The 51721-nt window shown below is 48.0% G+C and carries 47 protein-coding genes (1 of these 47 running past the window's edge); 31 read left to right on the forward strand and 16 right to left on the reverse strand.

All coding sequences use genetic code 11. The features are described 5' to 3' along the window. From JYJ62_RS14175 to JYJ62_RS14185, 3 genes are all read left to right on the forward strand, one after another. Positions 1-1167 carry the 3' portion of an MrcB family domain-containing protein gene (locus tag JYJ62_RS14175; RefSeq protein WP_205342881.1) on the forward strand. Its footprint begins 705 nt before the window's first position, so only the last 1167 of its 1872 coding nucleotides appear in the window; its start codon lies off the left edge, out of view; it ends in the stop codon at positions 1165-1167. 46 nt (positions 1168-1213) lie between these two features. Beyond that, complete coding sequence (locus JYJ62_RS14180; RefSeq protein ID WP_205342882.1) at positions 1214-3748, forward strand: restriction endonuclease-like protein; 2535 nt, start codon at positions 1214-1216, stop codon at positions 3746-3748. A gap of 127 nt (positions 3749-3875) precedes the next feature. After that, positions 3876-4874, forward strand: a complete 999-nt coding sequence (locus JYJ62_RS14185; RefSeq protein WP_205342883.1) for a YecA family protein — start codon at positions 3876-3878, stop codon at positions 4872-4874. A 63-nt stretch (positions 4875-4937) separates the two neighbouring features. Here JYJ62_RS14185 and JYJ62_RS14190 read toward each other — a convergent pair whose 3' ends face one another. Beyond that, the gene (locus tag JYJ62_RS14190; protein WP_205342884.1) at positions 4938-5801 is read right to left on the reverse strand and encodes a YicC/YloC family endoribonuclease; all 864 of its coding nucleotides are present in this window, start codon (positions 5799-5801) and stop codon (positions 4938-4940) included. A gap of 136 nt (positions 5802-5937) precedes the next feature. Between JYJ62_RS14190 and rph the strand changes: the two genes are divergently transcribed. Both rph and JYJ62_RS14200 read left to right on the forward strand, forming a co-directional pair. Then, positions 5938-6663, forward strand: a complete 726-nt coding sequence (gene rph, locus JYJ62_RS14195) for a ribonuclease PH (RefSeq protein WP_205342885.1) — start codon at positions 5938-5940, stop codon at positions 6661-6663. 29 nt (positions 6664-6692) lie between these two features. Then, on the forward strand, positions 6693-7070 hold the full coding sequence (locus tag JYJ62_RS14200; RefSeq protein ID WP_205342886.1) for a DUF4870 domain-containing protein: 378 nt from the start codon (positions 6693-6695) through the stop codon (positions 7068-7070). 61 nt (positions 7071-7131) lie between these two features. Here the strand turns inward: JYJ62_RS14200 and JYJ62_RS14205 are convergent, their stop codons facing one another. After that, entirely contained in the window at positions 7132-7911 is a 780-nt protein-coding gene (locus JYJ62_RS14205) for an exodeoxyribonuclease III (RefSeq protein ID WP_205342887.1), read from the reverse strand. A gap of 82 nt (positions 7912-7993) precedes the next feature. On the opposite strand from JYJ62_RS14205, the gene pyrE reads away from it, so the two are divergent. The 3 genes from pyrE to JYJ62_RS14220 all read left to right on the forward strand — a co-directional run bounded on the left by pyrE (position 7994) and on the right by JYJ62_RS14220 (position 10917). Continuing rightward, entirely contained in the window at positions 7994-8635 is a 642-nt protein-coding gene (gene pyrE, locus JYJ62_RS14210) for an orotate phosphoribosyltransferase (RefSeq protein ID WP_205342888.1), read from the forward strand. A gap of 42 nt (positions 8636-8677) precedes the next feature. Continuing rightward, positions 8678-9268 (forward strand): DUF4124 domain-containing protein, encoded by a 591-nt coding sequence (locus JYJ62_RS14215; protein WP_205342929.1) that lies wholly within the window; start codon positions 8678-8680, stop codon positions 9266-9268. 278 nt (positions 9269-9546) lie between these two features. Continuing rightward, positions 9547-10917 carry a KamA family radical SAM protein gene (locus tag JYJ62_RS14220; RefSeq protein WP_232365810.1) on the forward strand — a complete coding sequence of 457 codons (1371 nt, stop codon included), beginning with the start codon at positions 9547-9549 and terminating at the stop codon, positions 10915-10917. A 58-nt stretch (positions 10918-10975) separates the two neighbouring features. On the opposite strand, the gene argB is transcribed toward JYJ62_RS14220, so the two are convergent. The 4 genes from argB to coaBC all read right to left on the reverse strand — a co-directional run bounded on the left by argB (position 10976) and on the right by coaBC (position 16185). Then, a complete protein-coding gene (argB, locus tag JYJ62_RS14225) occupies positions 10976-11872 on the reverse strand; it encodes an acetylglutamate kinase (protein WP_205342889.1) in 897 nt (298 codons plus the stop codon). Between the two features lie 20 nt (positions 11873-11892). Then, the gene (locus JYJ62_RS15845; protein WP_420042851.1) at positions 11893-13317 is read right to left on the reverse strand and encodes a phosphomannomutase/phosphoglucomutase; all 1425 of its coding nucleotides are present in this window, start codon (positions 13315-13317) and stop codon (positions 11893-11895) included. A 1201-nt stretch (positions 13318-14518) separates the two neighbouring features. Next, positions 14519-14974: a dUTP diphosphatase gene (dut, locus tag JYJ62_RS14235; RefSeq protein ID WP_205342891.1), complete on the reverse strand. Its 456-nt coding sequence runs from the start codon at positions 14972-14974 to the stop codon at positions 14519-14521. Between the two features lie 2 nt (positions 14975-14976). Further along, the gene (coaBC, locus tag JYJ62_RS14240) at positions 14977-16185 is read right to left on the reverse strand and encodes a bifunctional phosphopantothenoylcysteine decarboxylase/phosphopantothenate--cysteine ligase CoaBC (protein WP_205342892.1); all 1209 of its coding nucleotides are present in this window, start codon (positions 16183-16185) and stop codon (positions 14977-14979) included. Between the two features lie 165 nt (positions 16186-16350). Between coaBC and radC the strand changes: the two genes are divergently transcribed. The 6 genes from radC to hldE all read left to right on the forward strand — a co-directional run bounded on the left by radC (position 16351) and on the right by hldE (position 20457). Then, entirely contained in the window at positions 16351-17025 is a 675-nt protein-coding gene (gene radC, locus JYJ62_RS14245) for a RadC family protein (protein ID WP_205342893.1), read from the forward strand. A 259-nt stretch (positions 17026-17284) separates the two neighbouring features. After that, the gene (gene rpmB, locus JYJ62_RS14250; RefSeq protein WP_205342894.1) at positions 17285-17521 is read left to right on the forward strand and encodes a 50S ribosomal protein L28; all 237 of its coding nucleotides are present in this window, start codon (positions 17285-17287) and stop codon (positions 17519-17521) included. Positions 17522-17531: 10 nt separating this feature from the next. Beyond that, positions 17532-17687, forward strand: a complete 156-nt coding sequence (gene rpmG / locus JYJ62_RS14255) for a 50S ribosomal protein L33 (RefSeq protein WP_151185510.1) — start codon at positions 17532-17534, stop codon at positions 17685-17687. 224 nt (positions 17688-17911) lie between these two features. Further along, positions 17912-18274: a CidA/LrgA family protein gene (locus JYJ62_RS14260; protein ID WP_205342895.1), complete on the forward strand. Its 363-nt coding sequence runs from the start codon at positions 17912-17914 to the stop codon at positions 18272-18274. Continuing rightward, the gene (locus JYJ62_RS14265; RefSeq protein WP_205342896.1) at positions 18271-18987 is read left to right on the forward strand and encodes an LrgB family protein; all 717 of its coding nucleotides are present in this window, start codon (positions 18271-18273) and stop codon (positions 18985-18987) included. Before JYJ62_RS14260 ends, JYJ62_RS14265 begins: the two co-directional genes overlap by 4 nt. A 48-nt stretch (positions 18988-19035) precedes the next feature. Continuing rightward, a complete protein-coding gene (gene hldE / locus JYJ62_RS14270; RefSeq protein WP_205342897.1) occupies positions 19036-20457 on the forward strand; it encodes a bifunctional D-glycero-beta-D-manno-heptose-7-phosphate kinase/D-glycero-beta-D-manno-heptose 1-phosphate adenylyltransferase HldE in 1422 nt (473 codons plus the stop codon). Positions 20458-20515: 58 nt separating this feature from the next. On the opposite strand, the gene JYJ62_RS14275 is transcribed toward hldE, so the two are convergent. Both JYJ62_RS14275 and JYJ62_RS14280 read right to left on the reverse strand, forming a co-directional pair. After that, complete coding sequence (locus JYJ62_RS14275) at positions 20516-21331, reverse strand: aldo/keto reductase (protein WP_205342931.1); 816 nt, start codon at positions 21329-21331, stop codon at positions 20516-20518. Then, positions 21309-22493: an FAD-dependent oxidoreductase gene (locus tag JYJ62_RS14280; RefSeq protein WP_205342898.1), complete on the reverse strand. Its 1185-nt coding sequence runs from the start codon at positions 22491-22493 to the stop codon at positions 21309-21311. The genes JYJ62_RS14275 and JYJ62_RS14280 overlap by 23 nt, the downstream gene beginning before the upstream one ends. Before the next feature lie 79 nt (positions 22494-22572). Here JYJ62_RS14280 and waaA point away from each other — a divergent pair, with 79 nt between their 5' ends. From waaA to can, 5 genes are all read left to right on the forward strand, one after another. Continuing rightward, the gene (gene waaA, locus JYJ62_RS14285) at positions 22573-23850 is read left to right on the forward strand and encodes a lipid IV(A) 3-deoxy-D-manno-octulosonic acid transferase (RefSeq protein ID WP_205342932.1); all 1278 of its coding nucleotides are present in this window, start codon (positions 22573-22575) and stop codon (positions 23848-23850) included. A 198-nt stretch (positions 23851-24048) separates the two neighbouring features. Then, positions 24049-25599, forward strand: coding sequence for a 2-isopropylmalate synthase (locus tag JYJ62_RS14290; protein WP_205342899.1), 1551 nt, complete (start codon positions 24049-24051; stop codon positions 25597-25599). Next, on the forward strand, positions 25596-26480 hold the full coding sequence (locus JYJ62_RS14295) for a hypothetical protein (protein ID WP_205342900.1): 885 nt from the start codon (positions 25596-25598) through the stop codon (positions 26478-26480). Before JYJ62_RS14290 ends, JYJ62_RS14295 begins: the two co-directional genes overlap by 4 nt. Next, positions 26473-26931, forward strand: a complete 459-nt coding sequence (gene rimI / locus JYJ62_RS14300) for a ribosomal protein S18-alanine N-acetyltransferase (RefSeq protein WP_205342901.1) — start codon at positions 26473-26475, stop codon at positions 26929-26931. The genes JYJ62_RS14295 and rimI overlap by 8 nt, the downstream gene beginning before the upstream one ends. An 85-nt stretch (positions 26932-27016) precedes the next feature. Next, positions 27017-27655, forward strand: a complete 639-nt coding sequence (can, locus tag JYJ62_RS14305; RefSeq protein WP_205342902.1) for a carbonate dehydratase — start codon at positions 27017-27019, stop codon at positions 27653-27655. Between the two features lie 55 nt (positions 27656-27710). Here the strand turns inward: can and pdxA are convergent, their stop codons facing one another. The 3 genes from pdxA to JYJ62_RS14320 are packed head-to-tail and all read right to left on the reverse strand — an operon-like array spanning position 27711 to position 32711. Next, complete coding sequence (pdxA, locus tag JYJ62_RS14310) at positions 27711-28700, reverse strand: 4-hydroxythreonine-4-phosphate dehydrogenase PdxA (RefSeq protein ID WP_205342903.1); 990 nt, start codon at positions 28698-28700, stop codon at positions 27711-27713. Continuing rightward, positions 28697-29998, reverse strand: a complete 1302-nt coding sequence (locus JYJ62_RS14315) for a peptidylprolyl isomerase (RefSeq protein ID WP_420042852.1) — start codon at positions 29996-29998, stop codon at positions 28697-28699. The genes pdxA and JYJ62_RS14315 overlap by 4 nt, the downstream gene beginning before the upstream one ends. Then, positions 29973-32711, reverse strand: a complete 2739-nt coding sequence (locus JYJ62_RS14320; protein ID WP_205342905.1) for an LPS-assembly protein LptD — start codon at positions 32709-32711, stop codon at positions 29973-29975. The genes JYJ62_RS14315 and JYJ62_RS14320 overlap by 26 nt, the downstream gene beginning before the upstream one ends. Positions 32712-32836: 125 nt before the next feature. On the opposite strand from JYJ62_RS14320, the gene JYJ62_RS14325 reads away from it, so the two are divergent. The 3 genes from JYJ62_RS14325 to JYJ62_RS14335 are packed head-to-tail and all read left to right on the forward strand — an operon-like array spanning position 32837 to position 35309. Beyond that, positions 32837-33868, forward strand: a complete 1032-nt coding sequence (locus tag JYJ62_RS14325; RefSeq protein ID WP_205342906.1) for an aminoglycoside phosphotransferase family protein — start codon at positions 32837-32839, stop codon at positions 33866-33868. A gap of 5 nt (positions 33869-33873) precedes the next feature. After that, the gene (gene murU, locus JYJ62_RS14330) at positions 33874-34539 is read left to right on the forward strand and encodes an N-acetylmuramate alpha-1-phosphate uridylyltransferase MurU (protein ID WP_205342907.1); all 666 of its coding nucleotides are present in this window, start codon (positions 33874-33876) and stop codon (positions 34537-34539) included. Next, the gene (locus tag JYJ62_RS14335) at positions 34536-35309 is read left to right on the forward strand and encodes a TerB family tellurite resistance protein (protein WP_205342908.1); all 774 of its coding nucleotides are present in this window, start codon (positions 34536-34538) and stop codon (positions 35307-35309) included. The genes murU and JYJ62_RS14335 overlap by 4 nt, the downstream gene beginning before the upstream one ends. Positions 35310-35357: 48 nt before the next feature. On the opposite strand, the gene JYJ62_RS14340 is transcribed toward JYJ62_RS14335, so the two are convergent. Next, positions 35358-36413, reverse strand: a complete 1056-nt coding sequence (locus tag JYJ62_RS14340; protein ID WP_205342909.1) for a DUF3530 family protein — start codon at positions 36411-36413, stop codon at positions 35358-35360. A gap of 46 nt (positions 36414-36459) precedes the next feature. After that, positions 36460-36945, reverse strand: coding sequence for a tetratricopeptide repeat protein (locus JYJ62_RS14345; RefSeq protein ID WP_232365812.1), 486 nt, complete (start codon positions 36943-36945; stop codon positions 36460-36462). Between the two features lie 273 nt (positions 36946-37218). Here JYJ62_RS14345 and JYJ62_RS14350 point away from each other — a divergent pair, with 273 nt between their 5' ends. The 6 genes from JYJ62_RS14350 (at position 37219) to ppc (ending at position 45484) form a co-directional block, all read left to right on the forward strand. Next, entirely contained in the window at positions 37219-37761 is a 543-nt protein-coding gene (locus tag JYJ62_RS14350) for a YaeQ family protein (protein WP_205342911.1), read from the forward strand. 66 nt (positions 37762-37827) lie between these two features. Next, entirely contained in the window at positions 37828-39543 is a 1716-nt protein-coding gene (gene recJ, locus JYJ62_RS14355) for a single-stranded-DNA-specific exonuclease RecJ (RefSeq protein WP_205342933.1), read from the forward strand. A 99-nt stretch (positions 39544-39642) separates the two neighbouring features. Continuing rightward, positions 39643-40738 (forward strand): peptide chain release factor 2 gene (gene prfB / locus JYJ62_RS14360; protein ID WP_205342912.1). Its coding sequence is split into 2 segments (ribosomal slippage): positions 39643-39714 and positions 39716-40738, totalling 1095 coding nucleotides; the frame shifts between segments, so codons are not numbered across the junction. A gap of 91 nt (positions 40739-40829) precedes the next feature. Beyond that, positions 40830-42332 carry a lysine--tRNA ligase gene (gene lysS, locus JYJ62_RS14365; RefSeq protein WP_205342913.1) on the forward strand — a complete coding sequence of 501 codons (1503 nt, stop codon included), beginning with the start codon at positions 40830-40832 and terminating at the stop codon, positions 42330-42332. Between the two features lie 91 nt (positions 42333-42423). Next, positions 42424-42732 carry a hypothetical protein gene (locus tag JYJ62_RS14370; protein WP_205342914.1) on the forward strand — a complete coding sequence of 103 codons (309 nt, stop codon included), beginning with the start codon at positions 42424-42426 and terminating at the stop codon, positions 42730-42732. Positions 42733-42847: 115 nt separating this feature from the next. Then, positions 42848-45484: a phosphoenolpyruvate carboxylase gene (gene ppc / locus JYJ62_RS14375; protein WP_205342915.1), complete on the forward strand. Its 2637-nt coding sequence runs from the start codon at positions 42848-42850 to the stop codon at positions 45482-45484. 90 nt (positions 45485-45574) lie between these two features. Here the strand turns inward: ppc and hemJ are convergent, their stop codons facing one another. Continuing rightward, on the reverse strand, positions 45575-46000 hold the full coding sequence (gene hemJ, locus JYJ62_RS14380) for a protoporphyrinogen oxidase HemJ (RefSeq protein ID WP_205342916.1): 426 nt from the start codon (positions 45998-46000) through the stop codon (positions 45575-45577). A gap of 113 nt (positions 46001-46113) precedes the next feature. Between hemJ and argC the strand changes: the two genes are divergently transcribed. Then, positions 46114-47148 carry an N-acetyl-gamma-glutamyl-phosphate reductase gene (gene argC, locus JYJ62_RS14385; protein ID WP_205342917.1) on the forward strand — a complete coding sequence of 345 codons (1035 nt, stop codon included), beginning with the start codon at positions 46114-46116 and terminating at the stop codon, positions 47146-47148. A gap of 86 nt (positions 47149-47234) precedes the next feature. Next, on the forward strand, positions 47235-47585 hold the full coding sequence (erpA, locus tag JYJ62_RS14390; protein WP_205342918.1) for an iron-sulfur cluster insertion protein ErpA: 351 nt from the start codon (positions 47235-47237) through the stop codon (positions 47583-47585). Positions 47586-47592: 7 nt separating this feature from the next. Here erpA and JYJ62_RS14395 read toward each other — a convergent pair whose 3' ends face one another. Together JYJ62_RS14395 and JYJ62_RS14400 are read right to left on the reverse strand one after the other, a co-directional pair. Further along, positions 47593-48681 (reverse strand): anhydro-N-acetylmuramic acid kinase, encoded by a 1089-nt coding sequence (locus JYJ62_RS14395; protein WP_205342919.1) that lies wholly within the window; start codon positions 48679-48681, stop codon positions 47593-47595. Between the two features lies 1 nt (position 48682). Beyond that, on the reverse strand, positions 48683-50074 hold the full coding sequence (locus tag JYJ62_RS14400) for a peptidoglycan DD-metalloendopeptidase family protein (RefSeq protein ID WP_420042853.1): 1392 nt from the start codon (positions 50072-50074) through the stop codon (positions 48683-48685). 228 nt (positions 50075-50302) lie between these two features. On the opposite strand from JYJ62_RS14400, the gene tyrS reads away from it, so the two are divergent. Further along, on the forward strand, positions 50303-51502 hold the full coding sequence (gene tyrS, locus JYJ62_RS14405) for a tyrosine--tRNA ligase (RefSeq protein WP_205342921.1): 1200 nt from the start codon (positions 50303-50305) through the stop codon (positions 51500-51502). The last annotated feature ends 219 nt before the right edge of the window (positions 51503-51721 follow it).

The raw sequence follows: 51721 nt of genomic DNA on the forward strand, positions 1-51721 counted from the left end.
ACTTACTGTTTAGTCTCTGTACGCCCAGATTGGCATGAGCCAAGTGATTTACTCGGTTATATTTCGCGCCTTTCAAATCATGGCCAAGCGGAATATATCACCACCGATGTTTTACAGTTTATTGCCAAAGCATGGCGTGGCATTGCTGATAATGGTTTGAGTATTGAAGTACAGCATATTGATGAGCAAGGTGAGCGCTTGGTTGTCACGGGCGATAGTGATGCGCTTAATGAAGTGCGGCCCTATTGGCTGTGCTTAGATGAAATGAATCTTGCCCCAGTAGAGCAGTATTTTGCTGACTACTTGTCTGTATTAGAAACCCGTGAATGGTGCTGGGATGGCGGTACTTTTACCTACAGTAGCGATGCATTATTAAAACCAGCGATGATTAGTGCTGTGGCAGATACAGACAAGCTGCGTAAAGATTTAGGCTTTGAAGCGGCTGAATATGACGAGCTATGGCAGTTGATATGCGAGCATGGTTTAGCCATTCCATTCAATTTAATGGTTGCCGGCACAGTGAATATGGATGAAACCACCCATGGCTTTTCACGCAAGGTCATTGATCGCGCGTTGAGCTTTGATTTTGGTGAGTTTTTCCCTAATAACTACGTTGAGTTTTTTGAGTCAAACAGTCGTAATAAACAACTCAGTTATCCTATTTGGTCGCAGGCAAAACAAGACGATTTGGCCAATACCTGTGATGCCGATGGTTCACAAACCTTGGCGTTTTTAAGTGCGGTCAATGCGACATTAAAAAACACCCCGTTTGAACTAGCCTACCGCGCGCTTAATGAATTGTTATTGGCTGTGATCAGTAGCCAGCCGCAAGACGAACTGACCTTAAAAGCTGTATGGGATGACTTTATGATGTGTAAAGTGCTTCCGCGCATTGAAGGTGATAGCGATAAGCTCACAACCGTTGATGGGAAAGAGCTTTTAGTAGAACTACAGGCAGTGCTTGCTGTGCAGTTAGTACCGATCTGGGATGCTGACCACATGAATGAGTCAGATAATCAGCGACCCGACTTATATAGGGAAAAGGTAGTGGCTGAGGATGCAACTGAAGATGAGAAAGTGCTGCGTATAGCATGTCGCTCGAAGGGCAAGCTGGCATGGATGAAGAAGCGCTTGGGTAGCGCGATGTTCACAAGTTTCTGGCCGTGATGTTCTGGCTGTAGCGCTAAAAATACAGCGAAGGGAGTGGCGAGGAATGCCAGAGTTAATACGATTACAAACGCCTGATTTTGAGTTCTCAGTTTGGGCTAACGATATCAGCGCACGCGCCAAGGTGTATCAGACTACAGTGGCTAAAAGAGCCAGCTTCATACTTGAGCACGCTCAGAGTGATGCTGAGCCAACACTGGAGTCATCAGAGCCAGCCTATAAGCTGCGCTTTGCTCCAGCGGCTGAACTTGTTGGTATCGCTGTGATTGATGAGCAGGGGGATCACTTTGGGTTTGATAACAGTCTTGAGCCAAGTAATCGCCACGCACAAGCTGATTTGGCTCTGAGTGACAGCGCAGCTGAAAAGTATTCGACCCTGACTTTAAAGGCGCCTGTTTTTTTTGAAAACACCCAATATCAGTTTGAATGGGTATTCTTCGGTGCTGTATCTGATGCGCGCTTGCTACACCGCAGTCAAAGTGTGAGTGAAGCATTTCGTTTTGCGCCAGAATCTACAACTCAGCGCGGCATAATCCCCGCACGTTTAACTGGCACTATTAATACCGGTAATGATGTGGGTTGGATGCGTCTACCACTGTCTTTTGAGTTGGCAGGCAAAACCTATATTCAGCATATTGCTTTTGAAGTACTGCCAACCAAAATGCTGTTGCATCAAGATTTACCAGCCATGTATCAGGCTATTGATACGGTTTATCCGTTATGGCGTTTCAGCTTAGTTGAAAAAACCGAACAGGATGCCGCAACCACTCAGCAGCGCGGCTATTTTCCACTGATGTGGCTGGCTAACTTCGCTGCATTAAGAGAGCGTTTTGAGCAAGGCCTTAAGGTGATCTGCGCTGCACCTCACAGTCGTCTTCAACCGACAGTGGCCCACCTTAAAGCCGTTAAATTAAAAGGCCGCTTACCTCACAGACTCAGTGAGCAGGCAAAACAAGATTTTGCTAATAGCCAATATGACAAACGCTATCGAGTAGAAAAAAACCAATTGAGCGTGGACACGCCAGAAAACCGTTTTATTAAAATGGCAGTTAATCACTGTAAGCGGCAGTTAGCCGAGTTTGAAACCAAGCTGCGCGTAAGTAATCAAGTGCCGGAGCGGCAACGGCTATCAGATTCCTTTTTGAATGAACTGCGCAGCTGGCAGCAGCCGTTGCAAAAAGTGCTCAATCAAAGCTTTTTGAAAGAAGTGGGTGCTTATGGTGGGCTAAAACGTGAGTCGTTGGTGTTGCAACAGAAAACGGGTTACAGCGCTGTTTACCGCGTGTGGCAAGAGCTGAAGTTTTATCTAGATGTACTCGGCAACCAGTCGAGTATTTCAATGAAATCAGTAGCCGAGATTTATGAAGTATGGTGTTTTCTGTGTCTAAAACAGATTTTAGAGGAAAATCTGGGTTTTGATTTGGTGAGCAGTAGTGGGGCTAAGCTGTCGCAAAATGATTTTTTTGAGTATCAGTTAAAGGACGGCTTTGCTGGAGCGTTTCGTTTTAAACGTGCGGATGGGGTTACCGCACGACTTGCTCATGAGCCTAAGTTCACCAAAAAAGGGCGGGCTATACGCTCATATTTGGTCAACCAAGAGCCTGATATTGTCTTAGAGGTCACCTTACCTAAAGTCGGTAGCTTGGGTGAAGAAAAACAATTTATTTGGTTGTTTGATGCAAAATACCGCATTAAAACAGATAAAAATCGCTTTGATAGTAGCGAAGAAAATATCGCTAAAACTGATTACGTTCCAGACGATGCCATCAATCAAATGCACCGTTACCGTGATGCGCTGATTCGAATTACTGATGAGCAGCCTACTATGGCTGGAAAGAAAAGCCGTCCAGTTTTTGGTGCATTTGCTTTATACCCAGGATTTTTTGATCAAATCCAAGAATTTAACCCCTATGCAGATGCGATAGAAGAGGTGGGCATAGGTGCTTTTGCCTTGCTGCCAAGTGCTGATGGCAATACAGGAAACTATTGGTTAGCAGAGTTTCTAAAGGAGCATATTGGTGGCCAAAGTGCAGCTTATAGTTCGATCGAACATAAAGAGTATTTATACGCTCAAGAAGCTGCACGTATTTCTTACCACGGTATGCAGCAAGTACTTTATCCAGATCTGACTATGACTATTGCTGTAGCAGGACAAAGAGGTCGTAGTGCTGATTATTTTAATCGATTTGAGCAGGGCACAGCGCAGTGGTATCACACACCGCAAATGACTTTTTCCAGAGAGTTTAAGCAACATGTGGTCAATGAAATACGCTACTTGGCTCTAGGTGTTACTTCGGAAAGCAACTCACAAACGAAGCAGATTGATAGGCTGTGGCCAGTTAAGCGGGTCGTTTTATTGCCACGTTATGCTTTAAGTGAACTGCAGTCAGGTAAAAAGTCGACTTCGAGTGAGCTTTATTATCTATTTGAACTGGGTCGTCCACTGACTTTACAGCGACCTGTAACTAAGATGCCACACATCCCGATACGCAATACGATGAAGCTCACAACATTAAATAACCTAGAAGCTGTACAGGTATTTAGAGACATCGAAGTGGTGTATAGCGGGGCGCTGGCTTGAATTTGTTAAGCTTAAATAATCTTATTTGGCCTATAAAACTGCGCGATTATGTCAGGTTGATTTTGAAATTTTAATTACATTTAATGCTAGCTATGTTTGAAGAGATCCAAGCGGGAGGGTAAATAAAATGAGACCAGGTCGAAATGAGCTTTGCCCATGTGGTAGCGGTAAGAAATACAAACGGTGCTGCATTGACGCGATCGGCAAGCAGCATGCTGAGATGATCGATGAGATAGCTCAAACATTGTCGATGAGCCCTGATCTCAGTCTTGATGAAATGAATCTAGTGGTGCAGCAGAGAATTACACAAAGCAATAATCGACCGAATGCCGATTTTTGTGGCCTCACTCCGACACAAATGATGAATTGGCTGCATGCCCCTTTTGCTGATCTGGCGCTTGTGACAATCAGTGTACCTGATGAGCTTTCATCCAGTCCTGTGATGCGTTATTTAGCCTTGATTCTGGATGAGGCAATGCAGCAAGGGGGCTCGTTTAAATCTACCAGCAAAGGTAACTTGCCAGTTAAGTTGGTGAAGCAAGCCAGCGCCCTGCTGCCTGAGTTCGAGGTTAATCAGTATCCCACTACTATAAGTATCAGCGAGTTTGCTGGCAGCAATGAAGATAAGTTTAATGCGCTGCATTACGCGCGGATATTGGCTGAGATTGCGGGCATTATTTATCGTAAAAATGGACGTTTCTACGTTAAAAAAACTATGCAAAAGCAGTATCAAACTCACGGCCTGCATGCGTTTTTCCTACCCATGTTGGAGGCTGCGGTAAGCCGGTATAATTGGGCGTATTTTGATTGTTTCGAGCAGGATATTGACCTAAGAACTTTCTGGCTGTTTATGCTCTGGCGTCTACAAACACACGCCTGTCTTGATACCTTATTAGCAGATGTTTGCCGAGCTTTTCCAGACTTGCTTGGTCAGGCTGCAACGGACGAGTACTACTCAGCGCAGGACTTACTGGGAGTTCTTATTGAGTCGCGTTTTATTGGGCGCTTTTTGCAGTTCTGGGGCTTTGTCACAGTTGCCCCTAAAGTGTTTGGTCGGCATCAGGGTACAGTCAGAAAAGTCAATATACAGCCATTGCTGGCAGAGGCTTTTAAGTTTTCGGTATAGCGCTTTTTTAGGATCAAGCGACTCACTCTGTCGCTTGATCCTGTTGTCATCTTTGTTTATTCATCACTCTATATTCTGCACCTGCTCCCTCATTTGCTCGATCAGCACCTTGATATTGACTGCTGCTTGAGTTGAGCGCGGATCAATCGCTTTCGAGCCGAGGGTGTTGGCTTCGCGGTTGAGTTCTTGCATTAGAAAGTCTAAGCGACGGCCAATTGCGCCGCCAGTCTTTAACACGCGGTGCACTTCAGTGATATGCGTAGCGAGGCGATCGAGTTCTTCGGCGACGTCACTTTTTTGCGCGAGTAAAACTAATTCTTGCTCAAGACGCTGCGGATCAATTTCAACTTGCATTTCTTGGCAGCGGCTGAGAATTTTTTGACGTTGCAGTTCCAACATTTGCGGGACTAACTCACGCAGCACGCTGACTTCATTTTGAATCGCGTCGAGGCGTTCGCTGATTAGGCGCGCTAAGTCCGCACCTTCACGCCCACGGCTTTCTTTAAGTTGCTGCAGGGCACTGCTAAATAACTTAATCGCTGCACTATTCAACGCTTGGCTATCAATGGATTGGGTACTGAGGACGCCAGGCCAAGCTAGAACTTCTAATGGATTAAGTGCTGCTGGCTGCTGAATATATTGAGCAACCTGTTGCGCCGCTTGAATCAATTGCTGCGCGCGTTCTGGATTGACTTGTAAGCTCTGTTCGCTGGATGACTCAGTGAGTTTCAGGGTGCATTCGACTTTACCGCGTGAGAGACCATTGCGCAGTGCCTCACGTACGGTTCCTTCAACTTCCCGTAGGGTGTCTGGGAGGCGCAAGTGCGGTTCTAGGTAGCGATGGTTAACCGAGCGTATTTCCCAGCTAAGCGTGCCATACGCAGCGTTTTGCTCAACGCGAGCGAATGCGGTCATGCTATGCACCATGAGGGATCTCCAAATTGAGAGGTATGAATAATGCGCCAATTGTAACGAATATTTCGATGTGTTGTGTTTACAATGCTGATATTGGGGGGATCTATCCCTATAATGTTTTTTCATATTTAGTAAACAGGAATATTCAATGACTCGTCCTAGTGGTCGCGAACTCGATCAACTGCGTCCAGTGCGCATTACCCGTAACTTTACTTGCCATGCTGAAGGCTCTGTATTAGTCGAATTTGGCAATACAAAAGTAATTTGCACGGTGAGTGTAGAGAGCGGTGTACCACGTTTTTTGAAAGGGCAAGGTCAGGGTTGGTTAACCGCAGAATATGGCATGCTACCGCGCGCTACGGGTAGCCGTACACGCCGTGAAGCCAGCAGTGGTAAGCAAGGTGGCCGTACTTTAGAAATCCAGCGTTTGATTGGTCGCTCTTTACGAGCCTCTTTAGATATGACTAAGCTGGGCGAAAATACTCTGTATGTGGATTGCGATGTGATTCAAGCCGATGGCGGCACACGTACCGCATCGATTACCGGTGCGATGGTGGCTCTGGTTGACGCTTTGGCAGTGATGCAAGAACGTAAAATGTTGAAAAATGGCTCGCCACTCAAGCAAATGATTGCTGCGGTATCAGTGGGTATTTATAAAGATTTGCCTGTGCTAGATTTGGATTATCCAGAAGATTCTACTGCTGAAACGGACTTGAACGTGGTGATGACCGACGCGGGTGGTTTTATCGAAGTACAGGGTACGGCTGAAGGTGCACCATTTGGCTCAGAGCAATTAAATGCTATGTTGGCATTGGCTGACAAAGGTGTGCGTGAGCTATTTGCCTTACAGCAGGTTGCATTGCAGAGCGAGTAAGCGTTAATAATAACGACAGGAGAGTGGTAATGGACGAACAACTACCAGTTACCCCAAGCGAGCCCGAATTGAGTGCAGAGGCTAAGCAGTGGGCCATGTTGACCCACTTAGCCGCTTTTGCCGCTTTTTTAATTCCGTTCGGTAATATTATCGGTCCGCTACTGGTTTGGCAGCTGAAGAAAGACCTTGGCCCATTTGTTGAGCAAAATGGCAAAGAAGCGGTGAACTTTCAGATCACTGTCGCGATTGTTTCCTTGGTCTGTATCATGCTGATCTTTGTTGTGATTGGTGCTTTATTGTTGCCAGTACTAGGTTTAGTTTGGCTGATTCTCACCATTATTGCGGGTGTTAAAGCCAATGATGGCGTGGCCTATCGTTATCCACTCACCATTCGTTTTCTTAAGTAACGTCGCTTACTGCAGACTGAATAACACAAAAGAATATTGTCTTGTGTTGTTCAGTCTGAGCTTAGACCGTCAATACCCAGTCGTAATCAACGCTAAAAGGCGCATGCTGGGAGAAGCGTGGTTGTCTTGACAGCTTAGCGCTCCGCACTGTGCGGCGCATGCCTTGCGTCAACAGCTGATAGTCAAAGCGCCAGCCTAGGTTCAGTAGCTCAGCTTGCTCGCTATCTGCCCACCAACTGTATAACTCACCTTCGCGATTGATTTCGCGTAGCGCATCGACATAGCCCATAGTGCCGATGATTTCATCCATCCATGCACGCTCAGGTGATAAAAAGCCAGTTTCTTGCTGGCAATCGCGCCAATGTTTGACGTCGAGCTTATTGTGCGCAATAAATACTGATGAGCAGTAAATATAGTCACGGCGCTTGCGGCGTTGCTTATCAAGATAGCGAGCAAAGTCATCCATAAACTTGAATTTTTGGTTCAGCTCGTCATCACCTTTGTGACCTGAAGGCATCAAGACACTGGCAATACTGACTTTATCAAAATCAGCTTGGATATAACGGCCATAGCGATCAGCTGTTTCAAAACCTAAACTGGTTATAATAGCTTTTGGCTGAATACGTGTGTAAATTGCCACACCGCCTAGCTCTGGCTGCTCGGCATCACACGCGTAACAAAAATAACCATGTAACTGCACCTCTGGCGCTTCCATTTCGTAAGCGCTGGCTCGGGTGTCTTGCAGGCAAATAACATCAGCGTTTTGGACTGCTAACCAGTCAAATAAGCCTTGTTCAATGGCGTTGTGAATCCCGTTCACATTTATACTAATAACCCGCATGGATGGCCCCTAGGAAAATTCTTTGTGTATCATACCGAACGTACTTTAAATTGGCTAAACCCAACGCATTAAGGACCCACCTATGCAAGCATATCAACGTGAGTTTATTCAGTTCGCACTTGAGCGCGGTGTTTTGCGCTTTGGTGAGTTTACCTTGAAGTCAGGACGAGTAAGTCCTTATTTTTTTAATGCGGGGTTGTTTGACTCGGGTTTGGCATTAGCTAAGCTCGGTCGTTTTTATGCACAAGCGCTGGTTGATAGTGGATTGTCGTATGATGTGGTGTTTGGACCTGCTTATAAAGGCATCCCATTGGCCGCGACTACCGCAGTGGCTTTGGCAGAGCATCATCAGCGTGATGTGCCTTGGTGCTTTAACCGTAAAGAAGCAAAAGATCACGGCGAAGGAGGGACATTAGTCGGTGCTCCTTTAGCTGGAAATGTCGTGATTGTGGATGATGTGATCACTGCCGGTACAGCGATTCGTGAAGTGATGCAGATTATTCAAGGAGAAGGCGCACAGGCCGCTGGCGTATTGATTGCCTTAGACCGTCAAGAGCGCGGTACTGGAGCATTATCTGCCATTCAAGAAGTCGAGCGTGATTTCAATATGCCAGTTATCAGCATTGTATCTTTGCAACAAGTGTTAGAATATTTGGCACAGAGTACCGATTTCAAGCAATACTTGCCTGCGGTAGAGCGTTACCGTGAAGACTATGGCATCTAACACTATCTGAAACAGTTGTCAGTATCGTCAAGGAGACACGTGATGCGGTTACGCGGCCCAGTATATTGTTTGTTCGCGCTCGGTGTGTTGACCAGCAGTGCGTCCTATGCGGTTGAGTATTATCGTTATACCGATGAACGTGGTATCACGGTGATTAACCGCCAAGGCGTGCCTCCTGAGTTGATTGGCAACGGCTATGACGTGTTGAGCGAGCGAGGTCGTGTCGTACGCGTGGTGCCACGTGCGCCAACACCTGACGAATATAGAAAAATACAGGCTGAAAAGGAACAAGCCAAAGCCGATCGGCATTTACTCATGCTATACACGCGGGTCGAAGATGTTGATCGTGCACGTGCTCGTAAGGTGGCTGATATCGATGGACAGATCAACATCGCACGCGGTAATTTATTATCGGTCAATAGTTTAAGAGTTGATTTACAGGGTCAAGCGGCCAGTCAAGAGCGCGCTGGACGCGAAGTGTCTGCATCGCTGCTTAAGCAAATTGAAGAGGTGAGTGTTGATCAACAGCGTTTGCAGCAGCAAATCTCGCGATATTTGCAAAGTAAAAAAGACATTGATAGTGCTTTTGCGCGCGACAAAGCGCGTGTGAAAGAACTACTTAAACGTAAGTAAGTCATATTTAATAATTGAGAGGCCTGGATAAATACCGTACTCTTGGCCTTCTTTTAGCAACACGGTTACCCTTTTTCGGATCAGATCCGGACACCTTGGGAGGTTTTTCTTCCCGCCCTTTATGGCGATTAGGTCACGTCTTAACGTGCTTGATCGTAGCTTTAGGCTACCAATATGTAGCCATCTTTCTTCCCTTAGGGGATGCCCCAGTAAGCGGGCTCAGAATGAAGCCTTAAGGCTTTAGGCTGTGCTGAGTCTGCACAGAGTGGAGAATAGCCATGACTCAATCTATAAAAATAATGCCTCTCAGTGATGAGGGTTTTACTAAGAATACACGTTTTCAGGTCTACACTGACCGCCAGTTTGATAAAATTGAACCACTGCAAAAGATGTCTGAGGAACAGCGCTTTGAAATGCGCGTAGTAGCCAGTGTCTTACCGTTTCGCGTTAATCAGTATGTGATTGATGAGCTGATTGACTGGGACAATGTGCCCAATGATCCCATCTTTCAACTGACCTTCCCGCAGCGCGGTATGTTGGAACCTTCTGACTATGATTTGATGGCGCAGGCTCTGCGCGATGGTCTAGGGCGTGCAGAAATCACCCAGCTGGCGCGTGAGATTCAAGGGCGTCTAAACCCGCATCCAGCGGGCCAGCAAGAAATGAACGTGCCCGAACTGGATGGTGAGTTCTTGGAGGGTATGCAGCATAAATACCGTGAGACAGTATTGTTCTTCCCTAGCCAAGGTCAAGTCTGCCACAGCTACTGTACGTTCTGTTTTCGCTGGGCACAGTTTGTTGGCAATAAAGAACTACGTTTTGCCAGTAATGAAGCTGAGTCGTTACACCGCTATTTAGCAGAAGATAAAAACATCACCGACTTATTGATTACCGGTGGTGACCCCATGGTAATGAAAACTCGTCATGTGGTCAGTTACCTTGAGCCGCTGTTAAGCCCTGAGCTTGAACATGTGCAAACCGTACGTATTGGCACTAAAGCACTGACCTTCTGGCCACAGCGCTTTGTTACCGATGATGATGCACAAGAGCTCCTCGATCTGTTTACTCGGTTGGTGGATGCCGGTAAGCATATTGCGATTATGGCGCACTTTAACCATTGGCGCGAAATGGAAACGCCGATTGTGCGTGAAGCGATTCGCCGTATTCGTGCGACCGGTGCAGTGATTCGTGCACAAGCGCCTTTAGTGCAGCATATCAACGATGATCCAGATGTTTGGGTGCGCATGTGGCGTACACAAGTGCGTTTGGGCTTGATTCCGTACTATATGTTTGTTGAGCGTGACACCGGTGCCAAGCGCTACTTTGAAGTGCCTTTGGTGCGAGCGTTTGAGATTTATCGTCAAGCGATCCAGCAAGTGTCTGGTTTAGCCCGTACGGCGCGAGGACCTTCCATGAGTGCCGGTCCAGGTAAAGTTGAAATCCAGAGTATTATGGAAGTCAACGGTGAGAAAGTCTTTGTGCTGCGTTTTATTCAGGGCCGTAATCCTGATTGGGTACAGAGATCCTTCTTTGCTAAGTATGATGAAAATGCCACCTGGTATGACGACCTAGTCCCTGCGTTTGGTGAAGATAAGTTCTTCTTTACTGACGAATACAACGCGATGATTAACAACGCTAGCGCTGAATAAATGATAACGCCCGCTTGTTGAGAGCGGGCGTATCAGGTTTTGTTACTTGTGTTCTGCCTTAATCATTACTAATCAAGGTACCGACACCGCTGTCGGTAAAGATTTCGAGCAAAACTGCATTGGGTACGCGGCCATCAATGATGTGTGCGCTGTTAACCCCACCTTGTACCGCCTCTAACGCACAGCGTATTTTAGGTAGCATGCCGCCGTAAATGGTGCCGTCAGCGATCAATTCGTCGACTTGTACAGTATTAAGGCCGGTTAAAATATTACCTTGCTTATCCATCAGACCGGCAATATTGGTCAGCAAAATTAGCTTTTCTGCCTGTAAGGCTTCGGCCACTTTACCCGCCACTAAATCAGCGTTGATATTGTAGGATTCGCCGTTAGGACCCACACCAATCGGTGCGATCACGGGAATAAAATCACCTTTAACCAGCATGTGCAGTAGATCGGTATTGACGCTTTCTACTTCACCCACTTGGCCAATATCAATGATTTCTGGCTGTTGCATATCGGCACCCTGGTGGGTGACTTTGAGCTTGCGTGCGCGGATTAAGCGCGCATCCTTACCGGTTAAACCAATGGCGCTGCCACCATGGCTGTTGATCAGGTTGACGATATCTTTATTGACCTGACCACCCAACACCATTTCTACCACATCCATGGTTTGTCCGTCAGTGACGCGCATACCTTCGACGAAACGACTTTCAATATTTAAGCGCTTAAGCAAATCAGCAATTTGTGGACCGCCGCCGTGTACCACGACCGGATTGATACCCACCGCTTTCATCAAGACGATGTCGCGGGCAAAGCCAGTTTTGAGTTCTTCGCTTTCCATGGCGTTACCGCCGTATTTGATCACCAGTGTTTTGCCCACAAAACGACGGATATAAGGCAAGGCTTCGGAGAGTACCTCGGCGACATGTACAGCATCAGCACGATTTAAAGTCATCTTGAATAGGTTCCTATCTATTAAAAGGGTATATCGAGGTCAGGCACAATCGCCAGTAACTGTTCACGAAAGAGGGTTTTAATCTGCTCTAAATCCTCAGGTGTTTCGCCTTCAAAGCGCAGCACCAGCATGGGCGTGGTATTGGATGCACGGACTAAGCCCCAGCTTTTTGCGAAGTCGGCGCGTAGGCCATCCAAAATGATAAGACTGGCATCACCCCACAGTCCCTCACGTTGTAGGCGCTCAATGATTTTAAATTTAGTGTCTTCGGTCACTGCAATAGTGATTTCCGGAGTGGATAGATTAACTGGGAATGAGGCGAACACGGCATCAGCGTCACGTGAATCTTTGCTGAGAATCTCGAGCAGGCGCGCAGCACTGTAAATACCATCATCAAAGCCAAACCAGCGTTCTTTAAAGAATACGTGCCCACTCATTTCACCGGCTAATAAGGCTCCAGTTTCTTTCATTTTGGCTTTCATTAAGGAATGGCCGGTTTTCCACATAATGGGATTACCACCATTGTCACTGATCACTGCGGCCAAGCGGCGCGAGCACTTCACATCAAAAATCACATCTGCGCCCGGGTTGCGTGATAAGACATCTTTAGCAAATAGCATCATTAAATGATCAGAAAAAATAATACGACCTGTATTAGTAACAACAGCAACACGGTCAGCATCACCGTCGAAAGCAATGCCAATATCGGCTTTTTCGCTTTTTACCCGAGCGATCAGCGCTTGCAGGTTTTCTGCCTTGCCTGGATCAGGGTGATGATTAGGGAAGGTGCCATCTACATCGCAATACAATGGAATGACTGTGCAACCGAGTGCTTCTAACACCTGCGGACTAATCACGCCACCGACACCGTTACCGCAGTCGACAACCACGCGCATTGGTTTGCCTAAATCAATAGTGTCGCGTATTTGCTTTAGGTAGCGAGGTAGCATCTCAAGGCTTCTAGGGCTGCCTGTACCAGTACTTAGGTCATTATCGATGATGCGCGTATGTAAAGCAGTAATGCGCTCATCAGCGAGCGTTTCGCCAGCGATAACAATTTTAAAACCATTATAGTCTGGCGGATTATGGCTGCCCGTGACCATTACTCCTGAACGCGCCTCAAGCACATTTGTGGCAAAGTACAAGACAGGCGTGGGAACCATTCCGAGATCAGTGACATAACACCCGCAATCCAATAAGCCTTGGATCAGCGCTTGCGTCATATCAGGACCCGATAAACGTCCATCCCGTCCGACAATAACATTGAGCTCACCCTTAGCAAGGCTTTCTGAACCGACTGCTCGGCCAATCCAATAGGCCGTATCAGTGGTCAAGGTCTGACCGACAATGCCACGAATGTCATAGGCGCGGAAAATACTGCGCGGCACATCTTGTGCAGCGGTAACGTTGTTTAATGCTGGCGCGGCTGGATTTAAAGTAAACACATCCGAATCCTCATCCAAGATATCTATATCCAAGACATCTGTCTCTGGAGGTTGATAGGGCGAAGTCGTAGTAATGATGCTGTTGTTAACATGAACAGTATCCAGCGACTCTGGAGTACTTACTGTACTCGATTGCTTTTGTGCTGTTTTCAATTCTTCAGAGTTTTTTATTATCGGTTTAATAGCCTGCTGTAGCGCGGCTAAGTTAAATCTATGAGGTTGAATACTTTTCCCTTGTGTCCAGCCTAAGATGATTTTACTGATGAGCGCTGCATCTGCTTTAAGTTGACGTTGTATGCTCGTGTGCAGCACATACAAGGCGCTAATCATAGATAAGAGCGCAATGATAAGCGCCATCAGTAGTGAGGAGTGGCTTGCCGTCGTGCTCTCAAAAGCGGCTGGCGCGCTAATAACTAAGGCCCAATTCGGGTGTTGCGTGCTAAAAGACTGGCTCTCGGCATTGTTGGGCTGTCTGCCAGATTGATACAAAATTTGTACCGGAGCATTGGCGAACTGTTGCTGGAGTGTGATCTGCATTGGCACGTTAGCAAACAGAGGTAAACCGTCCAGTACGCTGGCCAGATCATAAACCATGAGTAAGCTACCGGCAGAATCAGAGTTGTCGAGTTTGGCTGCGCTGTAGAGTAACCAGCGCGAGCCGATGTGTAAGGCTTCGGGTAAGGGCTGTGGACCATTTTCTGCACGGCGTAGCAGATCGAGTGCGGCAAAATTAATTGGCGCGTCCCGATTAGGATCCTGTAGCGCTTGCCCTAAGGGTTTAAGATAGGCGTCTACAGTGGCTGTGCGATGCAGTAAAGAGCGTTCTGCTTGACGCTTGGCACTGGGTTCATTGATTTGTGCGCTTTGCGCCAAATTAGGATTAGCAGCAGCGCTTTTAGTCTCGTCTTGGATCAATGTAAGGCGTTGGTTAATCGCGGCTGTGTAGGCTGTGCCCCAGGTTGTCATCAGCGCAGTATGTTGTTCGTGCTGTTGAGTCGACTGAGCACGCCAGATCAGCGCGCTGGCCAGCAGCACGCCGATGACCGCCAGTATTAAGCTGGGAATCACATAGCTGATGCTTTGCCTGTGTTTATCTTTCATCTTTGTTGACTGCTCAACGTCTTGCTGATTAGTTTTTTTCCGCTTTACCAGTGACATTGAGCCTCCTGCGACAGGTTACCCTGCTGACTATTGTGCGCGGTTATTGCTTGCCGGTGTGGCCAAAACCACCTTCTGCACGATCGCTTTGGGTAAAGCTGTCGGTAATATCTAATTGAGCCTGAATGACTGGAACTAAAACCAACTGAGCAATGCGATCGCCAGGCTCAATAGTAAATACGCTATCGCCACGGTTCCAGCAGGAAATTTGTAGCTGGCCTTGGTAGTCGGAATCAATCAGGCCGACTAAATTACCTAGCACAATACCGTGTTTATGACCCAGACCTGAGCGCGGTAAAATCATTGCGGCGAGCGCGCTGTCTTCAATATAAATCGCCAAGCCGGTTGGGATCAGTAGCGTTTGTCCTGGCTCAAGCTGGATAGCTTTATCGAGCATGGCGCGTAAATCTAGGCCTGCAGAGCCAGTCGTTGCGTACTCAGGCAAAGGAAACTCTGTACCGAGGCGAGAGTCGAGAATTTGAGCTTGGATACGGCGCATAGTTAAACCTTGTGGATATGGGTGGCAATAAAATCAATTAATTGTCGAGCAATTTTGCTTTTACTGGTTTGCGGGAAAGATGTTTGCTGCTGCTCACGGTCAATCACAGTGATAGCATTTTCATCGCTATTAAAACCAATTGAAGTATTGGCTACATCATTGGCAACGATTAAATCAAGATTTTTATCGCGTAGCTTGCAGGCCGCATATTCGAGTAAGTTATGTGTTTCTGCAGCAAAGCCGACACTAAAAGGGCGGTCAGCACGTTGTGCAAGCGTCGCTAAAATATCTGGATTACGAATCAACTTAAGGGTCATGCCATCAGCGCTATTCGGATCTTTTTTCAGCTTTTTCTCTGCACTGGTTTCTGGACGGTAGTCGGCCACAGCCGCTGCCGCAATTAACACATCGCATGGCATCGCTGCTTCGCAAGCGGCCAGCATATCGCGAGCACTGTTAACATCAATACGTTCGACGCGGTCAGGCGTTACTAAGTGTACAGGACCGCTAACTAAGGTGACGCGAGCTCCCGCTTCGGCGGCTGCTTCGGCAAGGCTAAAACCCATTTTTCCAGAACTATGGTTGGTGATATAGCGTACTGGATCAATATCTTCACGGGTCGGGCCGGCAGTGATCAAAATGTGCTTGCCAGTCAGTGCTTTGTGAGCAAATAAATCCGCTGCATTTTGCGCCAGTAATTCGGGCTCAAGCATACGACCTAAGCCAATATCACCACAGGCTTGTATGCCTGAGCTGGGGCCTAATAGCTTAAAACCTCGTTGATTGAGGATCTCTGCATTGGTTTGCGTAGCGCTATCTGCCCACATGGCTTGGTTCATCGCCGGCGCTAATGCAATCGGTGCGTCCGTGGCTAAAACTAAAGTGGTTAACAGGTCATTAGCTGAGCCTTGCACTAACCGTGACATCAAATCAGCAGTGCAGGGTGCTATCAGTACTAAGTCGGCCCAGCGAGCCAGCTCAATATGGCCCATACCTGCTTCGGCTTGAGGGTCGAGTAAGTCGGTATGCACAGGGTTGCCAGACAAGGCTTGCAATGTCAGTGGGGTAATAAATTCGCGAGCGCCTCGCGTCATTACCACGTGCACCTCAGCGCCTAAATCGCGCAAGCGACGCACTAATTCTGCACTTTTATAGGCAGCAATGCCGCCGCCAATACCAACAATTATGCGTTTTTGAAACAGCCTTTGCATGGAGTTGCCTGTTGTCTAGAGTGAGGTTTGAAAACAAGAAAGTAGCCAATCTGAAAATCTTGTCTAAGATAACATAGCCGATGTTGGAGAGGCAGTGGCTGGTCCATAAGGATTAAAGCAGCGCAGGAAGCATTATGCGCGGATTAGATGAGAAGGAGTTCGTTTATGAGTCTGCAAAGTTGGCCTATCAGTGAAAGGCCGCGAGAGCGTTTGTTGGAGTATGGCGCCGGAGTTTTATCCGACGCTGAGTTACTCGCTATTTTTTTACGTACCGGAGTGCAAGGGCGTAATGCTGTCGATCTGGCGCGTGATTTGTTAACTGAGTTTGGCGGCTTGCGTCAGCTATTGGATGCGGATCAAGCCAGCTTTACCAGTCATTTAGGTCTGGGGCCGGCAAAATACTCGCAGTTGCAAGCGGTGCTGGAAATGGGGCGGCGGCATTTGGCGGCGAATATTCAGCGTGATTCCGCGCTAGAAAGCCCGCAAGCGGTGCGCGATTTCCTCAAAGCTAAATTACGTCATGAACTACATGAAGTATTTGCTTGCTTGTTTCTTGATACCAAACATCGAGTATTGGCGTTTGAGGTGCTATTTTACGGTACGATAGATGGTGCCAGTGTCTATCCACGGCAGGTGGTGAAACGGGCTCTGGCCAATAATGCTGCTGCATTAATTTTGACCCACAATCATCCCAGTGGCGTTGCCGAGCCGAGTCAGGCAGATAAGGTTTTGACTGAACGCCTAAAAGAGGCGCTAGCACTGGTTGATGTGCGAGTTTTAGATCATTTTATTGTCGGTGATGGTGAGCCATTATCTATGGTTGAAAACGGCTGGATGTGATCGAATCAGTCATCGAGTTACTGTATTAATAAATTAAGTTTCCTTGATTCGTCTGTAGGTTTCTGCTATAAAGCACGGCTCGATTCTAAGAGAACCAGTTTTGCACTTTATTTTGTGCGGCTGTTGTTCCTTAGCAAAGTCTGGGTAATAATATGCAGGTTATAAAAACCATCATGTTTTTAACGACCTACGAATCCAATTACGTTTTAAAGCAGCCAACCCATGCTGGGTTGAGCATGTGGTTTATGAGGGCTGAGATATGTCAAAAGTTTGTCAAGTAACCGGTAAGGGTCCGGTTACAGGGAATAAAATTTCCCACGCCAACAACAAAACCCGTCGCCGTTTCCTGCCAAACTTGCAGCATCACCGTTTTTGGGTAGAAACCGAAAACCGTTTTGTGCGTTTACGTTTATCTGCAAAAGGCATGCGCGTGATTGATAAGCGCGGAATCGATACAGTACTGGCTGAGCTTCGTGCTCGCGGCCTAAAAGTTTAAGGAAAGCATCATGCGTGATTTAATCCGTTTAGTGTCAAGTGCTGGTACCGGTCACTTTTACACTACAGATAAGAACAAGCGTACTACGCCTGATAAATTGGAAATCAAAAAATTTGATCCAGTTATCCGTAAACACGTGATTTACAAAGAAGGCAAAATCAAGTAATTGATTGCTCCTTCTGCGTATAAAAAACCCGCTTTATGCGGGTTTTTTATTGCCTAAAATTACTAGACTAGCTTTAAGCCTTTGCATAATGTAGGTTTGTGTTTTTAGTGTTTATATCAGCTGATTGTCGCTTTTTCAGTGCTGATTACAACGCTTACTCATTTATTTTAAGCACGCCTTGTCCGTATACTGTATGCGGTTGATAACAATAGTTGGAGCAAAAGATGCTATTACGTGGGCTGAGTTGGTTGGTGGCGTTCCAGTTAGCTGGAACAGCGCTTAACGTGCTTTTTTTTCCAGTCATACCAGGTCCTATCATTGGCTTAGTGTTGCTATTTATCTACCTTATGCTGCGTGGCGGCGTGAATGAGTCACTCAATGAAGCTGCAGCAAGCTTACTGCGCTATTTACCTTTGCTATTAGTGCCGCCGGCGATTGGGGTGATGGCGCACATGGATGATATTAAAGCAGACTTCTGGGCCATTATCGGAGCGTTGGTTATTTCGCTCTTAGTGTCCATGGTGTTTATTGGCTGGCTGATGCAAACGCTGATTAATCGCCAAGCGCGTAACAAGGGTAAGTTATGACTGTTGAATGGCAAGCTGCGCTTGATGCGGTGATCCAACATCCGTTATTTTTTGTTGGTTTAACCTTAGGTGTCTATCAACTGGCTGTGGCCGCTTATGAGAAGACGCGTTGGATCATCTTGCAGCCGCTCTTGATCTCAATGGTGGTTTTGATCGCTGTGCTGTTGGCGTTGGATATTGATTACGTTAACTATAAGCAGGGCACACAGCTGTTAACTTTGATTTTAGGGCCTGCGACTGTAGCGTTGGCGGTACCGCTTTATTTAAATGTGCGGCGAGTGCGCCAAGTCTTATGGCCGACGTTAATTACGTTGTTTGTCGGAGGCTTATTTGCCACTGTGTTAGGCGTGGCGTTGGCTTGGGCGTTTGGTGCGGAAACGATGATTTTAAAAACTATCGCACCAAAGTCGGTGACCTCTCCGATTGCCATGCTGGTAGCAGAAGAAATGGGTGGTTCGGCTTCGCTGGCTGCCGTTTTTGTGATGATTACTGGGATCTTGGGTGCGATGATTGGTGTTGAATTACTGCGTGTCTTTCGTATCACTAACACGGCTGCACAAGGTATGGCCTTAGGCATTATTGCTCACGGAATTGGTACGGCGCGTGCTTTACAAGAAAGTGAAGAGTCTGGCGCCTTTGCTGCATTAGCGATGAGTGTAATGGGTGTATTGACGGCCGTGCTAATGCCGCTGGCTGTCGCGCTGATTGCTTAAGGTTTGGCATGTTATGATTGGCAAAAATTTTCTAAGGTTGAAGATATTATGAAATCACCATTGCCCGCGTTTACCCAAGCCCCTGTGTTGGTGGTGGGTGATGTCATGCTGGACCGCTACTGGTACGGCAGCACGACGCGCATTTCTCCCGAGGCGCCGGTGCCTGTGGTTAAAGTCACGCGTACCGAAGATCGCCCAGGTGGCGCAGCAAACGTGGCGTTGAATATTGCGGCCTTGGGTGCGCCGGTGCAGTTGATTGGTGTTACCGGTGCCGATGAGGCCGCTGCGGCACTGACCGAGCAATTGCACTCAGTTGGGGTGCAGACGCATTTTCAACGTATTGTCGGCCAGCCCACTATCGTTAAGCTGCGCGCCATGAGCCGTCAGCAGCAATTATTACGCATGGATTTTGAAGACACTTTTAACACTGATGCCGCAGCATTATTAGCCACGGTAGAAAGTGTTCTCGATAGCGTCAAAGTGATGGTGTTGTCTGATTATGGCAAAGGCTCGTTGCTTAATCATCAGGCGCTATTGCAGGCGGCGAAACAGCGTGGTGTTGCGGTTTTAGCTGATCCTAAAGGCACAGACTTTTCAATTTATCGTGGCGCGACGTTACTCACACCTAATCTGGCTGAGTTTGAAGCCGTCGTCGGGCATTGCGCTGATGAAGCACAATTAATGCAGCGCGGCACAGCGATGTTGCAAGAACTTGAGCTAGACGCTTTGTTGATTACCCGTGGCGAGCAGGGCATGACGTTGTTACGCAATGGCGTAGCAGCGGTGCATTTGCCGGCACGTGCGCGCGAAGTGTTTGATGTCACCGGTGCTGGGGATACGGTGATCTCGACCATGGCTGCAGTGTTGGCCGCAGGTGAAAGCTTGCCACACGCGATGACCTTAGCCAATTTAGCCGCAGGTATTGTCGTGGGTAAACTGGGTACGGCAACCATCAGCGCACCTGAGTTACGCCGCGCTTTACAGCGTGAGGCAGGTGCTGAGCGCGGTGTGTTGAGCTTACAACAGCTGCAAGCTGCGGTTGATGATGCCCGCGCGCAAGGTGAGCGTGTGGTATTTACCAATGGTTGTTTTGATATTTTGCATGCCGGCCATGTCAGCTATTTAGAGCAAGCCCGCGAGCAAGGTGATCGTTTGATTGTTGCGGTCAATGGTGATGCTTCGGTCACCCGCCTGAAAGGCCCAGGCCGTCCGATTAACTCAGTGGATCGCCGTATGGCAGTGTTAGCCGGCTTAGGTGCAGTGGACTGGGTAGTGAGCTTTACTGAAGACACTCCAGAAAGCCTAATTACCCTGCTGCAACCCGACATCTTAGTCAAAGGCGGCGATTACGGTGTGGATCAAGTAGTCGGTGCAGAGTTGGTCTATGCCTATGGTGGCGAGGTTCGCGTGCTGGGCTTAGTAGAAAACAGCTCAACCACCGCCATCGTCGAGAAAATTCGCAGCAAGTAAGTCGCTGCACAATAGCCGCTGTGACTGCATATACGGATCAGCGCAGCGGCTATTTTGGTTAGCGTGTGGTGCTGAGTAGCTTGGCCACGCATTCAACGTTAGCTTGTAGATGTTTTGGATTAATCGTGCCGACAATCGCACTAGCTACCGCTGGATGCTCGAAAATCATCGAAAAACTGGCTTGTACTGGATCAACGCCGTCTGCCAAACAAACATGACCACTGGCTAAGGCTTTCTTAATCAAAATGCCTTTATTATGCTGTGCGGCATAATCCAACACCGGTAGCTCATCGCGTTCATTCAGATTGTAAGTAACCATCGCACAATCACCTTGCGTGAGCGCCAAGATGCCGCCTTCTGCTGTTTTGCCAGAAAAACCAAAGCCACCGATTTTTCCTTCTTGCTTGAGTGCTGCCAGCGTCTCGTAAACTTCTTCGTGCTGCAGAATTGCGACATCATCGCCATTGGAATGCACCAGTACCAATTCAATATGCTCAGTGCATAAACGCTTGAGGCTACGCTCGACGGAAAAGCGTGTGTGTACGGCAGAGAAATCAAAGCCCGATTCGCCCTCAACAAACTCCTCGCCGACTTTGCTGACGATGATCCACTCGTCACGCTGACCGAGTAGCAAGTGGCCAAGACGCTGTTCACTGATACCGTAAGCCGGCGCAGTATCCAGTAAGTTAATTCCTAACTCGCGGGCTTGATTGATCAGTGCTAAAGCGTGTTGATCATCGGGGATGGTAAAACCATTGGGGTACTTAACGCCTTGATCACGGCCTAACTTAACCGTACCCAAACCTAAGGGCGACACTTTGAAGCCGGTGCTGCCTAATGGACGATGAAAATCATGCAGGGTCATTAAACGCAGTCTCCCAAGCAGGTTGTGCAATCGCAGGGCGCGGTAAGTCAGGATAGCTTTGTGCTGAGCTGGGCTGAACATCATCGCGCTCTAATAGCTTAAGAACGCGGTCGCTAAAATCGGGTGCTAAGGCTAGCTTGGTTGGCCAGCCGACTAATAATGCACCTTGTTCACTTAAGAAAGCATTCTCGGGGCGTGTCAGTCCCGATTGCACCGGCTCGGCACGGTCGACACGTAACGTTGCCCATTGGGTTGCCTCTTGCGCAACCCAAGGCAAGAGTTGTGCGACTTCGGCTTGCGCCGCTTGGATCTGCTGCTCAGAGGTACGGGCAACGCCCTCAGCTTCGGCCAGATTACCGCCTAAATACCAAACCCATTGGCCATCAGCTGTTGGATGAGTGGTAATGGTGACGCGTGGTTTGCTACCGCCCCCTAAACAGTGCGCATACAAAGGCAGTAAAGCTGGGCCTTTGGCCATAACCATATGCAGTGGTCGCAATTGTTGTGCGGGCTTGCTCAGAGCAAAAGCCTGCAGTAACTCTTCGGTACCGCTACCCGCACAAAACACCACACGCTGCGCATTGATACTGTAGTTATCGGCTTGCACACCGACTAATTGCTGATTCTGATAACGAGGGGTGATTTTTTGTGCGTGCAATAAACTGTCGCCAGCTAATTCAGCTAAGCGCTGCACTAGACTGGGTACGTCGAGAACTAATTCAGCCAGACGATAGACACGACCTTTAAAGTCTTTATGTTGCAGTGCTTCGGGCAGCTGTTTACCTTTGACTTGATCAACGCGGCCACGCATGGCTTTGCTGGCGAAAAAGCTGGTCAGATTGCCGGCGATTGAACCGGGTGACCACAAGTAATGTGCATCGGAGAGCAAACGCACACCGCGCAAGTCCAACTCGCCTTCGCCATTCAGCGCCTTGCGCCAACGTTCAGGCATATCGGCAATCGCTTCTGATGAGCCGCTCAACGCGCCATGCAGTACGTATTTTGCGCCGCCATGGATGATGCCTTGGGATTTAACCGATTGGCCACCACCGAGACTGCTTTGTTCGATTAATAGCGTATTAAAGCCGCGCTGGCGCAATTGTGCATTGAGCCATAAGCCAGCGATGCCGCCGCCAATAATCGCAATATCTGTATTTAAAGTGAGTGACATAAGAGCCTCTCGTAAAAAATAAGTGAGCAGTATAACCGAGCACAGTATTATCGCCGCGCCTTTGCTAAACTTTGCCGTTATGAATAGAACTCTTTATACCTTGTTGTTGTACCTTGCCGTACCGCTGATTGCCGTGCGCTTGTGGCTGCGTTCTCGAAAAGCACCAGCCTATGCTAAACGGATTAGCGAGCGTTTTGCTTGGTCTTTGCCTAAGTTTAAGCAAGGTGGTATTTGGCTGCATGCGGTTTCGGTGGGTGAAAGCATTGCCGCTGCGCCAGTGGTTAAAGCATTACAACAGCAGTACCCAGACTTGCCCATCACTATCACCTGCATGACGCCAACGGGATCTGAGCGTATCCAAAGTATGTTTGGCGATAGCGTACAGCATTGTTATTTACCTTACGATTTACCCTTGGCTTCTAAGCGGTTTTTTCAGCGTCTACAGCCATGTTTAGGCATTGTTATGGAAACTGAGCTGTGGCCAAATCATATTCAGCAGTGTGCACGCTTAAATATTCCAGTAGTGCTGGCCAATGGGCGTTTATCTGAGCGCTCAGCACGAGGCTATGCACGCTTTCCTAAATTAGTCGGGCCTATGCTTAAGCAGATCAGCGCTTTAGCAGTACAAAGCGAAATAGAAGCGCAACGTTTTATTGCTTTAGGTGCGCGGCCGCAGACGGTGACGGTGACCGGCTCGATTAAATATGATTTGCGCGTTGCTGATGATTTGCCTCAGCAAGCGCAAGCTTTACGTGAGCAGTGGCAAGCCAGTCAACGTCCAGTGTGGATTGCTGCCAGTACTCACGAAGGCGAGGATGCATTGATTTTGGCGGCGCATCAACAGCTGTTAGCGCAGTTTCCTGAGGCCTTATTAATTTTAGTGCCGCGTCATCCCGAACGTTTTCAGTCGGTGCATGCCTTATGCGTGCAGCAGGGCATGCAGGTACAGCGCCGTTCCACGCAAGCGCTAGTCAGTGCTGAGCATCAAGTGTTATTAGGCGATAGCATGGGTGAGCTGATGTTTTTATATGCCTTGGCTGATGTGGCCTTTGTCGGTGGCAGCCTAGTTGAACATGGCGGACACAATATGCTTGAACCGGTCGTTTTAGCTAAACCGACTTTAACCGGACCGCATTATTTCAACTTTTTAGAGATCGCTGAGCAGCTGCTGGCTGCTGGCGGTTTGCAACAAGTGGCTGATAGTGAGCAACTCACGCAGGCGGTTACCCAACTGTGGAACAATGTTGAGCAGGCGCAATTGATGCGTGCTGCGGGCCAGCAGGTACTCGAACGCAATCAAGGTGCTTTGCAGCGTTTACTGGGAATTATTCAAAGTCAGTTGATAGGCGATAAATAGGCTGATATTGGCGTGCTGAGCCACAATAATTCCATTCTTGCTGTTGTGCTACGAATTGTGGCTAGACCTGAGCCGTACTCAGTATTAATCTGTGATCAATATATATTTATAAGATGTCTTTGTGTGCGCATCAAAAAGCTGCACGAGGATTTAGAAATTGACTGCCCTTAACCGTGTGGCAGCCTTCAGGAGAAGACAATGAGTAGCAGTGATCGCGTTATTATTTTTGATACCACTTTGCGTGATGGTGAACAAAGCCCTGGCGCTTCGATGACCAAAGAAGAAAAGCTGCGCATTGCTAAAGCTCTTGAACGCATGCGTGTTGATGTGATTGAAGCGGGCTTTGCAATTGCGAGTCCCGGCGATTTTGACGCGGTAAAAGCCATCGCTGATACCATTCAAGACAGCACCATCTGTAGTTTGTCGCGCGCTTTGGACGGTGACATTGAACGTGCAGCTGAAGCACTAGCCGGCGCTAACTCGGGTCGTATTCATACTTTTATCGCCACCAGCCCGATCCATATGCAGCACAAACTGCGTATGCAACCTGATCAAGTGCTTGAACAAGCCGTGCGCGCGATTAAGAAAGCTCGTAATTTGTGCTCTGATGTTGAGTTTTCTTGTGAAGATGCTGGTCGTTCGGAAATTGATTTCTTATGCCGCGTGGTCGAGGCCGCGATTGATGCTGGTGCGCGTACGATTAATATTCCTGACACCGTGGGTTATGCGATTCCGCATGAGTATGCTGAGTTAATCCGACAGTTGATGAATCGCGTCCCTAACGCCGATAAAGCAGTTTTCTCCGTGCATTGCCACAATGACTTAGGTTTAGCCGTAGCGAACTCCTTAGCCGCTGTAGTGGCGGGTGCCCGTCAAGTTGAGTGCACCATTAACGGTCTCGGCGAGCGTGCTGGTAATGCTGCGCTTGAAGAGGTGGTGATGGCGATTAAAACCCGTCACGACTTGTTAGGTGTGCATACCAATATTGATACGCCACATATTCTCAGCGTTTCGCGCATGGTTTCTGGTATTACTGGTTTCCCCGTGCAGCCGAATAAAGCCATTGTTGGCGCTAACGCTTTTGCGCATGAATCGGGTATTCACCAAGATGGCGTGCTCAAGCATCGTGAAACCTATGAAATTATGGCAGCACAAGATGTCGGCTGGCATGCCAATAAAATGGTGATGGGTAAGCACTCCGGCCGCAGCGCTTTTCGTAGTCGTTTGTTAGAGCTGGGCATTGAATTGGCCAGCGAAACTGAACTGAACGCTGCGTTTGCACGCTTTAAAGATTTAGCCGATAAAAAGCACGAAATCTTTGATGAAGACTTGCAAGCGTTGGTTTCGGAAACATTGGCTGAAGACGCCCCTGAGTTTTACAAGTTGGTTAGCTTGGAAGTGGCCAGTAAAACCGGTGAAGTGCCACATGCACATTTAGTCTTGAACATGGATGGTGTTGAAGTAGCCAGCGATGATCAAGGTTCAGGCCCAGTGGATGCAACCTTTAAAGCGATTGAGAAAGTCGCGCAATCGGGTGCGACTTTACAACTGTATTCGGTCAATGCGATTACCCAAGGCACTGACTCGCAAGGCGAAGTGACGGTACGTTTAGAGCGTGGCGGACGCATTGTTAATGGTAATGGTGCTGATACCGATATTGTGATTGCCTCGGCCAAAGCCTATCTCAATGCACTGAATCTAATGCATATCGGTGCGGATAAAGCACACCCACAGGTCGATGGTGTGTGACTAGCGAACCCGTCTTAATGCATCAGCAAGAGGTACGCCGTCAAGCCATGCTGCAGGCGATGCAGCTGGATGTGTGGCTGCCTCGTCAGCAATTGCTCAACGCGGCGCAATCGCGTGACTATTTGCTGGAGTGGCAGGCTGTGGATGAGGTGACTGTTGCCTCAGGTGCGCCTGTCGTGCAACCAGCCGCTGATAGCCGTGCGTCAGCACCTGCGGCTGCGTCTGTCGCTCGTTCGCCGCGCAGTGAAGTGCGATTATCAGTGCGCGATAGGCTGGCCTTGGCGCCCGCTTCATCCAACACTAAGGCAGCAACAAGCGCTACAGTTGCAGATACGCCGCTAGAAGCCGAGATCGTCACACCGCCGTCTGCTGCTGTACAGGTAGAGCCGATTCCTCGTTTTGCGTTACAACTGTTGCGTGCCGGTAATTGTTTAGTGTTGGTCGACTTACCTACGGGTGAGCCTTTTCAAAGTCGCGATCCTGATTATCAGTTACTCAAAGATATGTTGCGTGCGGCTGGGTTAACCGATAAACCGAGCTTAATGCGTCAGGGTGCACCGATTGCTTGGCCGATGTTGCATTCAGGGAGTTTAATGCATGAGCAAAATGCAGCAGCAGCGCGTGCGTGCGTGCGTGATTTACTAACAGTTGAACTGCAAGCTGAGCCGGCTTTGTGTATTTGGCTCGTGGGCCAGCAAGCGCTACGTTTTGCTAATCTTGATGATGAAACGCCATTGTACAGCGTGCAACCTTTTGCTGAGGATGCCCAGCTATGGAACTTGCCAAGCTTAGAACGTGTATTAGAACAACCTTTACTGAAACGTGATATTTGGCGCAGCATGTGCGTGGTACGTTCACTTTGGCAGGTACCGCATGAGTAATACCGTTGAATTTCGCCGTATGCAGGCGGATGATTTAGATCGTGTGCTGGCTTTAGAGCAGCAGGCTTTTTCTCACCCATGGACGCGTAAACTGTATGACGATGCGTTGACCAGCTACGAGTGCTGGATGATGACCGTTGATAACCAACATGTTGGTCATGGCGTAATCAGCCAAGTGCTTGATGAAGCGCATCTGCTGAATATCGCCATTGCCGTTGAACAGCAGGGGCAGGGTTTGGGTTTGCAGTTACTTGAGCATTTGATGCAGCGCTCTAGCGAGCGTGGTTGTGTTGAATGTTTTTTAGAGCTGCGCGAGTCGAACCAATCTGCCTATCGCCTTTATGAGCGTTTTGGCTTTAACGAAATCGGCCGTCGTCGTGACTACTACCCCGCACCCGGTGGTCATGAGGACGCCCTAGTAATGGTCTGCACTTTATTTGCTGATGAATGAGCATGATAAAAAGTGTGACTGCGAATGTTTGGGTTTTGTCCCACCTTGGATGATTAACACGTAACAAGAGATATCAGAGGAACTTATGCCTGAATTACAACAGCTATTTGATAATAATGTCCGTTGGTCTGAGTCGATCAAAAAAGAGGACCCTGCCTTTTTTGAAAAGCTGGCTAAACAGCAAGCACCAGAATACTTGTGGATTGGCTGTTCAGATGCGCGCGTTCCGGCCAATGAAATTGTTGGCATGCTACCGGGTGATTTATTTGTCCACCGTAATGTCGGTAATGTGGTTTTACATACTGACCTGAACTGCTTATCAGTGATTCAATACGCAGTTGATGTTTTGAAAGTAAAACACATTTTAGTCACCGGTCACTATGGTTGTGGTGGTGTGCGTGCGGCGATGCAGGATAAACAAGTCGGTTTAACCGATGCTTGGTTGCGCGGTATTCGTGATCTGCATTATGAACACCACGAAGAGCTGGCAAAACTGCCGACTGAAGAAGAACGTGTCGATCGTTTATGTGAGCTGAATGCGATTGAGCAAGTGGCCAATGTCAGTCATACCGCCATTGTGCAAAATGCTTGGCACCGAGGCCAAAAGCTATCTATCTACGGCTGTGTCTACGGTATTAAAGATGGACTATGGAAAAACCTTGATGTGACTATCAGAGGTATTGATCAAGTACCCGCGCAATACCGTTTGCGTAAGCGTGATTAACTGAGCACTTTAACAACGCCATCGTATGACTTAGGATGGCGTTGTTACCCTCTATTTAAGCAGGTTTGCTCGCTGCCATTTGATAGGCTGTCTCTAGAGCAATATGTAAGCTGCCAGTATCGATTTCACCTGTTCCAGCCAGATCCAGCGCTGTGCCGTGATCCACCGAGGTGCGAATAATCGGCATGCCTAGAGTGATATTGACTGCTGAGCCAAAGCCGCGGTGCTTAAGCACTGGTAAACCTTGGTCATGGTACATTGCCAACACGGCATCACATTGCTTAAGGTTTTTGGGCGTAAACAAAGTGTCAGCAGGTAATGGGCCGACTAGATCCATACCTTCAGCGCGTAAGCGCTCCAGCGTTGGTTGAATAATATCCAACTCTTCGCGACCTAAATGGCCATCTTCACCCGCATGTGGATTGAGCCCACACACTAGAATTCTTGGTTTTTTGATCGCAAATTTCTGTTGTAAGTCAGCATGTAAAATACGTGTGATGGTTTCTACGCGCTCGCTGGTAATCGCGTCGGCGACATCCCGCAGGGGTAAGTGCGTAGTGACTAAGGCCACGCGTAAACCGTGGGTCGCCAGCATCATCACTACTTGTGGTGACTTGGTCAGCTCTTGTAAAAACTCAGTGTGACCCGAGAACGGTACGCCCGCATCGTTAATGATGCCTTTGTGTACCGGTGCGGTGATCATTGCACTGAATACGCCATCTAAACAGCCTTGGCCGGCACGGGTCAGTGTTTCCAAAACGTGCTGCGCGTTAGCTTGATTCAATTGGCCGGTGACAACAGGCTCGTAGAGTGGTGTATCCCACACATAGAGGCTGTCTGCTGGGGCTGGCTTATCAGGCCACTCATCAGGCTGCACATCGAGTAATTGCACTTGCAAACCCAGCTGCGCTGCGCGCTCGCTAAGCAGTTGGCGATTGGTAATGGCGATCACTGGGTAAGGCTGCACTTCATGTGCGAGCATCAAGCATAAGTCAGGACCAATACCCGCCGGTTCTCCTGGTGTTAAAGCAAAGCGCAAAGTCATAAGTCTTTAATCTCCACATAAGCTTCGTCACGAATTTGGCGTAACCAGGTTTGCAGCTCTTCATCGTACTTACGGTTGCGCAACAGGTTCATTGCTTGTTGCTCACGCATTTGCTCGCTGCTATCGGTGCTGCGACGATCCAGTACTTGCAGTACGTGCCAACCAAACTGACTGGCAAAAGGTTTTGATAGCTCACCAATGGAGATGCGCGCCATTTCTTCGCGGAACTCGGGCACTAATGAATTAGGGTCAACCCACTTTAGATCACCACCATTCAGTGCAGAGCCTGGATCTTCAGAGAATTTTTTAGCCAGCGCAGCAAAGTCTTCACCGTTACGTAGTCGCTCATACAGACGTGCAGCCAATTGTTGCGTGGCTTCTGGGCTACGAATCTCACTTGGCTTGAGCAAAATATGGCGGACATGCACTTCATCACGGTACACCACATCACCACCGCGCTTATCCAGTAGCTTGAGCATAATAATGCCGCCAGCCGTACGTGATGGCTCGGTGACTTGGCCTACAGCCATGGTCGCGAGCATGCGGTCAAAAGGTGGCGGTAATTGCGCAGCTTTACGCCAGCCCATTTCACCACCTTCTAAAGCGTTTTCACTGGCTGAATACGTGATGGCTAATTTAGCAAAATCACCGCCTTGTTTTAATTGCTCAACCACGGTAGCCACGGTTTTTTGCGCTTTATCTAATTCATCACGCGTTGCGCCATCAGGCACAGGAATCAGAATATTAGCCAGTTGAAACTCTTCTGCTAACTGTATTTTGCCTAAGTCTGAATCTAAGAAATTTTGTACTTCTTGATCGCTGACTTGAATACGTTCAGCCACACGGTATTGGCGTACTCGGCTGATCAGCATTTCTTGACGGATTTGCTCTTGCGCATCTTGCAAGGTTAAACCATCGTTGACTAAGGCTTGTTCAAACTCGCGCTGAGTTAAACCATTACGTTCAGCAATGGTTGCCATAGATGTGCTGAGCTCTTCATCGCTCACACGAATACCTGAACGCTCAGCAATTTGTAACTGAATCGCGTCAATGATCAGGCGTTCCATGACTTGCTGGCGCAGCACATCCTCTGTTGGCAGCTCTACACCACGTTTACTGATGGTTTGCTGCACATCTTTAAGACGTGTTTGGTATTGGCTATACATGACAACATCGCTATCAACGATAGCTGCCACACGGTCGAGCTTTTGCTCGGCTGCGTATGCATGACTGGCGAGCAAGCTGCTGGCCAGTAATAACGCAGATAGGGGTTTAATAAGCATTTTTTTCACGTTCACGGTAGCCTTGGATGCCTTCATCTAGGAATGTCTCTACTTTGTTACCGGTTACACCACCTAAACCTTTTAAGATGATCTGGAGGAATACTCCGTGATCACCTCGGCGGTTGTCTTGTGGCGACATGGAGCGCTCGTCATAGTCAACCCAGTAGCGGTTGATTAAGCGTAATTTCCAGCAGCAGCTGTCGTACTCAAAGCCACCAAAGGCTTCCAGTGTGCTGTTGCGGTTGTAGTCATACTGCCAGCGCGCAATAGCGTTCCATTGCGGTAGCACTGGCCACATAATTGAAGCATCTGTTTGCTCAATTTTGTAAAAGTCTTTATAAACACGACCGCTTGCATCAGTGTAATCACTGCTGCCTGACTCCCAGCGACCGGTGGTGAAGTTGTAGTGATTACCATCATTGCGGTAGCGATAACCGAAGTTAACAATTTTGTTTAAGTTCTCCTCAGGTTGATAATGCAACATGGTGCTACCGGAGCGAGTGCGGTGTGTATCAGGATCCCACATCAGATCGGCATTCACGCGCCAGTCACGATTGAACTGGTACATGTATTCCATGGCGTAGGGTGAGCGGGTGCTGGTGTTCTCTGCGAAATCTTTGTAGTTCTTACCCGACAATAACACCTTACGGTCAGCAAAGTAGTAGGCTTGACCGACACTTAAGCGCTGCCGCTCAAAACCGTTACTCTCTAGCCAGCGGTTGGTTAAACCTAAGGATAGCTGATTGCTATCACCGATGCGATCATGACCACTAAAGCGGTTATCACGGAACAGGCTGGCATAACTGAATTGCGTCTCACTGGTATCAAAGAGAGGCAGATCAGACTGCTCTTCATTGGGTACATACAAATAGAACAAACGTGGTTCTAAGGTTTGACGGTACGATTTACCAAACCACTGACTGTTACGGTCAAAGTACAGGCCACTGTCAACGCTGTACATCGCAACGCTACGATCTGGACTGCTATTGTACTTTTTAGGATTGGCTAAAGTGGATTTACCTTGGCTGTCTAAAGTCAGGTCATAGCGTGTGTACGCATATTTAACTGCAGGCTTAATAAAGCCCCAATCCCAGTTCATAGGCAGACTGAGCGCCGGTTCAATATGCAGGCGATCGCCATTGGCACGATCTAAACCTTGTAGCAAGGTATCGTTCCATGGCGTAACGATGCCGTCTTTATCGCTGAACAATCCTTTTCTAAGTGAGCGATCAAAACGCGTCCACTCAGTATTATAGGACATCTGCAAACCCGCGGGCTGATAGGGCAGTACACCCGCTAAACTGAATTGTGGTAAGCGATCATAGGGCGTGATATCAGTGATGTTAGCCATTTCATAGGCATGCATACCAAACTTGGCAGAATAGTTATTACCACGCCACGTCAAGCCGGCTTTTTGATCCAGAGTTTCATTGGATCCAGCAATGATATTGCTACGTAAATCTTGGAAGTAGTAAGGGTCACTGATATCAGTGTAGTCAACTTCGCCGAGTAAGCGCGAGTTAAAGCCTTGCTCATGTTGCAACGTATACATCCAGCGATCTTTCTTATATTCAGACTGCTGTTTGCGTTCGTCCTCACTGTCGCTCAGCCAAGCACCACCGAATCGGCTTTCACTGCTTTTACCCAGATGACGGAGCTCACCTTCAGTCAGTAAACCGCGTTTACTCATATAATTTGGGTATAGCGTTGCGTCAAAATTCGGTGCTAAGTTGAAGTAATAGGGTGTGGTTAAGTCTACGCCTTTACGGTTACTGTAGCTGATGCTGGGCGGTAAAAAACCGGACTGCCGACGATCATCAATCGGGAAATAAATATAAGGCGTATAAAAAACGGGTACGTCTTTTATGCGTAAGGTGACATTGGTTGCACTACCGAAACCAGTTTCTGGATTAAGAGTGACGTTATTACCTTTTAATTTCCATGTATTGCTTCCCGGCTCGCAGCGAGTATAAGTACCGTCTTTAAGGCGGATAACGCCATCTTCGTGGCGTTTAATATACTGTGCATTACCGTGAGTTTTGCCGGTATGCATAACATATTCGGCATTTTCAATTTTTGCTTCACCGTTATCCAGTTGCAGCTCAGCTCGATCACCGACAATAAGGGTATTGCGATCACGTAAGCGCACATTGCCTTTGAGTTCGCCCAGATTGTCTTGTTGGTACAAGTTTGCTTCATCGGCTTCAACTTGCAGACTGGCTTGTCGTATTATCACATCACCGGCTAGGGTTGCGGTTTCAGTGATTTGCTCATAGCGTGTTGCGCCGGCATTGATATACAAAGGCGCATCTTTGAACGCTGTTGTATCGTCCATGCCTGGGCGCATGGGTTCAATATAGTTGCCGCTGCAATAGGGTCCAACTTCGGCCAGTTGTTCTGTACTCAGTTGGTCGCGTGGTACCCAGTCCAAATAACTGAATTCTTCACTGCGATACACTTGAGTACTTATAGGGCTCACGCGTTTTGCTGCGGGTTTAGTTTCGCTACTGGCTTGTTTGGCAGTACTTGTCAGTCCTATGCGTTCTGGACGTGGAGGTAGTGCTGCTTGATTGCTTTGTGATGTGCAGACCCAGCTACCACTCGCACCCACGTTACAATCATATTGCTGTGCTGCGATGATACTGCTACTGAACAAAGGCTGTAGAATACAGAATGTCCCAGTTGCAAGTATGGGAAATTTTTTACGAAAAATATAATTAACTGCCATAGTGTGTCCGTGCTTCCCGCATGCGCTTGGTGATTAAATACCTAGCATGCCTCTCGAAGGGCTGGAAAAGATCAGCGATAATAAAGCATGCCCTACAGAACGGCTAGCACCGTTGGAGAATTACCATGCCGAATCAACATATAAATGTAGACGATAGCCGTTTACAAGCGTTAACGCACTGGTTTGCTAAACAATTACCGTGTATTGCTCAGCAAGCAGGCTTAACAGAGACTACCGTAAATAGTCTACAAGCAGCCAGTAGTGATGCAAGCTTTCGACGTTATTTTCGTTGGCACTCAGAGACTGTTGATTTGGTTTTGATGGACGCGCCACCGCCGCAGGAGGATTGTCATCCTTTTGTGAAGATGGCGAGCCTGTTAGCGCAAGGTGGTTTGCATGTCCCTAAAGTCTGGGCGCAAGATCTTGAACAAGGCTTCTTGGTCCTCTCTGATCTGGGTCAACAGACGTGGCTTGAAGTGCTTAATCAGGATAATGCTAATGAGCTTTTTTCTTTAGCCATTGATGCTTTAATCACCCTGCAAAAAATTTCTGTGCAGGATGTGCAGTTGCCTGCTTACGATGAGGTCATTTTGCGTCGAGAGTTGCAACTGTTCCCTGATTGGTATGTACAGCATGAGCTGGGAATTACCTTTACGGCGCAGCAAGAGTATTTATGGCAACAGGCCTGCGATATCTTGGTTGAAAATGCGCTTAAGCAAGCTCAGGTATTGGTGCATCGTGACTATATGCCGCGTAATTTGATGCTTAGCATGCCCAACCCAGGCGTGTTGGATTTCCAGGATGCTGTGCAGGGGCCAGTGAGTTATGACATTACTAGCTTATTTAAAGATGCCTTTATCAGTTGGCCAGAAGAACGGGTGCAAAGTTGGTTGCAGCAGTATTGGCAAAAAGCGCAAGCACATCATATTGCTGTACCCGAGACGTTCGATGCGTTTCAGTATGATTGTGATTTAATGGGTGCACAGCGGCACCTTAAAGTCATTGGCATTTTTTCCAGAATTTGTCACCGTGATGGCAAACCGCGTTACCTTGCTGATGTCCCCCGTTTTTTTAATTACTTACAACAGGTGATTGAGCGCCAATCTGCGCTTGCTCCTTTAGCTCAATTGTTAGCCAGTTTTCCTGTAGCGAGATAAATACTATGCGAGCCATGATTTTAGCTGCCGGTAAAGGTGAGCGCATGCGTCCTTTGACGTTGCATACACCTAAGCCACTGATTCAGGTGGCAGGTGTGCCATTGATTGAGTACCACTTGCGTGCTTTAGCGCGGGCTGGATTTCGCGAGGTGGTGATTAACCACGCGTGGTTAGGTGAAAAAATTGAGGCCCATTTGGGGGATGGCGAGCGTTTTGGCGTGCATATTCAATACTCTCCTGAGACACAGCCGCTGGAAACAGGCGGGGGTATCTTGCAAGCGTTAAAATATTTAGGTGATAAGCCTTTTGTGGTGGTCAATGGTGATATTTGGACCGATTATGATTTCTCTGCTTTGCAGCAGCCGCTCGAAGGCTTGGCGCATTTAGTGTTGATGGATAACCCAGAGCACCATCCTGAAGGTGATTTTTCTTTGCAGCAGAATCGCGTGCTAGCACCAGATGCCGCAGCCACTCTAACCTACAGTGGTATTGCGGTATTACATCCGCAGTTGTTTGCTGATTGTTTTGGCGGTGCGTTTAAATTAGCGCCGGTGTTGCGCCAAGCGATTGCGCAAGGACAGGTCAGTGGTGAGCATTTTGCCGGGCACTGGATTGATGTTGGCACGCAAGAGCGTCTAACCGCCGCTGAAGCGTTGCTGGCAAGCCTATGATTTGGCCGGCGACGATTGCTTGTGGCCTAACGGGGTTGGCCATCGCGCATATACCCGGCGGGTTATTAGGGTTGTTGATCGGCAGTATTATTGATCGTAATTTAGCTATAAAAAGCTGGGCTGAGTTGCGGGTGCGTCTGTCATTGCGAAACAAAACCACACTTGATGCGCAGTCGGTTTTTTTTATGCTATTAGGGCATATGGCAAAAAGCACCGGTCGCGTCAGTCCCGAGCATATTCAAGCAGCGCGATTTGAAATGCAGCGTTTGCAACTCAAAGATGCTGCTCAAAAAGCGGCTATAGTTGCTTTTTCACAAGGTAAAGATTGTCGCCTCGAGGATTTGCGTAGCAGCTTACAAGTTCACTATTCTGCTGCTGAGCGCTCTGAGCGTCTGTTGTTGGCCGGTTGGCGTATGGCATTTGCACAAGGGCAAGCAACAGCTAAGCAAAAACGCATTTTGCAGCAGTGTGCTGATTGGCTTAATTGCTCAACAGAAACCTTTGCGCGTATCGAAGCACAGTCACGACGCGGCAATAGGGGCGTGAAATCAGCCGTCAATGAGTTGAATGCAGCTTTGCAGTTATTAGGGGTGAGTCGTACGGCGTCATTAGCGCAAATTAAAAAAGCTTATCGACGGCAGGTCAGTGTGTCTCATCCCGATAAGCTGATCGGTGCAGGTGCGCCGCCAGCGCAAGTGCATGCCGCTACAGAAAAAACCCGTGCGTTGCATAATGCTTACGCAGTGATTCGCAAACACCTGCAAGGTTAAAAGCGTTTTAGCCCGCTGTTATATGTCCTGTGCATATCACACTGAATATTACTGAACAGGATTGGCTTTGTTAAGCCAGCCTTTAACACGACGAAACAAACGCTCTTGCTCAATCGCCTGAACGCCTGATGCAGTGGTTAAACCAATTTGTTGGTACGTTTTACGATTGGCACGGCGACTGGCTGCTAAACGCTGTTGTGCTGCTTGCTGCTCGATAACATTGATCTTGTAATAAAAGTCTGCAAGAGGCTGGGTATTGGCCGCAATCAATGTTTCGTAGGGTCGATCTATTAAATAGGTGCTGCGCGCTGCAATCATCGCCAGTCGAGTGGGCAGCGTTGCGGCATGCTGGTTTTGATAATCAAGAATCCAGTGTGCACCTTCGTGATGACCGAGAAGAATAATTTCTGTGGCGCCGATTGTTTGCCCATAGGCCACGGCGGCATCAAGAAGATTGCTAATACGCTGTGGATACTCTGGAATGACTATAGGTTCGAGTGGGGCAGGCTCGGATTTGGCGTTGTCCGTCTCGACCGCTACTTCATCAGTTGGCTCTGGTGCTAATTCTTCTTCAGGCTCAGGCTCTGGTTCTATAGGTTCGTCGTCATCAATAGACTCAGTTTCTTCAGGCTCTGGTAGTGGTGTTGGCGGTAGTACTGGGATTTGTTCGGCGACCGGGTCAGCAATAATTTTGTTAGACGTTAGCGTGTTGGGTGGTGGTTCGGGCAGATTAAGACTTAAGGTATGCCAGCCAGCATCTGGGAGTTTTCTGCGCAGTGGGCCAATCACCTCTGGCCAGTCAAAGCTCTCCTCGGCACCTGCTAGTAAAATAACTATGCCACGCGGTTGTGCAACATTGGCCGCTAAGAATAGCGCAGAGAAGTGTTCGACGGGCGTTGTCAGATCAATCAGTTGCTTGGCTTCTGGGCCGAGTTGCACCGCTTGAGCAGCGAGCACGTTACGGCCGAGTGCAGGCTCTCGAGCAGTGTTTTTTACCTCAAGAGCTGGCGATTCTATTGCTGTCGCTGGCTCAGTATTCGCGAGGCCGCTTGCAGAATACAGCCCGCCAATACAGACCAACAAAGCACTATAAAACGCTGACATGTCTGTCCCTCAGTTGCAGTATGTGGCAGATGTCGTGCAAAAGTGCTTATGGAGTGTAGTTCTCGCTGCTTAATTCAAGCAAGTAACTGCGAAAAATTTGCGCCAGTACTTGGTTGGCAACGAGGAGCTCACTGCTTTGCATTTGTGCGGCGACTCGATCGGCACTGTCGAGTGCCTCATCTGAACCATTGATCGCTGACATTTTCAGCACAATATAGGCTTGAATACTGTTGGCTGGCACGCCTTCGCCACGGTAGAACATTGTACCTAAGCGTAATTGAGCGAGGGCATGGCCTTGAACTGAGGCCTGCTCAAACCATTTCAGTGCTTGTTGGTAGTCGCGCGGTGCCTGTTGGCCTTGATACCAATACTCACCGAGCACAAATTGCGCATCAACGTAACCCAGTTGAGCAAAGGTTAAGCATTCTTCAAGGGCTTGTTTCGGCTCAGCAGCGATGCGCTCTAAGGTGCATTGTTGGGTCATTGGAATAATAAGCGAGTTATCGTCTGCGTTGGCAATAATCGAGGACATGCAAAAGCCGATGAACAGCATAAAACGGCTAAAACTAATCATTACAGTTATCGAGCTCCGTACACGAAAAATAACTATTGAGTCCTGCTGGTGCATCGCAGTGCACATTATGCGACATATACTTGTGCAAAGACCACCGTTTAGCATGGATCTATCTTGTTTAATGTCAATGCCTTGGGTATGCCTAGATTGTAGCCCCGTTATTGGCGTGCAGCACAGAGTGCGAGAACAGGTTAGACTTGACCGCTTTGATAGCCTCTAGAGAACACCGTTATGGCTCTGCAAGCCACGCCTTATAAAGTTGAGTTGAACCTAACCGATATGGACCGCAATGTGTATGACACTATGCGCTTTAGTATGGCACGTCATCCTTCAGAAACAGCCGAGCGCTTACTGGCGCGATTGTTAGCGCGGACTCTTTGGCATGCTGAGCATATTGAGTTTGGCCGTGGATTGTCTAATGTTGACGAGCCGGCAGTGTGGGAGAAAAGTTTGGATGGCCGTATTCTGCACTGGGTTGAAGTGGGCCAGCCGACGGCTGAGCGTATGACTTGGTGTTCACGTCGCGGTGAGCGTTTAAGTGTTTTAGCCTATGGCAGTTTGCGTACCTGGGTCAGTAAAGAGTTAGACCAAGTCCGTAGTTTGAAAAACTTAAATGTCTTAGCGATTAGTCAAGAGTCTTTGACCCATTTAGCGACAGACCTACCACGCACGATTAATTGGAGCGTGATGATCAGTGATGGTGATGTGTTTATTACTGATGAGCGTGGCCAGCATACGATTGAGTTGGAATGGCTGCACGGCGAGCGCGGCTAAGCGACCGTACTCAGAAGACTGCCTGAATTATTTTAGCTCAGGATAAAAAAGAGTAAGTACATTGTGATGCGTATAGAACAACGACCGCTACCTGCTGTTTTGCCTGATTTAGGTGATATCCCGCCTCTGTTAACCCGTATCTATGCGGCGCGTGGTGTACTGAGTGCTGATGAGTTAGAAAAGGGTTTAGCGCGTTTATTGCCGACCCATTTGCTCAAAGGTATGGATCAGGCTGTACAACTGCTGGCGCAAGCGCTAAAGCAACGCCAGCGCATTCTTATTGTTGGCGACTTTGATGCCGATGGTGCTACGGCCAGTTGCGTTGGTATGCTGGGTTTGCGCATGCTCGGTGCTGCGCATGTCGATTACTTAGTGCCCAATCGGTTTGATTATGGCTACGGACTCACTCCGGAAATTGTTGCGGTAGCTCTGCAGCGTCAACCTGATGTGTTGGTGACGGTGGATAACGGCATCTCCAGTATTGAAGGTGTCGCGGCTGCGAAAGCCGCAGGTTTAACTGTGATCGTCACTGATCACCACCTACCGGGTGCTGAGTTGCCGATTGCTGATGCCATTGTTAACCCCAATCAGCCCGGTTGCGAGTTCCCTAGTAAAGCATTGGCCGGTGTGGGTGTGATGTTTTATGTGTTGCTGGGCTTGCGTGCGTATTTGCGTAGCATCGGTTGGTTTGAGCAACAGACCATTAAAGAGCCTAACTTAGCTGAGCTGTTAGATTTGGTCGCCTTGGGTAGCGTGGCTGATGTGGTGCCGTTGGATGCTAATAACCGTATTTTAGTGCACCAAGGTTTAGCACGGATTCGTGCTGGACGGGCGCGCCCCGGTTTGCGCGCCATATTAGACGTCGCGCGCCGCGATCACCGCCGCCTCGTATCGACTGACTTAGGCTTTATTGTTGGTCCGCGTTTGAATGCGGCAGGGCGCTTAGATGATATTAGTTTAGGGATTGAGTGCCTGTTGTGTGAGGACTTTGATGGTGCCATGCAGCGTGCGCAACAGCTGGATCAACTCAATCAAGATCGCAAACAGATTGAGCAAGGGATGCAGCGTGAAGCGCTAGTCCAGCTTAAAGACTTACCCTTGGACAACTTGCCCTTTGGCTTGTGTCTATTTGAGCCTGAATGGCACCAAGGGGTTATTGGTATTTTAGCCTCACGGATGAAAGAGCGCTATCACCGCCCAGTGATTGCCTTTGCTGACGCCGGTGAGGGGCAGTTAAAAGGCTCAGCGCGCTCGGTGGCTGGCTTGCATATTCGTGATGCGCTGGATGCCATCGCTGCCCGCTTTCCTGAGTTAATCAGTAAGTTCGGTGGACATGCTATGGCCGCAGGCTTGACCTTGCAGCAAGTGCATTATGAAGCCTTTGCTAAAGCGTTTGATGCGGAAGTGCGCCGTCAGCTGACGGCCGATGATTTAACCGGGCGAATTTACTCAGATGGCAGTTTGGCTGCAGATGAATTTGATATGCAGCTGGCACAGCAGCTACGCCATGCTGGACCTTGGGGGCAGCGTTTTCCTGAGCCGCTGTTTCATGGTGATTTTAAAATACTTAGTCAAAGACTGGTGGGCGAAAAGCATTTAAAACTTGTCTTGCAAAGCGGCAAAAACGCACCGCCAGTGGACGCCATTGCTTTTAATATTGATCTGGATATTTGGCCTAATCCCAATATTCAAGATGCACAAGTTGCTTATACCCTAGATATTAATGAGTTCCGTGGGAATGAAAGTTTGCAGCTGATGGTTTCCAGTATCAGTCCGCGTTAAACAAAAGCACATGCTGAGCCGCTGAGCCGCGCACAGCATGTCTTTATTCGGGTATAATCGGCGTTTTTATAGTGTTCAATCAAGCGAGAATTGTCTGTTATGGAAGTCAATCCAATCCATCAAGCCATCAATGACTTAGCAGAGCGTACGCAAGTCATTCGGGGGTATCTTTGACTACGCTACCAAGCACGAGCGTCTAACTGAAGTCGAGCGTGAGCTAGAAGACCCAGCGATTTGGAATAATCCAGAATACGCGCAAAATTTAGGTCGTGAGCGTTCATTACTGGCGCAAGTGGTAGAAACCTTAGATAACCTTGAAAGCGGTGTTGCTGACTCGAAAGAACTGCTAGAAATGGCCGTTGAAGAAGATGACGAGGACGCTGTAGAAGAAGTCCGTGCAGAGGTTACTCGACTCGGTGAGCAACTGGGCAAGCTCGAGTTCCGTCGGATGTTCAGCGGCGAAATGGATGCCAATAATGCCTATTTAGATATTCAAGCAGGTTCTGGCGGTACTGAAGCACAGGATTGGGCTAATATTTTGCTGCGCATGTATTTGCGCTGGGCTGACCATAACGGCTTTGAAGCCACCATTATGGAGTTGTCCTCAGGTGATGTGGCAGGGATTAAAGGAGCGACCTTACATATTAAAGGTGAATACGCTTTTGGCTGGTTACGTACCGAGACTGGCGTACACCGACTCGTGCGAAAAAGCCCGTTTGATTCAGGCAATCGTCGTCACACGTCCTTTACTGCCGTATTTGTCTCGCCAGAGATTGATGACAATATTGAAATTGATATCAACCCAGCCGACTTGCGCACTGATACTTATCGCTCTTCAGGTGCCGGTGGTCAGCACGTCAATACCACTGACTCTGCCGTACGTATTACTCACGTTCCGACCAATACTGTGGTTTGTTGCCAGAACGAGCGCTCCCAGCATGCTAACCGCGATACTGCAATGAAAATGCTCCGCGCCAGACTCTACGAGTTGGAGTTGTCAAAACGCAGTGCTGCCTCACAAGAACTGGAAGACAGTAAGTCGGATATTGGCTGGGGTCACCAGATTCGTTCGTATGTGCTTGATCAATCGCGTATTAAAGACTTGCGCACCAACGTTGAAGAAAGTAACTGCGACGCCGTGTTGGATGGCGACATCAATCAGTTTTTAGAGGCGAGTCTGAAACAAGGACTTTGATCAGCGGTGGCAATGCCAATGCTGCAATCAGCACCATATAGAGTGCCTACAGTCGCTAGCAGCGACCTGAATAAAATAGTGGATACCGATCATGAGCGAACAAGCGCAAACCCCGCATGAGTTGCAAGAAGAAGAAAATAAATTAATCGCCTTGCGTAAAGAAAAGCTAGCGAGCGAGCGTGCTAAGGGCAATGCTTTTCCGAATGATTTTCGTCGCGATCATTATTGCGCCGATATTCAGAAAAAGTATGCCGATGACGACAAAGAGCAGCTAAATAGCGCGGCGATACCGGTGAAAATTGCTGGACGTATTATGCTCAATCGCGGTGCTTTTATGGTCGTACAAGATATGACCGGACGCTTGCAGGCGTATGTTGATCGTAAGAGTTTGTCGGAAGAAAAACTGGCTGAAATTAAGACGTGGGATCTGGGTGACATTATTGCCATCGAAGGTACTTTGTCGCGTTCAGGTAAAGGTGATTTGTATGTGCATATGCAACAGGTGCAGCTACTGACTAAATCACTGCGTCCTTTACCCGATAAACACCACGGTTTAACTGATACTGAACAGCGTTATCGTCAGCGTTATGTTGACTTGATTGTTAATGACGAAGTACGTGACACTTTTAAAGTGCGCTCTAAAGTGATCTCTCATATTCGTAACTTCTTAACTGAACGTGACTTCTTGGAAGTCGAAACACCGATGTTACAAACCATTCCAGGTGGTGCTGCGGCGAAACCGTTTGAAACGCACCACAATGCACTCGATTTACCGATGTATCTGCGTATTGCTCCTGAGTTGTATTTGAAGCGATTGGTGGTCGGTGGTTTTGAGCGCGTGTTTGAAATTAACCGTAACTTCCGCAATGAAGGTGTCTCTACGCGACATAACCCAGAATTCACTATGCTTGAGTTTTACCAGGCGTACGCCGATTACGAAGACAATATGGATCTGACGGAAGAGCTGTTCTGTGAGCTGGCGCAAGCAGTCCTTGGTAGCACCGATGTGCCGTATCAAGGCAAGATTTTCCACTTTGGTGAGCCGTTCCAACGTATTTCGCTGTTTGATTCCATCTTGAAATACAATCCAGAAATAACTGCTGCCGAGCTGGAAAATATCGATACAGCGCGCGCTTTAGCTAAAAAGCATGGTGCTAAAGTGATGGGTTTTGAAGGTATCGGTAAGCTGCAAACCATGATCTTTGAAGAGACGGTTGAGCATCAGCTTGAGCAACCCACTTTTATTACCCGCTATCCATTTGAAGTGTCGCCGTTAGCACGTCGCAACAATGATGATGCAAATGTTACTGACCGTTTTGAATTATTTATTGGTGGTCGCGAGATTGCTAATGCCTATTCTGAGCTGAATGATGCAGAAGATCAGGCAGAGCGTTTCTTGGCGCAAGTCGCTGATAAGGATGCTGGTGATGATGAAGCCATGCACTACGATGCTGACTTCGTTCGCGCACTTGAATACGGCATGCCACCGACTGCTGGTGAGGGTATTGGTATCGACCGTTTAGTCATGCTTTTGACTGACTCAGCCTCGATTCGTGATGTGATTTTATTCCCGCATATGCGTCCAGAGCATTAATTTGTTTGTCTTGGCAGCCTCAGCAATGGATGTTTGTGCTGCTGAGGCGCTAAGTTTGGATTCTTACTATTATTAACGTTATGGAGTCACTATGAGTGAGCGCGACTTTCGGCCACTGATTGCTACCGGTATTGCCAGTATCCTCGGTACTGTTGCGATTTTAAGCTATTACGGCTATTTGCATATGGCTAGACCTGCTGATGCTTTGTTGCTTGCCGAGTACACCATGCTAAAAACCATCCCAGGTGAAGATTACAAAGCTTCATTAAAGCCTGCGGAGCAAATTGCCCAGTGTATGGATGGTATTGTTGTGCTGTTTGATACTCAGCAAAAAGGTTTAACTGGCGTTTTAGTTGATGATAAAAAACGTGCCGTCCGTTGTGAGTTTTCTCCACAATAACGGTATGTGTTAAGCACGTTTCTACAGATGATTGATTGGGCTACGAACATTAAAGATTTCTTGCTAGATGCTGAATAACTCGGCAAGCTGATGAAAACTTCAATGGAGAGCCAGTATGATCCCAATTGATTCACGTCTACGCGAGCATGTTCATTTATTAGGCGAACTGCTTGGTTCAACCATGCGCGAGCAACGTGGTGAAGAGTTTTTAGAGAAAATTGAACGCATCCGCAAAGGCGCGAAAGCAGCACGCCGAGGCTCTGAAGACGGCCGCCAGCAACTGACTGATACCCTCGATCAGTTATCTGAAGATGAGCTACTGCCTGTAGCACGTGGTTTTAATCAGTTTCTCAATTTAGCCAATATCGCTGATCAATACCATTTGATGCGCCGCCGCGGTAGTGATGAAACGCCTGCTTTTGAAGATCAAATGCTGGCCTCTGTTCTTGAACGACTGCAAGTCGCGGGTCATAATCCACACGATTTATCGCAAGCGGTTGCCAATCTAGACATTGAATTGGTACTCACCGCACACCCTACCGAAGTCTCTCGTCGTACGTTGATCATGAAGTACGATGCCATTGCCCAGCAATTAGCTGCACTTGATCACAGTGATCTAACCACGCTTGAACGTGAAAAAGTGATCGAGAAATTACGCAGTTTGATTGCCGAGGTTTGGCATACCACAGAAATCCGTAGCGAGCAGCCTACGCCTGTGGATGAGGCGCGCTGGGGCTTTGCCGTGATTGAACGTTCATTATGGCAAGCCATTCCCAATGTTTTACGCCATGTCGATAAAACTTTACAAGCAGCGGGTGGCGATAAGTTGCCGATTACCGCAACGCCAATCCGCTTTGCTACTTGGATGGGCGGTGACCGTGATGGTAACCCGAATGTTACGGCGCGCGTCACTAAGACAGTACTGCTGTTAGCGCGCTGGATTGCTGCGGATTTGTTTTTACGTGATATTTCACGGCTGACTGCTGAGCTATCGATGCAGCATGCCAGTCCTGAATTGATGGCCTTGGTCGGTGAGACTGACGAGCCTTATCGCGTATTGTTTAAAAAGTTACGTGCACGTCTGCGCAAAACTCGCGCTGAGTTACAGGCGACCTTATCCACTGGTACGCCGTTATCAGCAGATATTTTCCAGCATACCGACGAATTATTAACACCACTGCTGCTATGCCATCGCTCGTTACATGAGTGCGGTATGGGCTTAATCGCCGATGGTGATTTATTGGATACTATTCGCCGTGCGACCACCTTTGGCTTAACCTTAGGTCGCTTGGATATTCGTCAAGATGCTGATCGCCATACCAGTGCTTTAAATGAAATCACTCAATGGCTAGGTCTTGGCGAGTATGCACAGTGGAATGAAGAGCAGCGGCAAGCCTTCTTGCTCAATGAGTTGCATAATCGTAGGCCCTTATTATCTAACGCATTTGCCGCCAGTGCTGACACGCAAGACGTATTGGATACCTGTAAGGTTATTGCGCAAACCTCAGCGGATTCATTAGGCTCTTATGTCATTTCGATGGCTTCCGCACCTTCTGATGTGTTGGCCGTACAGTTGCTACTCAAAGAAGCCGGTCTCAATCGTGCGATGCGCATTGCGCCCTTATTTGAAACTCAGGATGACTTGCATAACGCTGCCGGAGTGATTGAGCAGTTGTTAAGTTTGACCGACTACCGCAATAGTTTAGAAGGCCCGCAAGAGGTGATGATTGGCTATTCTGACTCGGCTAAAGATGCGGGAACGACTGCGGCTGCTTGGTCGCAATACCGAGCGCAAGAAGAGTTGGTTGCGGTCTGTGCTAAGCAAGGTGTTGAGCTGATTTTATTCCATGGTCGCGGCGGTACTGTGGGCCGTGGTGGTGGACCTGCACATGAAGCTATTTTGTCGCAGCCACCGGGCTCTGTTGCTGGGCGTTTTCGCACCACAGAGCAAGGTGAAGTGATACGTTTTAAATATGGATTGCCGGAAGTTGCTGCACAAAATTTAAATCTGTATTTGGCTTCCGTATTAGAAGCAACTTTATTACCGCCGCCTGCGCCGAAAGATTCATGGCGTGCCGTGATGGAACGTATGGCTGCCGATGGTTTAGCTGCGTATCGTAAAACGGTGCGTGAAGACCCGCAGTTTGTGGCTTATTTCCGCCAAGCCACGCCAGAGCAAGAGTTGGGTCGCTTACCTTTAGGCAGTCGCCCGGCCCGTCGTCGCAGCGGTGGTATTGAAAGTTTACGGGCGATTCCATGGATTTTTGCTTGGACGCAAACCCGGATGATGCTACCGGCATGGCTTGGCTGGGAAACTGCGTTACAAAACGCTATCGCACGGCAAGAGGAGCCCGTGTTGGCTGAGATGCGTGATCAGTGGCCTTTCTTTCGCGCGCGTATTGATATGCTGGAAATGGTGCTATTAAAAGCCGACTCAGGGATTGCCCGTTTATACGATGAGCGTTTAGTAGCCGATGAGTTGCGTGGTTTTGGTGAGCAGCTGTATCAGCATTTAAGTCAAGCCGTAGAGCAGGTGTTGCATCTAACCGGTGAGGCGCACTTGTTGGAGCGTCATCCACAAGTGCGTGCTTCGATTAGTGTGCGAGATACTTATCTTGATCCATTGCACTTGCTACAAGTGGAATTACTCGCGCGCTCACGAGAGCAGGGCGATGCTATTTGCCCTGCGATTGAACAAGCGTTGTTGGTCACTGTGGCAGGTATTGCGGCGGGATTACGTAATACAGGCTAGTCAATAGCTGCCGATCAACACCTGTTTTCTTGTGTTGATCGGCAGTGTCTTGTGTGAGGTTGCATATCTAATTGGCGCCGAGGCCTGCGATTAAAAGGGCTTAAGAATCGCCAGCAGGACAATCACGATTAAAAACAATACCGGTAACTCATTAAACCAGCGATAAAAGACATGGCTTTTTTGGTTGGTACCTTGGGCAAAACGTTTATAAATAGCACCTAAGGAAAAGTGATAGGCTATCAACAGCACCAGTAAAGTCAGCTTGATATGCATCCAACCCATTTTGAGCAGTGCTGGATTCATATATAACATATAAATTCCCAGCGCTAGGGTGGCGATCAGTGAGGGGTGCATGATCCCTCGATAGAGCTTACGCTCCATAATAGTGAAACGTTCTCGGCTCACTGTATCCGTGCTCATCGCGTGATAAACAAATAAGCGCGGCAAATAAAATAAACCGGCAAACCAGCATACCACTGCGATAATATGGAAAGCCTTAATCCACAAATACGTCATAACCAGATCCAAGCAGAAAAGAGAGTACATGGTAGTCTGCAGAGTATGCAGTGTCATCTGCAAAGTGTTGGTTATATAGTTACAGATTATTTTATTTTAAAGAGGGTGCATGCATGATTAAAGTGGCAATCGTTGGCGGTACGGGCTACACAGGGGCTGAGCTGTTGCGTTTGCTCGCCTTACATCCGCATGCACAGGTCGAAATTATTACCTCGCGCTCTGAGGAAGGCGTACGTGTTGCTGATATGTACCCGAACCTACGTGAAAGTTACCCTGCATTAGCTTTTTCAGTGCCAGAAGTTGATACGCTAACGGCTTGCGATGTGGTGTTTTTTGCAACGCCGCATGGTGTTGCCCATGGTTTAGCTGGTGAAATACTGCAAGCGGGCACGCGAGTGATAGATCTATCGGCCGATTTTCGTTTGCAAGATGCCGAAGAGTGGTCGCAGTGGTATGGCCAGCCGCACGGCGCACCACATTTGCTTGCTGATGCCGTGTATGGTTTACCCGAAGTAAACCGCGAAGCGATTAAAGACGCGCATCTTATTGCTGTGCCCGGGTGCTACCCAACCGCTGTGCAGCTAGGATTGTTGCCACTGGTTGAGGCCGGCCTTGCTGATACTAAGCAGATTATTGCGAGCTGCGCATCGGGTGTTAGCGGTGCAGGTCGAGCGGCTAAAGTAGGTTCGTTATTTTGTGAGGCGACAGAGAATATGATGGCTTATGGGGTGAATGGTCACCGCCATCTACCAGAGATTAAGCAAGGGCTCCGTCGCGCTGCCGGTAAGCCGGTTGAGTTGACATTTGTACCGCATTTGGTGCCAATGATCCGCGGTATTCATGCAACCTTGTACGCAACTGTTGTTGACCGTAGCGTTGATTTGCAGGCGCTATTTGAGCAGCGTTATGCACATGAGCCTTTTGTTGATGTGCTGCCTGCTGGCGTATTCCCGCAGACGCGCAGTGTTAAGGGTGCCAATATGTGTCGTATCGCCGTGCAACGCCCGCAAGACGGCGACGTAGTCGTGGTGATGTCCGCTATTGATAACTTGGTCAAAGGTGCTTCAGGGCAGGCGATACAGAATATGAATATTATGTTCGGTTTAGATGAAAGCAGTGGTTTGCTCTCAGCTGCATTAATTCCTTAGGTGCTGTTAATAGTTGACCTTTCTAGTAGGATAAGCGGATAATATTGCTTATAGTTGTTTACAGCGCGATGCTGGGAGAAAGTAAAATGAGTGTTGAATCCTTCGTCCCTGCCGCAATGCAGTTTACTCAAGGGGCAGCAAATAAAGTTAAGGCCTTGGTGGAAGAGGAAGGCAATCCTCGTCTGAAGTTACGCGTGTTTGTAACGGGTGGCGGTTGCTCTGGATTCCAGTATGGGTTTACTTTTGATGAGGACATGGCAGAAGATGACACTGTTATTGACCGTGAAGGTGTCAGTCTAATTATTGATCCAATGAGTTTTCAGTACTTGGCTGGCGCGGAAGTTGATTATACCGAGGGCTTAGAAGGCTCACGTTTTGTGATTAATAATCCGAATGCAACTACTACCTGTGGCTGCGGTTCATCATTTTCAGTCTAAAATGGTGTTATGCGGGATATATGGCGCCAAGTATGCGTAAGCCACTGGCGCCAGTGACTGCAGGTTTATTGCTAGGGATCCCTTCAAGACAACAGTGAGCAAGCCATGCAAATGCCATGGCTTCCATCCAGTCTGCTGAAATGCCCAGAGAGTCAGTGCTAGCAACAGTGCAATCAGGTAGCAGACGAGACAGTCGGCTCAATAAATCTTTGTTGTGAGCACCTCCGCCGCAGACCCACACAGCTTTGCTGTTTTCTTGAGCTAAGCTAATCGATTGGGCAATAGTTTGCGCGGTGAGCTCAGATAAAGTCGCTTGCACATCTTGATCAGGAATTTTGTTCTGTTTGGCAAGTAGGCGTTGTAGCCACGCTAGGTTAAATAGCTCGCGACCTGTGCTTTTAGGGCCTTGTGTTGCAAAAAATGGTTCTAGCAGCATTTCATCGAGCAGAGCTTTATTAACAGTGCCGCTGGCGCCCCATTCGCCATTTTTGTCGTATGGGCTGTTTTTTTTATGTTGAATCCATGCATCCATTAAGACATTACCTGGCCCGCAGTCAAAGCCGTAAGTGTCGTGCTGTTCGGCTAATAAAGAAACATTGCTAAAGCCGCCAATGTTTAAAATGGCGCAAGGTTTTTCCTGATGCTGAAAAAGCATTTCGTGGAAAGCTGGCACTAGTGGTGCGCCTTGCCCTCCTGCGGCAATATCGCGACTGCGAAAATCAGTCACGACGCAAATGCCTGTTAGTTCTGTCAGTAATGCAGGGCTGCCAATCTGTACAGTAAAGCCTAGTGTCGGCTCATGCCGAATAGTTTGCCCATGACTACCAATCGCGCGAACCAGTTTGACTGAAGTGTTGGTCTCTGCAAGTAATTTACTAACGCCTTGTGCTGCTAGTCGCGCCCATTGTTGTTCGGCTAAAGCGGCACGATGGATTTCATCAGCACCACTACTGCATAAGGAGAGAAGGTCTTGTTTGAGGTGTGGTGGCATAGGGACATATTGACTTGCCACAAGTCGACATTGAGGATCGATATCAACCAAACTGATATCGATCCCATCCAGGCTAGTGCCTGACATAATGCCAATGTAAAGCATTTTACTCTTGATTCAGCGCTAGCTGCGTATCTTTGTTAGCGTCAAGTGTCGCCAGTAAGGTTTTGCTGCGCTCTGTAAAGCGTTGTTTTTCTGAGGCGTGAATTGGGTCAGCTGTTGGTAGTTTTTGGCTTAACGGGTCAACGTGAGCACCGTTGACTTGGAACTCATAATGCAAATGAGGGCCTGTTGATAAACCCGTTGTGCCGATATAACCAATAATTTGGCCTTGCTTAACATTGCTTCCAGCGCGCACACCTTTAGCAAAACCTTGCATGTGCGCATAAAGTGTTTGGTAGCGCTGACCATGCTTGATAACAATAGTATTACCGTAGCCACCTTTACGACCTGCAAGAGTCACTCTGCCGTCGCCGGCTGCTTTAATAGGTGTGCCACGCGGAGCAGCATAATCAACACCTTTATGCGCACGAATCTTATTTAAAATTGGATGTTTACGTCCAAGAGAGAAGCGTGAGCTAATACGTGCAAAATCGACTGGAGTACGAATAAAGGCTTTACGTAAGCTTGAGCCGTCAGCACTGTAGTAGCTTGCATTGCCCTGCTTATCTGTGTAGCGGACTGCGGTGAATTCTTTGCCGCGGTTAGTAAAGCGTGCCGCTAAAATATTGCCGGTACCTATAGCTTGACCGTCCAATACTTTCTCTTCATAAACCAGTTCAAACTCATCACCTGTGCGAAGATCTTGTGCAAAGTCGATGTCGTAGCCAAATATATTGGCCATATCAAGTGCTAGGCCATAAGGTAAGCCTGCTTTTTTTGTAGCAGAAAATAGAGCGCTTTTGATAACGCCCTGGGCACTTTTTTCAACGGTTTGTGTTGTTGCAACATCTTTGCGGAAAGAAAAGCTATCGGTATCTGCTTTTTTTTCTAAATATATTGTTTCGAGGGGATTAAGTTGGCTGCTGACTGATTGCAGGGCTTGGCTCTCATCAAATTCAAAAGTGACGACTTGGCCAATCTTAAGGTGAGTAAAGTGCTTTGCTTCTTTGTTGGTAGAAAGGATGCTGTGCAATAAGCTGTTATCAAGGCCGGCTTTTACAAAAAGGACAGATAAAGTATCCCCGCTGTTCACGGTTAACGCTTTTTGAAATTCAAATTCTGTTGGTGTTTCTGACTCTGCTTTTGTTGTTTCTAACTCTACTTCTGGTGCCGATACCGCCGCAACTGTGCTTGTTTGTGTGACGGTGTTCACTTCATGGGCGTCAACTTTAGCGTCAGGTGTTTGTTCTTCGGCTTCAATACTAATAAAAGTTTTTTTGGCTTCTACTTCACGAGAGGGATAAACGATCAAAACTAGACAGAGTAATGCAGCAATTCCGCTTGCCGCAAGCAGATGACGTTTAGGGTATCTCTGCTGTGTCGGAGTGTTATTTATTGGCATAGTCTTAAGTGTCTGCTGTGTGCGATGGGGCAAAGTATAAGGTAAAAGCCTTCTACTGCAAGTCTAGATGTCTTGCAACTTGCGCTGAGTCAGGTTTTACCATGAGTTTACGCAAAAAAATAGCGGCTCGTTGAGTTATTTGTCAGATGGGTCAATTTGTTTTTAGTTCCTTATCTAGTATTCTTGCTAGCTATCTATTTTTTAAGACGTGGTGTTCTGGGTATGAAAACCGTTGAAGAGCAATTAGCTGTTATCAAGCGAGGCGCTGACAACGTCATTGTCGAGCAAGAGTTGGTTGAGAAATTAAAACGTAATGAGCCGCTGCGTATTAAGGCAGGTTTTGACCCTACGGCCCCTGATTTGCATTTGGGGCATGCTGTACTGATAAATAAATTACGGATGCTGCAAGATTTAGGTCATCAGATTATCTTCTTGATTGGTGACTTTACTGGAATGATTGGTGACCCTAGCGGTAAAAGTGCGACACGTCCGCCTTTGACTCGCGAACAAGTGCTAGAAAACGCGGAAACGTATAAGCAGCAAGTGTTCAAAATTCTTGATGAAGATAAAACAGAGGTTGTTTTTAACTCATCTTGGTTGGAGAAGTTGACGCCAGCTGATTTTATCCGTCTTGCTTCGCATTATACAGTCGCGCGTATGCTCGAGCGTGAAGACTTCAGTAATCGATATACAACCCAGCAGCCAATCGCTATCCATGAGTTTCTATATCCGCTTATTCAGGGCTATGACTCTGTAGCTTTGCGTGCCGATATAGAAGTAGGAGGTACCGATCAGACGTTTAACTTGCTGATGGGGCGTGAGTTGCAACGTGCTTATGGTCAAGAGCCACAGTGCATTATTACTATGCCTCTATTAGAAGGGTTGGACGGCATTAAGAAAATGTCGAAGTCGCTTGGTAATTATGTTGGGATACAGGAAGCGCCAGGTGCGATGTATACCAAGTTGCTATCAATGCCTGATGAGCTGATTTGGCGTTACTTTGACTTGCTGAGCTTTAGAGATGCACAAGAGATTGACGCGCTGAAAGCTAGTGTGGCTGAGGGTGCTAATCCGCGCGATGTCAAAATTGAGTTGGCACGGGAGCTGATTGCACGCTTTCATGGTGAAGAGGCTGCTGCTAATGCGCATAAGTCTGCAGGTAATCGTATGCAGGGTGGTGAGCTTCCTGAAGATTTACCTACTATAGTAGTGAAAGCAGAAGGTGATATGCCAATTGCTGCTATTTTGAATAAAGCCGGCTTGGTTAAAAACGCTGCCGGTGCGCGCGATATGCTGGCTGCGGGTAGCGTACGAGTAGACGGCGATGCAGTCAGTCGCGAGTTTGTCTTTAAGCTTGGTGCTGAACATGTATGCCAGGCGGGGAAGAAAAGCTTTGCGCGTATCAAGCTGCTGGCAGAATAAATAGATTTTTTTGAAGTCGCCTATTGCGCCTTTCTAAAAAGGCTGTACTATAGGCGTTCTTGAGGCGCACAGTAGAGCAAATCAAGATCTAGGAGTTCGACGGAAGCGTTAAAAACTTCCAGAAAATAAACCTTGACAGATGCTTCGGAGAGTGTAGAATACGCCTCCTCGCTAAGATCGAAAGACTTAACGAAAACGTTCTTTAACAATTTGAATCAA

This window comes from Denitrificimonas caeni (genome assembly GCF_905120345.1).
Classification (GTDB): domain Bacteria; phylum Pseudomonadota; class Gammaproteobacteria; order Pseudomonadales; family Pseudomonadaceae; genus Denitrificimonas; species Denitrificimonas caeni_A.

Coding starts and splice junctions, on each gene's coding strand:
- dut (WP_205342891.1), bottom strand. CDS start 14,974: ATGCGCCGTATCCAAGCTCAAATTCTCGACTCTCGCCTCGGTACAGAG.
- radC (WP_205342893.1), top strand. CDS start 16,351: ATGAGTCTGCAAAGTTGGCCTATCAGTGAAAGGCCGCGAGAGCGTTTG.
- JYJ62_RS14290 (WP_205342899.1), top strand. CDS start 24,049: ATGAGTAGCAGTGATCGCGTTATTATTTTTGATACCACTTTGCGTGAT.
- rpmB (WP_205342894.1), top strand. CDS start 17,285: ATGTCAAAAGTTTGTCAAGTAACCGGTAAGGGTCCGGTTACAGGGAAT.
- lysS (WP_205342913.1), top strand. CDS start 40,830: ATGAGCGAACAAGCGCAAACCCCGCATGAGTTGCAAGAAGAAGAAAAT.
- JYJ62_RS14280 (WP_205342898.1), bottom strand. CDS start 22,493: ATGTCACTCACTTTAAATACAGATATTGCGATTATTGGCGGCGGCATC.
- JYJ62_RS14335 (WP_205342908.1), top strand. CDS start 34,536: ATGATTTGGCCGGCGACGATTGCTTGTGGCCTAACGGGGTTGGCCATC.
- pdxA (WP_205342903.1), bottom strand. CDS start 28,700: ATGACTTTGCGCTTTGCTTTAACACCAGGAGAACCGGCGGGTATTGGT.
- JYJ62_RS14260 (WP_205342895.1), top strand. CDS start 17,912: ATGCTATTACGTGGGCTGAGTTGGTTGGTGGCGTTCCAGTTAGCTGGA.
- JYJ62_RS14180 (WP_205342882.1), top strand. CDS start 1,214: ATGCCAGAGTTAATACGATTACAAACGCCTGATTTTGAGTTCTCAGTT.
- rimI (WP_205342901.1), top strand. CDS start 26,473: ATGAGTAATACCGTTGAATTTCGCCGTATGCAGGCGGATGATTTAGAT.
- JYJ62_RS14395 (WP_205342919.1), bottom strand. CDS start 48,681: ATGCTTTACATTGGCATTATGTCAGGCACTAGCCTGGATGGGATCGAT.
- hldE (WP_205342897.1), top strand. CDS start 19,036: ATGAAATCACCATTGCCCGCGTTTACCCAAGCCCCTGTGTTGGTGGTG.
- can (WP_205342902.1), top strand. CDS start 27,017: ATGCCTGAATTACAACAGCTATTTGATAATAATGTCCGTTGGTCTGAG.
- pyrE (WP_205342888.1), top strand. CDS start 7,994: ATGCAAGCATATCAACGTGAGTTTATTCAGTTCGCACTTGAGCGCGGT.
- JYJ62_RS14350 (WP_205342911.1), top strand. CDS start 37,219: ATGGCTCTGCAAGCCACGCCTTATAAAGTTGAGTTGAACCTAACCGAT.
- JYJ62_RS14320 (WP_205342905.1), bottom strand. CDS start 32,711: ATGGCAGTTAATTATATTTTTCGTAAAAAATTTCCCATACTTGCAACT.
- JYJ62_RS14200 (WP_205342886.1), top strand. CDS start 6,693: ATGGACGAACAACTACCAGTTACCCCAAGCGAGCCCGAATTGAGTGCA.
- JYJ62_RS14185 (WP_205342883.1), top strand. CDS start 3,876: ATGAGACCAGGTCGAAATGAGCTTTGCCCATGTGGTAGCGGTAAGAAA.
- murU (WP_205342907.1), top strand. CDS start 33,874: ATGCGAGCCATGATTTTAGCTGCCGGTAAAGGTGAGCGCATGCGTCCT.
- erpA (WP_205342918.1), top strand. CDS start 47,235: ATGAGTGTTGAATCCTTCGTCCCTGCCGCAATGCAGTTTACTCAAGGG.
- JYJ62_RS14325 (WP_205342906.1), top strand. CDS start 32,837: ATGCCGAATCAACATATAAATGTAGACGATAGCCGTTTACAAGCGTTA.
- JYJ62_RS14345 (WP_232365812.1), bottom strand. CDS start 36,945: ATGTCCTCGATTATTGCCAACGCAGACGATAACTCGCTTATTATTCCA.
- JYJ62_RS14215 (WP_205342929.1), top strand. CDS start 8,678: ATGCGGTTACGCGGCCCAGTATATTGTTTGTTCGCGCTCGGTGTGTTG.
- tyrS (WP_205342921.1), top strand. CDS start 50,303: ATGAAAACCGTTGAAGAGCAATTAGCTGTTATCAAGCGAGGCGCTGAC.
- recJ (WP_205342933.1), top strand. CDS start 37,828: ATGCGTATAGAACAACGACCGCTACCTGCTGTTTTGCCTGATTTAGGT.
- JYJ62_RS14220 (WP_232365810.1), top strand. CDS start 9,547: ATGACTCAATCTATAAAAATAATGCCTCTCAGTGATGAGGGTTTTACT.
- JYJ62_RS14265 (WP_205342896.1), top strand. CDS start 18,271: ATGACTGTTGAATGGCAAGCTGCGCTTGATGCGGTGATCCAACATCCG.
- argC (WP_205342917.1), top strand. CDS start 46,114: ATGATTAAAGTGGCAATCGTTGGCGGTACGGGCTACACAGGGGCTGAG.
- coaBC (WP_205342892.1), bottom strand. CDS start 16,185: ATGCAAAGGCTGTTTCAAAAACGCATAATTGTTGGTATTGGCGGCGGC.
- ppc (WP_205342915.1), top strand. CDS start 42,848: ATGATCCCAATTGATTCACGTCTACGCGAGCATGTTCATTTATTAGGC.
- argB (WP_205342889.1), bottom strand. CDS start 11,872: ATGACTTTAAATCGTGCTGATGCTGTACATGTCGCCGAGGTACTCTCC.
- JYJ62_RS14190 (WP_205342884.1), bottom strand. CDS start 5,801: ATGGTGCATAGCATGACCGCATTCGCTCGCGTTGAGCAAAACGCTGCG.
- JYJ62_RS14340 (WP_205342909.1), bottom strand. CDS start 36,413: ATGTCAGCGTTTTATAGTGCTTTGTTGGTCTGTATTGGCGGGCTGTAT.
- rpmG (WP_151185510.1), top strand. CDS start 17,532: ATGCGTGATTTAATCCGTTTAGTGTCAAGTGCTGGTACCGGTCACTTT.
- waaA (WP_205342932.1), top strand. CDS start 22,573: ATGAATAGAACTCTTTATACCTTGTTGTTGTACCTTGCCGTACCGCTG.
- JYJ62_RS14205 (WP_205342887.1), bottom strand. CDS start 7,911: ATGCGGGTTATTAGTATAAATGTGAACGGGATTCACAACGCCATTGAA.
- rph (WP_205342885.1), top strand. CDS start 5,938: ATGACTCGTCCTAGTGGTCGCGAACTCGATCAACTGCGTCCAGTGCGC.
- hemJ (WP_205342916.1), bottom strand. CDS start 46,000: ATGACGTATTTGTGGATTAAGGCTTTCCATATTATCGCAGTGGTATGC.
- JYJ62_RS14370 (WP_205342914.1), top strand. CDS start 42,424: ATGAGTGAGCGCGACTTTCGGCCACTGATTGCTACCGGTATTGCCAGT.